At 74.8% G+C, this 55032-nt stretch carries 57 protein-coding genes (2 of these 57 running past the window's edge); 32 read left to right on the top strand and 25 right to left on the bottom strand.

The genetic code is table 11. The features are described from left to right. Window positions 1-190: the 3' portion of a heavy-metal-associated domain-containing protein gene (locus ABTY61_RS16105; protein WP_350505603.1), read on the top strand. Its footprint begins 26 nt before the window's first position; only the last 190 of its 216 coding nucleotides appear in the window; its start codon lies off the left edge, out of view; the stop codon is at window positions 188-190. A 70-nt stretch (window positions 191-260) separates the two neighbouring features. Here the strand turns inward: ABTY61_RS16105 and ABTY61_RS16100 are convergent, their stop codons facing one another. After that, entirely contained in the window at window positions 261-815 is a 555-nt protein-coding gene (locus ABTY61_RS16100) for a DinB family protein (RefSeq protein ID WP_350505602.1), read from the bottom strand. Window positions 816-924: 109 nt separating this feature from the next. Here ABTY61_RS16100 and ABTY61_RS16095 point away from each other — a divergent pair, with 109 nt between their 5' ends. Both ABTY61_RS16095 and ABTY61_RS16090 read left to right on the top strand, forming a co-directional pair. Beyond that, a complete protein-coding gene (locus ABTY61_RS16095) occupies window positions 925-1926 on the top strand; it encodes a helix-turn-helix transcriptional regulator (RefSeq protein WP_350505601.1) in 1002 nt (333 codons plus the stop codon). A gap of 467 nt (window positions 1927-2393) precedes the next feature. Next, window positions 2394-3434 carry a hypothetical protein gene (locus ABTY61_RS16090; protein WP_350505600.1) on the top strand — a complete coding sequence of 347 codons (1041 nt, stop codon included), beginning with the start codon at window positions 2394-2396 and terminating at the stop codon, window positions 3432-3434. Between the two features lie 24 nt (window positions 3435-3458). Here the strand turns inward: ABTY61_RS16090 and ABTY61_RS16085 are convergent, their stop codons facing one another. Further along, a complete protein-coding gene (locus tag ABTY61_RS16085) occupies window positions 3459-3611 on the bottom strand; it encodes a hypothetical protein (protein WP_350505599.1) in 153 nt (50 codons plus the stop codon). Here ABTY61_RS16085 and ABTY61_RS16080 point away from each other — a divergent pair. From ABTY61_RS16080 to ABTY61_RS16070, 3 genes are all read left to right on the top strand, one after another. After that, a complete protein-coding gene (locus ABTY61_RS16080) occupies window positions 3589-3993 on the top strand; it encodes an enoyl-CoA hydratase-related protein (protein ID WP_350505598.1) in 405 nt (134 codons plus the stop codon). The two genes, ABTY61_RS16085 and ABTY61_RS16080, sit on opposite strands and share 23 nt — an antisense overlap. A 58-nt stretch (window positions 3994-4051) precedes the next feature. After that, window positions 4052-4822, top strand: coding sequence for a GNAT family N-acetyltransferase (locus ABTY61_RS16075; protein WP_350505597.1), 771 nt, complete (start codon window positions 4052-4054; stop codon window positions 4820-4822). Window positions 4823-4923: 101 nt separating this feature from the next. Further along, window positions 4924-5319: a hypothetical protein gene (locus ABTY61_RS16070; protein ID WP_350505596.1), complete on the top strand. Its 396-nt coding sequence runs from the start codon at window positions 4924-4926 to the stop codon at window positions 5317-5319. On the opposite strand, the gene ABTY61_RS16065 is transcribed toward ABTY61_RS16070, so the two are convergent. Then, a complete protein-coding gene (locus tag ABTY61_RS16065) occupies window positions 5288-6220 on the bottom strand; it encodes a LysR family transcriptional regulator (RefSeq protein ID WP_350505595.1) in 933 nt (310 codons plus the stop codon). The two genes, ABTY61_RS16070 and ABTY61_RS16065, sit on opposite strands and share 32 nt — an antisense overlap. 289 nt (window positions 6221-6509) lie before the next feature. On the opposite strand from ABTY61_RS16065, the gene ABTY61_RS16060 reads away from it, so the two are divergent. Both ABTY61_RS16060 and ABTY61_RS16055 read left to right on the top strand, forming a co-directional pair. Beyond that, window positions 6510-7040, top strand: coding sequence for an SRPBCC family protein (locus ABTY61_RS16060; RefSeq protein WP_350505594.1), 531 nt, complete (start codon window positions 6510-6512; stop codon window positions 7038-7040). Further along, window positions 7021-7794 (top strand): maleylpyruvate isomerase family mycothiol-dependent enzyme, encoded by a 774-nt coding sequence (locus ABTY61_RS16055; protein WP_350505593.1) that lies wholly within the window; start codon window positions 7021-7023, stop codon window positions 7792-7794. Before ABTY61_RS16060 ends, ABTY61_RS16055 begins: the two co-directional genes overlap by 20 nt. Before the next feature lie 139 nt (window positions 7795-7933). On the opposite strand, the gene ABTY61_RS16050 is transcribed toward ABTY61_RS16055, so the two are convergent. After that, entirely contained in the window at window positions 7934-8575 is a 642-nt protein-coding gene (locus ABTY61_RS16050; protein ID WP_350505592.1) for a TetR/AcrR family transcriptional regulator, read from the bottom strand. A 122-nt stretch (window positions 8576-8697) separates the two neighbouring features. Between ABTY61_RS16050 and ABTY61_RS16045 the strand changes: the two genes are divergently transcribed. Beyond that, window positions 8698-9735 (top strand): medium chain dehydrogenase/reductase family protein, encoded by a 1038-nt coding sequence (locus ABTY61_RS16045; RefSeq protein ID WP_350505591.1) that lies wholly within the window; start codon window positions 8698-8700, stop codon window positions 9733-9735. Window positions 9736-10103: 368 nt separating this feature from the next. Here the strand turns inward: ABTY61_RS16045 and ABTY61_RS16040 are convergent, their stop codons facing one another. After that, on the bottom strand, window positions 10104-10601 hold the full coding sequence (locus tag ABTY61_RS16040) for a hypothetical protein (protein ID WP_350505590.1): 498 nt from the start codon (window positions 10599-10601) through the stop codon (window positions 10104-10106). Window positions 10602-10719: 118 nt separating this feature from the next. After that, window positions 10720-11202 (bottom strand): MarR family winged helix-turn-helix transcriptional regulator, encoded by a 483-nt coding sequence (locus tag ABTY61_RS16035; RefSeq protein WP_350505589.1) that lies wholly within the window; start codon window positions 11200-11202, stop codon window positions 10720-10722. Between the two features lie 42 nt (window positions 11203-11244). On the opposite strand from ABTY61_RS16035, the gene ABTY61_RS16030 reads away from it, so the two are divergent. Further along, entirely contained in the window at window positions 11245-12255 is a 1011-nt protein-coding gene (locus ABTY61_RS16030; protein WP_350505588.1) for an alpha/beta hydrolase, read from the top strand. A 17-nt stretch (window positions 12256-12272) separates the two neighbouring features. On the opposite strand, the gene ABTY61_RS16025 is transcribed toward ABTY61_RS16030, so the two are convergent. Then, window positions 12273-13481: an MFS transporter gene (locus ABTY61_RS16025; RefSeq protein WP_350505587.1), complete on the bottom strand. Its 1209-nt coding sequence runs from the start codon at window positions 13479-13481 to the stop codon at window positions 12273-12275. A gap of 236 nt (window positions 13482-13717) precedes the next feature. Here ABTY61_RS16025 and ABTY61_RS16020 point away from each other — a divergent pair, with 236 nt between their 5' ends. Further along, window positions 13718-14524 (top strand): hypothetical protein, encoded by an 807-nt coding sequence (locus tag ABTY61_RS16020; protein ID WP_350505586.1) that lies wholly within the window; start codon window positions 13718-13720, stop codon window positions 14522-14524. Between the two features lie 33 nt (window positions 14525-14557). On the opposite strand, the gene ABTY61_RS16015 is transcribed toward ABTY61_RS16020, so the two are convergent. The 3 genes from ABTY61_RS16015 to ABTY61_RS16005 all read right to left on the bottom strand — a co-directional run bounded on the left by ABTY61_RS16015 (window position 14558) and on the right by ABTY61_RS16005 (window position 17402). Continuing rightward, a complete protein-coding gene (locus ABTY61_RS16015) occupies window positions 14558-15193 on the bottom strand; it encodes a hypothetical protein (protein ID WP_350505585.1) in 636 nt (211 codons plus the stop codon). A gap of 134 nt (window positions 15194-15327) precedes the next feature. After that, window positions 15328-15879 (bottom strand): DUF4328 domain-containing protein, encoded by a 552-nt coding sequence (locus ABTY61_RS16010; RefSeq protein WP_350505584.1) that lies wholly within the window; start codon window positions 15877-15879, stop codon window positions 15328-15330. Window positions 15880-16013: 134 nt separating this feature from the next. After that, a complete protein-coding gene (locus ABTY61_RS16005) occupies window positions 16014-17402 on the bottom strand; it encodes an erythromycin esterase family protein (RefSeq protein WP_350505583.1) in 1389 nt (462 codons plus the stop codon). 488 nt (window positions 17403-17890) lie between these two features. Here ABTY61_RS16005 and ABTY61_RS16000 point away from each other — a divergent pair, with 488 nt between their 5' ends. Then, on the top strand, window positions 17891-18568 hold the full coding sequence (locus tag ABTY61_RS16000; RefSeq protein ID WP_350505582.1) for a DUF6461 domain-containing protein: 678 nt from the start codon (window positions 17891-17893) through the stop codon (window positions 18566-18568). Between the two features lie 289 nt (window positions 18569-18857). On the opposite strand, the gene ABTY61_RS15995 is transcribed toward ABTY61_RS16000, so the two are convergent. Continuing rightward, window positions 18858-19457 carry an HAAS signaling domain-containing protein gene (locus ABTY61_RS15995; RefSeq protein ID WP_350505581.1) on the bottom strand — a complete coding sequence of 200 codons (600 nt, stop codon included), beginning with the start codon at window positions 19455-19457 and terminating at the stop codon, window positions 18858-18860. Continuing rightward, entirely contained in the window at window positions 19454-19840 is a 387-nt protein-coding gene (locus ABTY61_RS15990) for a PadR family transcriptional regulator (RefSeq protein WP_350505580.1), read from the bottom strand. Before ABTY61_RS15990 ends, ABTY61_RS15995 begins: the two co-directional genes overlap by 4 nt. An 87-nt stretch (window positions 19841-19927) precedes the next feature. Between ABTY61_RS15990 and ABTY61_RS15985 the strand changes: the two genes are divergently transcribed. The 6 genes from ABTY61_RS15985 (at window position 19928) to ABTY61_RS15960 (ending at window position 27004) form a co-directional block, all read left to right on the top strand. Next, on the top strand, window positions 19928-20107 hold the full coding sequence (locus ABTY61_RS15985) for a hypothetical protein (protein WP_350505579.1): 180 nt from the start codon (window positions 19928-19930) through the stop codon (window positions 20105-20107). 244 nt (window positions 20108-20351) lie between these two features. Further along, window positions 20352-21923, top strand: coding sequence for an alpha/beta hydrolase (locus ABTY61_RS15980; RefSeq protein WP_350505578.1), 1572 nt, complete (start codon window positions 20352-20354; stop codon window positions 21921-21923). Between the two features lie 123 nt (window positions 21924-22046). After that, window positions 22047-22697, top strand: coding sequence for a mycothiol-dependent nitroreductase Rv2466c family protein (locus ABTY61_RS15975; protein ID WP_350505577.1), 651 nt, complete (start codon window positions 22047-22049; stop codon window positions 22695-22697). Window positions 22698-23147: 450 nt separating this feature from the next. Next, window positions 23148-25139 carry an ATP-dependent zinc metalloprotease FtsH gene (gene ftsH / locus ABTY61_RS15970; protein ID WP_350505576.1) on the top strand — a complete coding sequence of 664 codons (1992 nt, stop codon included), beginning with the start codon at window positions 23148-23150 and terminating at the stop codon, window positions 25137-25139. A gap of 93 nt (window positions 25140-25232) precedes the next feature. Then, window positions 25233-26072 carry an NAD(+) synthase gene (gene nadE, locus ABTY61_RS15965; RefSeq protein WP_350505575.1) on the top strand — a complete coding sequence of 280 codons (840 nt, stop codon included), beginning with the start codon at window positions 25233-25235 and terminating at the stop codon, window positions 26070-26072. After that, on the top strand, window positions 26069-27004 hold the full coding sequence (locus ABTY61_RS15960) for an ADP-ribosylglycohydrolase family protein (RefSeq protein ID WP_350505574.1): 936 nt from the start codon (window positions 26069-26071) through the stop codon (window positions 27002-27004). The genes nadE and ABTY61_RS15960 overlap by 4 nt, the downstream gene beginning before the upstream one ends. A 3-nt stretch (window positions 27005-27007) precedes the next feature. On the opposite strand, the gene ABTY61_RS15955 is transcribed toward ABTY61_RS15960, so the two are convergent. Then, a complete protein-coding gene (locus ABTY61_RS15955) occupies window positions 27008-27355 on the bottom strand; it encodes a hypothetical protein (RefSeq protein ID WP_350505573.1) in 348 nt (115 codons plus the stop codon). A gap of 92 nt (window positions 27356-27447) precedes the next feature. Here ABTY61_RS15955 and ABTY61_RS15950 point away from each other — a divergent pair, with 92 nt between their 5' ends. After that, entirely contained in the window at window positions 27448-27915 is a 468-nt protein-coding gene (locus ABTY61_RS15950) for an SAM-dependent methyltransferase (protein WP_350505699.1), read from the top strand. A gap of 4 nt (window positions 27916-27919) precedes the next feature. After that, a complete protein-coding gene (locus tag ABTY61_RS15945) occupies window positions 27920-28111 on the top strand; it encodes a hypothetical protein (protein WP_350505572.1) in 192 nt (63 codons plus the stop codon). 60 nt (window positions 28112-28171) lie between these two features. Here the strand turns inward: ABTY61_RS15945 and ABTY61_RS15940 are convergent, their stop codons facing one another. Beyond that, window positions 28172-29692 carry a serine/threonine-protein kinase gene (locus ABTY61_RS15940; protein WP_350505571.1) on the bottom strand — a complete coding sequence of 507 codons (1521 nt, stop codon included), beginning with the start codon at window positions 29690-29692 and terminating at the stop codon, window positions 28172-28174. A 158-nt stretch (window positions 29693-29850) separates the two neighbouring features. Between ABTY61_RS15940 and ABTY61_RS15935 the strand changes: the two genes are divergently transcribed. Continuing rightward, window positions 29851-31236, top strand: coding sequence for a glycosyltransferase (locus ABTY61_RS15935; RefSeq protein ID WP_350505570.1), 1386 nt, complete (start codon window positions 29851-29853; stop codon window positions 31234-31236). A gap of 27 nt (window positions 31237-31263) precedes the next feature. Here the strand turns inward: ABTY61_RS15935 and ABTY61_RS15930 are convergent, their stop codons facing one another. The 3 genes from ABTY61_RS15930 to ABTY61_RS15920 form a co-directional block, all read right to left on the bottom strand. Beyond that, a complete protein-coding gene (locus ABTY61_RS15930; RefSeq protein ID WP_350505569.1) occupies window positions 31264-32034 on the bottom strand; it encodes a hypothetical protein in 771 nt (256 codons plus the stop codon). 229 nt (window positions 32035-32263) lie between these two features. Next, window positions 32264-33970, bottom strand: coding sequence for a DUF885 domain-containing protein (locus tag ABTY61_RS15925; protein WP_350505568.1), 1707 nt, complete (start codon window positions 33968-33970; stop codon window positions 32264-32266). 318 nt (window positions 33971-34288) lie between these two features. Then, entirely contained in the window at window positions 34289-34708 is a 420-nt protein-coding gene (locus ABTY61_RS15920) for a DUF5997 family protein (RefSeq protein WP_350505567.1), read from the bottom strand. Between the two features lie 57 nt (window positions 34709-34765). On the opposite strand from ABTY61_RS15920, the gene ABTY61_RS15915 reads away from it, so the two are divergent. Then, window positions 34766-35563, top strand: a complete 798-nt coding sequence (locus ABTY61_RS15915) for a LysR family substrate-binding domain-containing protein (protein WP_502895326.1) — start codon at window positions 34766-34768, stop codon at window positions 35561-35563. Window positions 35564-35636: 73 nt separating this feature from the next. Beyond that, window positions 35637-36218 carry a DUF421 domain-containing protein gene (locus ABTY61_RS15910; RefSeq protein ID WP_350505566.1) on the top strand — a complete coding sequence of 194 codons (582 nt, stop codon included), beginning with the start codon at window positions 35637-35639 and terminating at the stop codon, window positions 36216-36218. Window positions 36219-36242: 24 nt separating this feature from the next. Here ABTY61_RS15910 and ABTY61_RS15905 read toward each other — a convergent pair whose 3' ends face one another. Together ABTY61_RS15905 and ABTY61_RS15900 are read right to left on the bottom strand one after the other, a co-directional pair. Further along, complete coding sequence (locus ABTY61_RS15905; RefSeq protein ID WP_350505565.1) at window positions 36243-36962, bottom strand: rhomboid-like protein; 720 nt, start codon at window positions 36960-36962, stop codon at window positions 36243-36245. Between the two features lie 104 nt (window positions 36963-37066). Then, window positions 37067-38416 carry a cytochrome P450 gene (locus ABTY61_RS15900; RefSeq protein ID WP_350505564.1) on the bottom strand — a complete coding sequence of 450 codons (1350 nt, stop codon included), beginning with the start codon at window positions 38414-38416 and terminating at the stop codon, window positions 37067-37069. A 263-nt stretch (window positions 38417-38679) separates the two neighbouring features. Here ABTY61_RS15900 and ABTY61_RS15895 point away from each other — a divergent pair, with 263 nt between their 5' ends. Then, window positions 38680-40083: an amidase gene (locus ABTY61_RS15895; RefSeq protein ID WP_350505563.1), complete on the top strand. Its 1404-nt coding sequence runs from the start codon at window positions 38680-38682 to the stop codon at window positions 40081-40083. Window positions 40084-40098: 15 nt separating this feature from the next. Here the strand turns inward: ABTY61_RS15895 and ABTY61_RS15890 are convergent, their stop codons facing one another. Further along, window positions 40099-42060, bottom strand: a complete 1962-nt coding sequence (locus ABTY61_RS15890; protein ID WP_350505562.1) for an FUSC family protein — start codon at window positions 42058-42060, stop codon at window positions 40099-40101. 445 nt (window positions 42061-42505) lie between these two features. Between ABTY61_RS15890 and ABTY61_RS15885 the strand changes: the two genes are divergently transcribed. The 5 genes from ABTY61_RS15885 to ABTY61_RS15865 all read left to right on the top strand — a co-directional run bounded on the left by ABTY61_RS15885 (window position 42506) and on the right by ABTY61_RS15865 (window position 48114). Beyond that, window positions 42506-43597, top strand: coding sequence for a phytanoyl-CoA dioxygenase family protein (locus ABTY61_RS15885; RefSeq protein WP_350505561.1), 1092 nt, complete (start codon window positions 42506-42508; stop codon window positions 43595-43597). Continuing rightward, complete coding sequence (locus ABTY61_RS15880) at window positions 43579-44946, top strand: DUF6271 family protein (protein WP_350505560.1); 1368 nt, start codon at window positions 43579-43581, stop codon at window positions 44944-44946. Before ABTY61_RS15885 ends, ABTY61_RS15880 begins: the two co-directional genes overlap by 19 nt. A 179-nt stretch (window positions 44947-45125) precedes the next feature. Beyond that, entirely contained in the window at window positions 45126-46343 is a 1218-nt protein-coding gene (locus ABTY61_RS15875; protein WP_350505697.1) for a type III PLP-dependent enzyme, read from the top strand. Next, on the top strand, window positions 46340-46900 hold the full coding sequence (locus ABTY61_RS15870) for a GNAT family N-acetyltransferase (protein WP_350505559.1): 561 nt from the start codon (window positions 46340-46342) through the stop codon (window positions 46898-46900). The genes ABTY61_RS15875 and ABTY61_RS15870 overlap by 4 nt, the downstream gene beginning before the upstream one ends. Beyond that, window positions 46900-48114 carry an MFS transporter gene (locus ABTY61_RS15865; protein ID WP_350505558.1) on the top strand — a complete coding sequence of 405 codons (1215 nt, stop codon included), beginning with the start codon at window positions 46900-46902 and terminating at the stop codon, window positions 48112-48114. The genes ABTY61_RS15870 and ABTY61_RS15865 overlap by 1 nt, the downstream gene beginning before the upstream one ends. Before the next feature lie 7 nt (window positions 48115-48121). Here ABTY61_RS15865 and ABTY61_RS15860 read toward each other — a convergent pair whose 3' ends face one another. The 5 genes from ABTY61_RS15860 to ABTY61_RS15840 all read right to left on the bottom strand — a co-directional run bounded on the left by ABTY61_RS15860 (window position 48122) and on the right by ABTY61_RS15840 (window position 51497). Continuing rightward, window positions 48122-48514, bottom strand: a complete 393-nt coding sequence (locus tag ABTY61_RS15860) for a MerR family transcriptional regulator (RefSeq protein WP_350505557.1) — start codon at window positions 48512-48514, stop codon at window positions 48122-48124. A gap of 15 nt (window positions 48515-48529) precedes the next feature. Next, window positions 48530-49546 (bottom strand): MDR family NADP-dependent oxidoreductase, encoded by a 1017-nt coding sequence (locus ABTY61_RS15855; protein ID WP_350505556.1) that lies wholly within the window; start codon window positions 49544-49546, stop codon window positions 48530-48532. 180 nt (window positions 49547-49726) lie between these two features. Then, complete coding sequence (locus ABTY61_RS15850; RefSeq protein ID WP_350505555.1) at window positions 49727-50437, bottom strand: DedA family protein; 711 nt, start codon at window positions 50435-50437, stop codon at window positions 49727-49729. A gap of 59 nt (window positions 50438-50496) precedes the next feature. Continuing rightward, window positions 50497-50691, bottom strand: coding sequence for a DUF1918 domain-containing protein (locus ABTY61_RS15845; RefSeq protein ID WP_350505554.1), 195 nt, complete (start codon window positions 50689-50691; stop codon window positions 50497-50499). A gap of 134 nt (window positions 50692-50825) precedes the next feature. Next, window positions 50826-51497 (bottom strand): TetR/AcrR family transcriptional regulator, encoded by a 672-nt coding sequence (locus tag ABTY61_RS15840; protein WP_350505553.1) that lies wholly within the window; start codon window positions 51495-51497, stop codon window positions 50826-50828. A gap of 463 nt (window positions 51498-51960) precedes the next feature. Between ABTY61_RS15840 and ABTY61_RS15835 the strand changes: the two genes are divergently transcribed. The 3 genes in view from ABTY61_RS15835 to ABTY61_RS15825 are tightly spaced (at most 20 nt apart) and all read left to right on the top strand, a layout consistent with a single transcriptional unit that may run on beyond the window. After that, entirely contained in the window at window positions 51961-52758 is a 798-nt protein-coding gene (locus ABTY61_RS15835; RefSeq protein WP_350505552.1) for a phytanoyl-CoA dioxygenase family protein, read from the top strand. 20 nt (window positions 52759-52778) lie between these two features. Further along, window positions 52779-53378, top strand: a complete 600-nt coding sequence (locus ABTY61_RS15830; protein WP_350505551.1) for a DUF6309 family protein — start codon at window positions 52779-52781, stop codon at window positions 53376-53378. Next, window positions 53375-55032, top strand: partial view of an SDR family oxidoreductase gene (locus ABTY61_RS15825; protein WP_350505550.1) — the 5' portion only. The gene runs 2527 nt beyond the window's last position; the window shows 1658 of its 4185 coding nt (coding positions 1-1658); it begins with the start codon at window positions 53375-53377; its stop codon lies beyond the right edge, outside the window. The genes ABTY61_RS15830 and ABTY61_RS15825 overlap by 4 nt, the downstream gene beginning before the upstream one ends.

Below are 55032 nucleotides of genomic sequence, written 5' to 3'. Positions count from 1 at the left end.
CGACGGCATGAGCTGCGGCCACTGCGAGAGGACCGTCAGCGCCGGGCTCGCCGCCATCCCCGGGGTCACCGAGGTCGTCGCGGACGCGCCGAGCGGCCGGGTCACCGTGGCCTCCGCCCAGCCGCTGGAGACCGCGGCGGTCCGCAGCGCGGTGGACGGGGCCGGCTTCACCCTCGTCGGCGAGGTCTGACGCGGCCGGTCCCGCTCGCCCCGGACGCGCCGGGGGTCCGCCGCCCGGCGCGGCAGACCCCCCGCCCGGCTCAGCCCATGCTCTTCGCGCCGTCCAGGGACTCGCGGATGATGTCGGCGTGGCCCGCGTGCTGGGCCGTCTCGGCGAGGATGTGCAGCAGGACCCGGCGGGCCGACCACTCGGCGCCCGCCTCGAACCAGGGCGCCCGCGGCAGCGGCTGGGTCGCGTCCAGGTCCGGCAGGGCGGCCACCAACTCGCCGGTGCGACGGGCCACCTCGGCGTACTCGGCGAGGACCCCGGCCAGCGTCTCGCCGGGCAGCATCCGGAACTCGTCGGCGCGGCGGGCGAAGTCGGCCTCGGTCATGGCCGCGAAGTCGGGCATCGCGGACGGGCCCTGCACGATGAAGTTCGTCCAGCTGCGTTCGCCCGAGGTCATGTGCTTGATCAGGCCGCCCAGGCACAGCTCGCTCGCACAGGTCCGCAGGCCGGCCTGCTCGTCGGTGAGGTCGCGGGTGGTGAAGCGCAGGAAGTGCCGCTGCTTCTCCAGCGCGACCAGGAGGTCGGCGCGCTCGCCCGTGACGGGGGTGGTGGCGGCGGGGGTGGTGGTGTTCGTGTTCGTGGTCATGGTGCTGGCCTTCCGTTCGGTCCTGCTCGGTTCCTGCTCCCTCGGACAAGGACAACGCTAACGACCATTGCGGTCACTTCCTGTCCTGAATTCCGGACAGAATCGGGACATGGCGAACACCAGCACCCGGACCCTGCGACTGCTCTCCCTGCTCCAGACCCACCGCTACTGGCCCGGCGAGGAACTCGCCGACCGGCTCGACGTCTCCGTCCGCACCCTGCGCCGCGACATCGACCGGCTGCGCGAACTCGGCTACCCGGTCGAAGCCCAGCGCGGCGTCGACGGCGGCTACCAGCTGGCCGCCGGCGCGGCCCTGCCACCGCTCGTCATCGACGACGAGGAGGCGGTCGCCCTCGCGGTCGGACTGCAGGCGGCCGCCGAGAGCCCGGTCGAGGGCGTCGCCGAGGCGTCGGTACGGGTCCTGGCCAAGGTGGTGCAGGTGATGCCCGCCCGGCTGCGCCGCCGGGTCGAGGCACTGCGCGCCGTGACCGTCCCCGTCGACTGGGGCGCCTCCGCCGGTTCCGGCGTCGACCCCGACGTCCTCACCGCCGTCGCCCTCGCCTGCCGCGACGCCGAACGGCTGCACTTCTCGTACACCGCCGCCTCCGCGCAGCGCACTGAACGGCACGTCGAGCCGCACCGGCTGGTCTGCCTCGACCGGCGCTGGTACCTCGTCGCCTACGACCTCGACCGCGGCGACTGGCGTACCTTCCGCCTGGACCGCCTCACCGCCGCCCGGGCCACCGGCGCCCGCTTCGCCCCGCGCCCCCTCCCGGCCGCCGACGCCGCCGAGTTCGTCCGCGCGGGCCTCAGCGGCATGCCCCGGCCGAACCGGGTCGAGGCCCTGGTCGAGGCCCCCGCCGACCGGGTCCGCGCCCGCATCGGCCGCTGGGGCGATGTCGAACCCGTCGACGCCGCCCGCTGCCGACTGCGGATGACCGCCGACTCCCTGGACTGGCCCGCGATGGCTCTGGGCTCCCTGGGCGCCGAGTTCCGGGTCGTCCACCCGCCCGAACTGCGGGACCTGGTCGCCGAGTGGTCCGCCCGCTTCGCGCGGGCAGCGGGGGCGGCGGGACCAGCGGGGGCGGAGCGGGCGGAGCGGGTGGAGTAGGAAGTCGGGCGGGTCGACTTCCGGTGTGGGGCGGGAAGTGCCGAAGTGGGCACAGCCGGTGAGAGCATGTGAGCCGGTACATCGTCCGCCACGATTCGGTGCCGACCCTGCCGCCGGCTCGACCGGCCCCGGGCGGTCGGGCGCGTCAGGGGCAGGATCGGTGCGGCGGGCCTGCTGAGCGAATGGAACGGTGACCGGCACGTCGCTGTCGAGCTTCCGCCGGGCGCGGATGCCTCCCGGCTGATCGAGCTCATGGGGGTGGGGCGGTCGAAGGGCGGGCGTTCCGGGAGTGGGGTGATGCCATGCCGTTCTCGGCCGGGGGTCGGAACGGGCGGGCTTCGTAGGGGCGTTACGAGGAAGGACGAGGGGCGGGGGCGGTTGTGGCACGCGTCAGGGTGTGGCGGATCAAGAGGCTGTTCCGGGAGGCGGACCGCAGGTTCCTGAGGGCGGACCTGAGGCTGAAGGGAGTGCACCAACTCCTCGCCCTGCCGGAGCGGCGTCGGGCTCGGCGGCTGCCGCTCGCACGTGAGCAGTGGCTGCGTGCGGTGGAGGAGTGTTCGGACCTGGCGCTGACGGCGCTCGCCGACGCGGTGGTGAACGGACTGGACCTGGCGGGCGGCGAGTTCGTCGACGAGGCGCTTGCCCGGTGGATCCGTTCCGGTCGATCGGTCCGCTTGGAGCGGGACACCTACGACCGGTTGCAGGAGTCCCTGGCCACGACCGGCCGGTCCCTGACCGAGCGGCTGACCGATCTGTACCGGAGGGAACCGCACCTCCGGGAGCACCGCAATGCCCCGCGGGTGCGCAACATGCTGATGGAGTACCAGCCGGAGCACCCGCCGATCGAGCTGCTGATGGCGGTGGGCCCGCTGCGCTCCGAGGCGGACTGGTGGTGCGATCTCGGGTACCAGGCCATCGAGGACGGGGACCTGGAGCTGGCCGACCGGCACTTCGCCCAGGCCAATGAGCTCGGCTGCCCGTACGTGCGGGAGCGGGTGGTGTACCTCGCCCTGCTCCGGGTGGCGCAGGGCGGTGACCGGGTGCAGGTGCGCGACGCCCTCATGCAGGCCCGCGAGCTGCATCCCGCCCTGGACCACGAGCAGTTGTTCTACCTGCACTGCCGGACCGTCCTCGCCGGTCTGGAGCCGGATGTCGGGGCACTCATGAGGCTGCGGATCGGCCGGCCGGACCTGCGCCAGCTGTGGCTGGCACAGCACTTCCTCCGGATCGGGATGCCCGTCCGAGCCCGTGCCAGTCTGCGGTCGTGCGTGCGGAAGACCACGAAGCAGGGCAGGGGCGTGTACTGGAGGCTGGCCTACACGCGCGACGACGATCCCGAGCCCTCCGATGTCCTCGCCATGGCCAAGGCCCAGCTCGCTCGGCTGGACGGGCGTGAGCCCGCGGATCCGGCCTCCGGGCAGGGGAGCACGGAACCGGACGCGCTCCTGCTGCCTTCGCTGGCCCGGTTCGACCCGGGCTATCTGCACGAGGCGCCGCCGAATCCGTAGCGTCGCCGGGTGTGCCCGCCTGCTTCACGGCGCGATGGACTCGATGGTGGCGCGTGCCCGGCGGAGCACGTCGGCGAGGTCGGGGAGCGGCGGGTCGGCGTGGGCGAGGCGGATGGCGTTGGGGTGGTGGGGGGTGGTGGCGAAGGCGTCGGCGGTGGAGCACGCGAGCTTCGCCAAACCGGAGATCTCGCTCGGCTTCCCGCCGCCCTTCGGCGGTTCGCAGCGGCTGCCGCGCCATGTGGGCCGCAAGCGGGGGCTGGAGATGATCCTGACCGGGGACCCGGTTCCGGCCTCCCGGGCGGTCGAGCTGGGCCTGGTCAACTCGGTCGTCCCGGCGGCCGAACTGCTGCACAAGGCAAGGGATTTGGCGGATCGGATCATCCGGTACGCGCCGACCGCGGTGGCGGCCTGCCTGCGGGCGGTCACCCGGGGGATCAACCTGCCGATCGACGAGGGCCTGGCGGTGGAGGCGGCGGCCTTCGCCGCCACCGTGCCGACGGACGGCGTGCGGGACGGCATCCAGCGCTTCCTCGACCGGTCGGCCGGGCGGGCCCGCTGACCGCCGGACAGGCCTTAATCGCTTGGCGGGCGGCGACGGGCGGGGAGATCATGGCAGGATGTCCGATCTGCTTGAGCGGGTAGCCGCCTTCCATGCCGCCTTCGCCCGTCGCCAGGCGGCCGAGGTCGTCGAACTGCCCGAGTTCCCCGGGGTCTTCGCCGTACGGAACCCGGATTTCGTGCTCTCCCACGAGCACAACCAGCTGATCGTCACCGGGCCGGGCACCGACCCGGCGGCCCTGCCCGGGCTGGCGGCGCGCTGGCTCGGGCAGCGCCGGCAGTACGCGATCAGCGTGCTGGACGAGGCGTGGGGCGAGCGGGCCGCCCCGGTGCTCGCCGGGGCCGGGTACGAGCGGAGCGCCGTGGTGGTCATGGCCCGGGACACGGCGGGCTGCGCGCTGCCCGAACCGGCGGCCCTCCCCTCGGAGTTCGCCGAGCTGCGGGAGGCCGTGCTGCGGCACCAGGCGGAGTGGTTCGAGGACGAGGAACTGCGCCGTCAGCTCACCGACCGCCGGCCGGCCCGGCTTCGCGGCGCCGAACGGGTGCACTTCCTGGCCGCCCGGACGGCGGACGGCGAGATCGCCGGCTGCGTCGACCTCTACCTCGAACCGGCCGCCGGACTGGCCCAGTTGGAGGACCTGGTCACCGCGGTCCCGCACCGCGGGGCCGGCCACGGTGACACCCTGCTCGCCAGCGGCCTGGCCCTGGCGGCGGCCGCCGGGATCCCCCGGTTGTTCCTGCTCGCGGAGGCGGAGGGCCGGCCGCGCGAGTGGTACGCGCGCCGGGGCTTCGTCGAGATCGGCCGCAGCCTGTCCTTCCAGACGCACTGACGGTCCGGAGGTGCTGGCGGTCCGGAGGTGCTGGCGGTCCGGAGGTACTGACGGTCCGGACGGACGTGATGGTGCGGGTGCGGGTGCGCCAGGATGGGGGCATGAACGCGGAACGGGCCCTGCCCGGTGAACTGATGGCCGTCGACACCCCGGAGCTGCTGCGACTGGAGGAGCGCGCCGCCGACCTCCGCCTCTCCCAGCGGCTGGACCAGGCGTGGCTGAGGGTGCACGCGGCGCCGGACGGACGGCACTACCTGCGGGCGGTGCTCTGGCACGGACTGTCCCACCGTCCGGAACTGCCGGCCCAGTTGCGCTGCGAGCTGGTGCTGGAAGTCCGGACCGGCGAGCAGGTGCTGGGCTTGCTGGACGTCCTGCCCGAGGACTTCGAGCGGCTGTCGGCGGTGACGTCCCGCGACGAGGGCCTGCCGGTCGCCCGTCTGCTGGGCGGCGGTGGGCTCCGCCCGGTCAGGGAGTACGAGGAGGGGCTCCAGGGCTGATCGGCGGTGCCGCCGCCCGCCCGCAGTGGGCCGCGACGGTGTCCGCGAAGGCACGGGCGAGCGGGCCCAGGGTGTCCCACTCGCGGGCGGCCCAGCCGACGGTGAGGCCGGGCAGGTCGGGCAGCGGGACGAGTCGCAGCCCGGGGTGGCCGGGGCCCTGCCACTCGGGGAGCGCGGGGACGACGGCGTGGCCGAGGCCGAGTTCGGCCAGCAGGATCGCGGTGTCCCAGTCCGTGACGCTGGTGTCGAAGACCGGTCGGATTCCCGACTTGCCGAGCCAGTCGTCGAGTTGGGAGCGGGAGACCGAGTTCTGCGGCAGCCCGATGAGCCGGGCGTCCTGGAGGTCGACGGGTTCGATCCGCGCCCGGTCGGCGAGCGGGTCACCGGCCGCCACGGCGAGGACCCACGGCAGGTCGGCGACGGGTCGCTGCTCGATCCCGCGGACCGGGGTGCCGAGGGTGATCCAGGCCAGGTCGACCTGGCCTGCGGTGAGCGCCTCCAGGCAGTTGCGGCTGGAGACCCCGGTCTGGAACTCCAGACTGACCTGCGGGAACCGCTCGCGGAAGTCCACCACGGCGGCGGACATGAAGTGCCGGATGCTGGTGGCGCCGGTGGTGATCCGGACCGACCCGCCCTCGCCGCGGGCGAGCTCGGCGATGGTCCGCAGCGCGTGGTCGATGCCGCCGAGGCCGTTGGCCACGGCGGTCTGCAGGTGGCGTCCGGCCTGGGTGGGCACCACGCCGCGCGGGTGCCGCTCGATCAGGGTGAGGCCCAGCTCGCGCTCCAGCCGCTTCACGTGCTGGCTGACGGCGGACTGGCTGCACACCAGGTCGCGGGCGACGGCGCTGAGCGAGCCGGCCCGGCAGACGGCGGCGAAGACGCGGAGGTCGTCGAGGGTCACGAGCGCCCAGGGTACTGCCGGATCCGGGATGGTACGAGAAGGGGCCGGACCCAAGCCCGAGCTTGGGGGTTTCCCAGGAAATCGGTGGATTGACTTGGAAGTTCGACAGGATCGATCATCGGTGGCAGGGCCCGCACGAGGGCGGCAACCCGCCCGCTGCCTTCGCGGCGCTCCGGACGCGTAGAGGCGGGGGCGGGGCGGGTGTCGACCCGTACCGGCGCGTGCCCGAACTCGTGCGTGCTTCAGGCAGTGGAGTGCAGTGGAGTGCAGTGGAGTGGGGGGAGACGGAATGCGGTACGCCGATGGTCCCGGCGCGGAGTGCGAGGTGTTCGTCCGGGCGGGGGTGGAACGGGTCTGGGCGCTGGTGACCGACATCGCCGTGCCCGCCGGGCACAGCCCGGAGCTCCAGCGGACCGCCTGGCTGGACGGCGCGGACGGCCCCGCGCCGGGCGCCCGCTTCGAGGGGTACAACCGCCGGGCTGGCATGCCCGACTGGCGGACGGTCTCCGAGGTGGTGGAACTGGCCGAGCACCGCGCCTTCGCCTGGGCCGTCATGGACGCGGACGGCCGCTACGGCGCGCCGGTGGCGGAGCCGGCCGGCGCGCTGGCCCGGTGGCGGTTCGACGTCGCCCCCGCGGAGGGCGGCACCCGGGTGCGTCACTCGGTGGTGCTCGGCCCGGGCAGCAGCGGTGTCACCCGGGCCATCGACGCCCGGCCCGAGGCCGAGGAGAAGATCGTCGACTATCGGCTCGGGGAGCTGCGGACCGGCATGACGGCGACCTTGGAGGGCATCAAGTCGCTTGCCGAAGATCGAAGGTGACGAGTCGGAGGCCAACCTGCCGCCGGACTTCGACGAGCTGTTCGCGGCGGTCCGGGCCTCGGCGGCAGGCCTGTGCGCGGAGCTGGAGCCGCTGACCGACCGGCAGGCCCGCGAGCCCTCCCGGCTCCCCGGCTGGAGCCGGGGCCATGTGCTCACCCACCTCGCCCGCAGCGCCGACGCGTACCGCTGGATGCTCGCCCTGGCCGGTACCGGCACCACGCCCGGGCCGCGGGCCGACGCCGCCACGCTGGACCGGCAGCTGCGCGAGGGCGCGCGGCGCGGCGCGGCGGCGCTGGTCGCGGACCTGCGGGACAGCCTGGACGGGCTGCTGCGGGACGCGGCGCAGCTGCCCGCCGAGCGCCGGGGCGTCCTCGTCCCGGCGCTGGCGGGCTGGCGGCACCCGGCCTGGTACCTGCTGTGGCGGGCCTGGCGGGAGCTGGAGGTGCACGGGGTCGACCTCGGCCACGGCCGCACACCGGCCGACTGGCCGGAGGGGTTCGTCCGCCGGGCCCTGGCCGAGACGGCCGCGACGCTGGCCGCGCGGGCGGTTCCGCTCGCCCGGATCGAGGCCGAGGACCTCGGCCGGGGCTGGGCGATCGGCGGAACGGGCCCGGTGGTCGGCGGCCCCGGGCACGCGCTGCTCGGCTGGCTCGCCGGGCGCGGCCCGGTGGCCGGACTGCGGGTGGCGGGCCCGCTGCCGGTGCCGTCGGCGTTGCCGAGCTGGCCGTTGCCGCCGGTGCCCGGCTGGGAGTGAGGTCGGCTGGGCGTGTGGGCGTGCGTGCGGCTGGGCGTGCGGGCGGCTCGGGGGCGGCCGTGCGCTCCTCCGCCGGTCGCCGGCGCGGGGGCCGTCGGGGTCGGGGGTTGGGCCATCCCTGGGCCCGACGATGGTCCCGTTATTCGGGCTTGAGGTGCGCCAGCGTGACGATGAGCCGCTCGGCGATGCCGTCGGGCCACGGGAAGGCCACCGTCGACGCCCGCTGGTGGGCCAGCCCGTGCAGGCCCAGCCAGAGGGCGACGGTGTCGGTGTGCGGGTCGGTGCTGGTGGAGGCGCCCGCGGCGACGCATGCGTCCAGGGCCTCGGTGAGCAGCTGGAGCGCGGCCTGGCCGATGGTGAGCATGTCGTCCGCCGTCACGCTGCTGTCCTGGAGTGCGGGCATCCAGACGCCGCCGAACATGGTGCGGTAGCGCTCGGGGTGCTCCCGGGAGTACTCCAGGTAGGCGTGGCAGACGGCGAGCAGCCGCTGTCGGGGGTCGTCGCCCGCCGTGTCCAGGGCGGCCCGCAGCCGCGCCGTCAGTTCGTCGAAGGCCTGTTGCACCACGGCCAGCATGATGGCCGGCTGGTCGGGGAAGTGGCGGTAGATCGAGGGGGCGGCGATCCCGACCTTGCGGGCGACGGACCGCAGGGTGACGGCGGTCTCGGTGCCGGTCTCCTCGAGCAGTTCGACCGCGGCGGCCAGGATGTCGTCGCGCAGGCGGGCGCCTTCCCCGCGGCGGTTGCGGGGGCGGGCGGGTGGTGCGCTCGGTTCGTTTCCCATGGTGTGAGCTTACAGGTGAGAACTTACGGGAGCCAGCTCTTGCACGCCGTGAGCTTACGTGTGTAACTTTACGGCTGTAGCCACTACTGGAGCCACTACCGCCGAACCGAACGGAGCACGCCATGAACGACACCGTCGCCACCCACGCCACCGAGGTCGTCCTGCCGGGCGAGGTCGAGCCGAGCGGCCTGCGACTGCGCACCCGCGACCTCCCGCCGCCCACCGCCGGCCAGGTCCTGCTGCGGATGGACGCCACCGGCGTCTCCTTCGCCGAGCAGCAGATGCGCCGCGGCAAGTACTACGACCAGCCGCCCTTCCCCTTCGTGCCCGGCTACGACGTGGTCGGCACGGTGGTCGCGACCGGCCCCGGCGTCGATCCCGCGATGGTCGGACGCCGGGTCGCCGCCGTCACCAAGACCGGCGCCTGGGCCAGCCACCTGCTGCTCGACGCCGCCGACGCCGTCCCCGTGCCGGACGGGGTGGCGGCCGTCGACGCGGAGACCCTGGTGGTCAACGGCGTGACGGCCTGGCAGATGCTGCACCGGACCGCGAAAGTGGCCCGGGGCGCCACGATCGTCGTGCTCGGCGCCAACGGCGGCGTCGGCTCGACCCTGGTCCAATTGGCCCGGCACGCCGGGATCACGGTGATCGGCACGGCCTCCGCACGGCACCACGACACCGTCCGCGCCCTGGGCGCGACCCCGGTCGACTACCGCGACCCCGACCTGTACCGGCGGATCCGCGCACTCGCCCCGGACGGCGTCGACGCGGTGTTCGACCACGTCGGCGGCGCCGGACTGGAGGAGTCCTGGCGGCTGCTGCGCCGCGGCGGGGTCCTGGTGTCCTACGGCACCGCCGCCACCAAGGACGAGACCGGCAACTCGCAGCTCCCGGTGCTGAAGCTGTTCGCCCGGCTGGCGCTGTGGAACCACCTGCCCAACGGCCGGTCCGCGCACTTCTACAACTTCTGGGCGGGCCGGCGCCGTCCGGAGGCCTTCCGGGCCCGCCTGCGGGAGGACCTCACCCAGGTGCTGGCCCTGCTGGCCGACGGCGCCCTCACCGCCCAGGTCGCCGCGGAGTTCCCGCTCGACGAGGCCGCGGCCGCGCTCGCCCTGGCCGAGTCGCGCACCGTCGCGGGCAAGGTCGTCATCGTCCGGTAGGCCCTGTCCAGCCGGGCCGGGCTGGACCGACCGACTCCCCAACCTCCTTCTCCCGCAGCGGAATCGGAGCTCTGCCCATGGCCGACACGGTGACGTCGCGGACCGCGGGCCGAGGTCGGTGGTGGTGGGCCCGGTGGGCCCGGTGGGGCCCGATGGCCGTGTCGGTGGTCGGTGTCGCCGCAGTCTTCGTGCCGCCGTACCTCATCGGCTCCTCGTTCGTGCCCATCGACCGGAGCGTCGTCGGCTACTACGCGAGCCTGGTCGCCCACGCGGGGCCGGCCGCACTGACGCTGGTCCTCGGACCGCTGCAGTTCGTGCCGCGGCTGCGGACCCGATACCCCCGTCCTGGCCCCGTCGGCGCGGCGGGTTCAGACGGCGCCGGAGGTGTCGGAGGTGTCGGAGGAGGCCGGTTCGGAGGAGGCCGGTTCGGAAGGGGCCGGTTCGGAGGAGGCCGCCGCGATGCGGGCCTCGATCTCCGCCAGGATCGGCCGGTAGGCCTCCTCGTAGCTGCGCATCCGGGTCAGGCACGCGTCGAACAGCCGCCGGGAGCGGGCCTTGCGGTGGGGCATCAGGCCGTAGCGGCGAAGGCGCACCGAGCGCATGTCGACCATGAAGCCGGACCGGCAGCGCACTCCGTGGGCGTGGCGCACGGTCTCCTCCGCCTCCCGCAGCAGGCTCAGGTAGGCGTCGTGGCCGGCCTTCCAGCGGGCGGCCTCCTCCGGGGTGCCGGGCACCTCGAGGCCGCGCGCCACCGGGCCGACGACGTCGTAGAGGGTGAACGCCAGCCCCTCGGGCGCCTGGGCCCAGGACATCACGCGCCACGGCCACGGGATCAAGGTGTAGGTGCGCTGCTGTATGCGGATCACGCGGTTCCCCCCGGTGTCGGTGTGTCTCGGGCCGGCGTCCGGTGCCCGGTGCTCCGGGGCCCGGCGCCAGCGTAGGGGATGCCGTCGGGGCGGGGGGCGGAGTCGGCACGGGTGCCGGTCAGCCGGTGGGGGTGCCGACCTGGTCGCGTTCGAGGGTGGAGCGCAGGGTGGCCAGGGCTCGGGCGGTCGAGGACAGCGCGGGGGCGTCGAGGGGGCCCGCGAGCAGTTCGGTCAGGCCCTCGGTGAAGGTCTGCTCGGCTTCCTGGACGAGCCGGGTGCCCTCGTCGGTCAGGACCAGGAGGGAGGAGCGGCGGTCCGCGGGGTTCGGCCGGCGGGCGGCCCACCCCTGCTTCTCCAGGCGGTCGACGCCCTTGCTGGTCGCCCCGACGCCGATCGCGAACTCGGCGGCGAGGTCGGCCACCCGGCACCCGGGGTGGCGGTGCAGGTAGCCGAGGAACTCGTACTGCGAGGTGACGATCCCGTGCCGCTCGCGGAGCCGGTCGTTCAGGGCGTTGTACAGGCGCGTCTCGCACCGGACCAGGTCGGCGAAGAATCCGGCGAGGTCGGTTGCGGCGTGATCGTCGTCCAAAGTATCTTCCATGGCATATAGTGTACGGGAAGCTACATGGCAGGGAGTGTACCCATGAGCAGGGAACAGCTCAGCAGGATCGACGCGATGCTGCGGCAGCCGGCGCCGACCGGGCCGGCCGAGCCCCGATCGGTCGAGGAGATCCGGGCCGGTTTCCGGGAGTTGATGGCCGGGATGATCGTGCCCCGCGACGCCATCCGCACCGCGTCGACGACCCTCGGCGACCGGCCCGCCCTGCGGGTCGACCCGAAGGACGGCGGTGCGGCGGCCGACCACGACGGGCCGGGGGCGGGGATGGGGCCGGGGTCCGGGGCGGGGACGATCCTGTACTTCCACGGCGGCGGCTGGGTCTTCGGATCGCCCGAGACCGCCCTCTCGCTGACCGGGAACCTCGTGGCCAGGACCGGCCTCGGGGCGTACTCGCTGGACTACCGGCTCGCCCCCGAACACCCCTTCCCGGCCGCGATCGAGGACTGCCTGAGCGCCTACCGCGACCTCCTCGACCGCGGCGAGGACCCCTCGGCCATCGCCTTCGCGGGCGACTCCGCCGGCGGCGGACTCGCCGTCACCACCTGCCTCGCCGCCCGGGACGCGGGCCTCCCGCAGCCCGCCGCCCTGCTGGCCCTCTCCCCGGGCCTGGACGCCACCCGCAGCGGCGCGAGCATGCGGACCAAGGAGGGCATCGACCCGATCTTCACCGGCGCCGCCCTCGACCGCACCGGAGCCATGTACCTCGGCGGAGCCGACCCCCGGCAGCCGCTGCTCAGCCCGGCCGTCCTCGCCGACCTGACCGGCCTGCCCCCGATGCTGATCCAGGTCGGCGCCAACGAACTGCTGCTGGACGACTCCACCCGGCTGGCGGCGCGGGCGAGCGAGGCGGGCGTGGACGTCATCCTGGACATCACCGCCGACGCGCCGCACGTGTTCCAGGCCTTCGCGGGCGTCCTCGACGAGGCGGACGAGGCGCTCGACCGCGCCGCCCTCTTCCTGCGCCAGCGGCTCCGGGCCGGGCGGGCCGCAGGCACCGGGCGCACCGCGAGTCCCGTGCGGACGGCGGCCGGGTAGCCGCCGCCGGGGCGGGGTCAGGCCCCGGCGCCGGATCTCGCCAGGTGCAGCAGATAGGCGCCGGAGGCGGCGGCCAGCAGGCCCATGCAGGCGGCGAACACCAGGCCCGCGTGGGCCAGGCCGAGCGGCTCGGCGAGCAGGCCGACACCGATCACCGGGACCGAGATGCCGAAGTAACCGACCACGAAGAGGGCCGAGAGCACCCCGCCCCGGTGCTCCGCCGGGCTCGCGGCGGCGACCTCGCCGACCGCGCCGCGCAGCCCCATGCCCTGGCCGGCGCCGCCCACCAGCGCGGCCGACACCAGCAGCGCCAGGACGGTGAGGGCCAGCGAGCCCGCCAGCAGCGCCAGTCCGGCGATCAGCACCAGGCAGCCCAGTGGGACGGCCCGCGCGGTGCCCAGCCGGGGCACGAGCAACTGGCCCAGCGTCGAGGCCAGGAAGGCCGACGAGACCACCACGCCCACGGCCGCGCGGTTGTGGACGCCCAGCCCCTCGGCGAGGAAGGCCGGGGCGACCGAGGTGAACAGCCCCAGGAGGGAGAACCCGGCGAAGGCCGCGATCCCGGCCGGCACGAACACCTGCCGCACCTCCGGCGGCAGACTCGGCCGGACCGGCCGGGCGGTGCGCAGCGGGCGGGCGCCCGGCACCGTCTCCGGCAGCCGCAGCAGTACCCCGCAGGCCAGGGCGAGCAGTATCAGGTGCGCCACGAACGGCAGCACCAGGGGGCGCGGCGCGTACTGGGAGAGCACCCCGGACAGCAGCGGCCCGCAGCCGAGGCCGCCCATGTTGGCGGCCGTCGCGACGAAGCCCGCGCGCCCCCGGCGGCCGGGCGGCGCGAGCTCCAGCACATACGCGGTGGCGGTGCCGGTGAACGCCCCCGCCGACAGCCCCGACAGCAGCCGGCCCACGCACAGCAGCAGCACGCTGTCCGCCGCCAGGAACACGATGGCGCTGCACGCCGCGCTGACCAGCCCGCACAGCAGCACGGGTCGGCGCCCGACCGCGTCGGACACGTTCCCGACCAGCAGCAGCACCCCGATCACGCCGAAGGCGTACACGGCGAACACCACCGTCACGGCCAGCTCGGAGAAGCCGATCCGCTCCTGGTACAGCCCGTACAGCGGGGTGGGCAAGGTGGTCCCGGTCATGCAGACCGCGAAGGTGAAGGCGGCGAGGAGATAGCCCGACCGGGCGACGGCTGGTCCGACCGTCCGATGATCAGTCACCGACCCACGATAGGCGCGCGCCCCGGGCGGGCCCAGGGTGCGCGGGCGCCCGCTGGGCCGACCGGCGGTACGGCCCTGACCGGCGGTACGGTTCCGGCCGGCAGTACGGCTCCGGCCCGCGGTACGGCTCCAAGGGGCACGGCTCCGACCGGCGGCACGGCTCCGACCAGGGCGGGCCCGGCTACCTCGGTACGGGCTCTTGAAGGGGTTCGGCCGACGCTGCTTGACTGGTGGGCGTGGCCGACACCGCAGCCTTACCCGACCCGCTCGGAGACCTGGTCAGCCGTCACCGGGTCGACAACCGCGCCCGCTTGGTCAACGCCGCCTGGGCCCTGTCGATCGGCGTGCTCACCGGCTGGCTGGGGGTGTGGTCCCTGCTCCTGGACGGCGGCGCCTCCGGTGGCCGCAAGGCGGTCGGCAGCGCCCTCGGCTTCGGCCTGTGCGGACTGGCGATCGGACTCACCCAGGCGCTGCGCGCTCTGCGCGGTGGATCGGGGGAGTATTTCGAGGTGCGCGGCAACGGTCTGGTCCACGGCAACGCCGCAGGCCGGCGGGTGAGTTGGACCTGGGAGCGGATCACCGCCATCACCGTCCCGCGTCGCCGCGGCTCGGTCGGCGCCCTGGCCCGGCGGCTGGGCGGCGACTACCGCTGCGTGCTGGGCCTGGCCGACGGCGGGCGGCTGCGGATCGACGGGCTGGCCGCCGCCGCCCCCGCCCTGGGCGCCGCGATCACCGACCGCTGCCCGGACGCCCGTCGGCGCGAGGGCGACGAGTGGACCCGCCGGGCCGGGGGCCTGCTGCTCACGGGGGCGGCGGGCTGCGTCGCAGCCGTCCTCCTCATGGTCCGCTACATCTCGGACCACCCGGGCGGCGACCGGGTCACCGTCGACGCCGCCGGCCACACCTCGTACGAGTACGTCCCGGGCGCCGACGGGACCACCGTGACCCTGCTCGCCATCGCACTGGCGCTCTGCGGACTGGGTGCCGTCGTCCTCTCCGGCCTCTTCGTCCACGGCCGCCTGCGCCACCGGCTCCGCCGCTGAGCCCCTGTGAGTCGGGTCAGCCCGCGGGCCGGCTCAGGGCGTCGTGGCCCAGCCGACGACTCCGACCAGCAGGCAGGCGCCCGCGGCCACCAAGCAGCCGATGCCGGTCCACAGGAGGCAGCGCACCGCCTTGTTGTTCGCCGGCATCAGCCCCGCCCGGAGCCGGCCGCCGGCCGGTGTGGTGCCGACGGCCAGGCAGAGCAGCCACAGGCCGAGCACGCCGACCGGAATCACGGCGAACAGTCCGGCCAGGTCGCCGACGGCATAGGTGAGGCCGGTGCTGTGGAAGCCTCCGCCGCCGTAATCGACGGGCAGGACGGCGCCGATGTGGTGGGCGCCGCTGATCGGCGAGTCCGCGGTCACCGTCCGGCCGTCGTCGGAGTGGAAGGAGCCGGCGCAGGAGGTGATCAGGCCCGGTTTGGAAGGGTTGTCGCCCCAGCAGCGTTCCACGGTCAGCTCGCCCGGCTGACCGCTCATCCCGGCCGCGTAGGAGAAGCCGGAGGCGGCCGCCCGGCCGCCCAGGAGGCCGAGCGCGACGGTCGCCGTGCCGAGTACGAGCAGGGCCAGGAAGGCCGTGCCCCAGTCCTGCGGCTGCCGCCGCGCGGCCGCGGCCGTTCGTGCCCGGGCCTGCTGCCCGGAGGCCCGGGTCGACGTGTTCTTCCCGCTCATGACCGGTTCCGCTGTTCCTTGCCGTCGTGCTGCCCCGGCCGGACGGTGCCGCCGGGGGCGATGGGGGACGATCATGTCAGACCGTCCGCGCAGCCTTCGCCGGGGTGCCCGTCCGGCCCGGGCGGCGCTACGGGTCAGCCCACCGGCACCGTGGTGGCGGGTGCCGGGGCCGGGGCCTGGGCCTGGTGGGCGGTGATGCGGCGGACGACCGCGGCGAACAGGACCGGGTGCACCGCGCCGAGGGCGGCGGCCGCGAGCACGGCGGGAGTGTGCAGGGCCTGGACGCGGGCCAGGAGGACGGCACCCGTGGCGGCGAGCGAGGCGGCGCACCAGAGGTGGACGAGGGTCGGGGCGCTGCGTATCCCGGTGGCCCGCCAGAGCCCGAGGGTGATCGGCCAGCGCAGGACCAGGCTCAGCCCGGGGAGCAGCCAGCCCGCAGCGGCGACGCCGGGGCCGAAGGGCTGGACGCCGGGGGTGAGCAGGTCGCCGTTCGCCCTGGCGTGACGGAACCAGCGCAGACCGATGGCGAAGCTCGCGAGGGTGAACAGGACGAAGAACACGGCCATGAGCCCCACCACGGCCTTGCCGCCGGGGGCGAGGCCGAGCGCCTCGCCCGGGGCGAAGCAGAGGCCGGACAGGACCGCGGTCCACTGGAGTCCGAGGGCCGGCTTGCGGAGGTCGTTCACGAGTCCGTTTCCTGTGGGCGGGCGCTGTTCGACGGCGGGTCGGCGGCTTTCGGGGAGGGCCCGGCGGAGGAGCTGGTCCGGGGCCGAGACGCTGACGGGGAGGCAGGCTACCAGCGGGGGCGGACGGTCGGCGCTCAGAGCTTGTCGGCCGCGTGGACCCGGTGGAGGTGGATCAGCACGTCGTAGCTGCCGCCGAGGGCGAGGGTGGGCAGCGGGGTACTGCTGAACGTCGTACCGGCGGTGTAGGTCGGGCGGACCGTGTCCAGCCAGGTGCAGGCTGCGGGCGGGGCCTGGCGCAGGTCGAGGTAGTAGTCGCGGGGACGGACCCGGTCGAGGAGGTACTCGTTCATGCCGGGCGTGGCCGGCGGCACGGTGGTGCTCCGCCAGTCGTCGGCGAACGGGTTGGCCTCGGTGAGGAAGGAGCCGCTGCCGAAGGTGAAGCCGATGCTGACGTAGTCGGCGCCGAGTGCCCCGCGCAGGTTGGTGCCCTGCGTCGTGGGGTAGAGGGCCGGGTCGCTCGCCCGGTAGCCGACGTGGGTGTTGTGCGCCGAGAGCAGCACCTTGCCGCCGTGGCGGCGCTGCCACCACAGGGTGTTGTCGGCCATGGCCCGGTCACGGAGCGCCTGGGCGGCGGTGACGGAGGCGCCGTCGTCGATCCGCATGGTGCAGAAGGCGAAGGTCCGGGCGATGTTGCGGGCGTGCTGGACGGCCCACTCGTATTCGCCGTCGCCGTCCTTCCCGGCGGCGGTGACCAGCTCCAGCGCCTGCTGCGCCAGGTCCGCGTTGCGTTGCCGCTCGGGCAGCGGGGTGCGGGTCAGGTAGCCGATGGCGTCGGCGAACGGGCGTAGGCCGGCGTACGACTGCTCGACGCTCGACAGCGAGGCGGGGGCGGCCTTCCGCAGGTAGGCGGTGACCTCGGAGAAGGGTTGCTCGCCGATCGCGGGGAAGCCGCAGTCGGTGCCCACGAAGTGGACCGGGTGCTGCGGGCCGCTGCGATTGTAGGCGCGCATCCATTCGATCAGGTCGGCGAACTCCCGTCGCTGCCAGGGCGATCCGGCCATCACCCGGCGGACGAGCCGGCGGGCGTCGCCGTCGCCCCTGCCCTGCACGAACGCGTCGATCAGCAGACCCCCCGACCAACTGGCCTCCAGGGCGAAGGTGGTGAAGCCCTTCTCCTCGACCAGGTAGCGGAACACCCGGTGCTTCATGGTGAAGAACTCGTGCGAGCCGTGGGTGGCCTCGCCGAGACCGACCACCCGGGCGTCGCCGATCATCGCGCCCAGGGCCCGCAGGCCGGCGGCCGGGGCATCGGGCTCGGTGGAGCGCAAGGAGTGGGCGATCCGGTCCAGTTCGGCGGAGACGTCCGAGGGCTGCGGGACCGCGCCCGCCGTGGCCGCGGCCTCGGCCGTCCCCGGGATGAGCAGGGCGGCGGTGGCGGCGACCGCGGTGCCCGTGGTGGCGGTCAGCAGGGTCCGCCGGTTGATCGGGTTCCGGTGGTTGATCGGGCTCCGCGTCACGGTCATGATGGCTGCTCCTCGGCTCTTCGCTTCTCTGCTTCAACTCATCCGGCTGTCCGGGCCGGTGAGAAGATCCTCCGCTGTGGAGGGGACGGGCGCGCTGGGGAGGGCCGCCGGGTTTCCCGGGGGACAACCCCACCCGCCCCGGGCCCCTGGGGGCACCGGGGCGGTTCCCCTGGGGCCACCTGGACGGCGCTGACCGACGAGTCGCCCGGCAGCCCGTTCTGGTGCCGCGCCGACCTTCCCGGCTGAGCGTGCGGGCCCTTTCGGCGGCCGGGGGTGAGCGGTTCTCCGCTACCTCTGCGGTCCGGTCCTCCCTGGCCCGGGCAGGACGCGGCCGTCAGGTCGGGGGGCAGAGACGGGACGCCCGGGGTGAGTTCCTCGTCGTGGCCGCCCACCGTCCGGCCGTTCACCGTTGTATGTCGGCGATCTCCGTTAGGGTGCGGACCGGCTGCGCCTGGCCATCGCAGGCCCGGCGCGAGGGGAGGGGCGTCATGATCGACGTCATCGGCGAGGGTCCGCGCGGGGCTGAGGAACGGGGCGGTGACGGCATCCAGTGGCTGGCGGACACCGATGGCGAAGTGGCGGGAGTGGTGTTCGCCCGCGGGATCCCGCCCGAGGAACTCGTCCGTCGGATGGGGGCCGACCCGGCTGCCGCCGCCGGGCCGATCAGCGGGCTGGAGATCTGGGACCTGGACATCGAGACATACCGACCCGGTGACGACGGCGACGGCGTGATCCGGGTCGGCGAGGCGGACGGCTGGTCCTTCGCGATCGAGTACGGGGACTCCACCGGCGGCGAACTGCTCACCGAGATAGCGCGCGAGGGCGCGGAGGTGGTGCACTTCCGGCCGATGCCGGAGCAGCCGCCCGCCCTGCTCGACTACGCCCGGGACGGCGCCGTGCTGTGCGGCTTCGGCCTGGGGCAGGAGCGGTGGCGGTGGGGCCAGGAACCCGACCTGCTGGTGCCGGAGTTGATCGCCGCGAACGTCCTGGAGGCCGACGGCGTCACCCCCTGCACCCCCGGGCGCGGGCCCGCCACCGGAGTCCGGCGGCGGACCCTCGGCGCGGTCGGGCGGCACTTCGGGCTGCGGCTGCCCCGGGGCGTCCTGGGCGAGCTGCGGCTGCCGACGTACGTGGTGCGCGGCAGGCCGGGGCTGGAACCGCGCTGAGCCCGGCAGAGGCGGGGACGGCGGCGCGGACGACGGCGCGATGGTGACGACGGGCGTGGCGGTCGTGACGGTCATGGCGATCGTGACGGTCATGGCGGAACTCCTCCCCGGGGCCCACGTGCGGGGCCCCGACGACCGTCATCCTCGTCCGCCGTCCGCCGGCCGCACATGTGCCGATCGGGAGGTTCCAGCGAGCGGAACTCCCCGCCAGGGGTGCCGATCGGCCCAGGCGCCAACCCGCCCGCCGGGGGAGGAGGTTCCGCTGCCGCGCGGTGACGTACCCCGGGACTCAGGCGGGGAGGCTCGCCGTGCGCACCCGGGCGGCGGCGCGGGACAGCCGGAGCGCGGCGATCGGGCTCGGGCAGAAGCCCAGGGCGCAGGCGGCGAGCAGGGCGCCGGCGGTCAGGCCGGCGGAGAGGAGCGAGGCCGCCACCGCGATCGCGGGGGTGAGCAGCAGCGGGGAGACCAGGAGCAGGGTGGCCTGCCGCTTCTCCCGCCGCGTCCACTGGCGGGACCTGGTCACCCGGACGGCGGCGACGACGGCCGCGACGAACCCGAGCACGGGCCCGGCGACCGGGACCAGGGAGACCGGCAGGGCCAGTACGGCGAGGGCCAGGGTGAGGTTCGTCCAGCCGGCCGTTTCGGGGGCGGGCGGCGTCTGCCCCTCCTCGGCGAGGGCGGCGTCGGCGATCTGCCGGGGGGTGCCGAGCTGCGCCAGCACGGCGCGGACGGCGTCCTCGCCGAGCGGGGCGTCGGTGAGCGAGACCTCGATGTGTTCGCGCAGGTCGGCCAGCAGCTCGCGGCGGCGCTCGGGCGGGAGCATGGCGGTGCCGCGGGCGACCGCGTCGAGGTGGGCGCGGACCAGGGGGTGTTCGAGGGGGCTGTTCACAGGGGCTCTCCCGGGGTGAGGACGTGGTCGACGGTGGCGCGGAAGGCGGGCCAGAGCGCGGTGAACTCCTCGAGCGCGGCCCGCCCCGCTTCGGTGAGGGTGTAGTAGCGGCGGGACGGGCCGCTGGCCGAGTCGCGCAGGAAGGTGTCGGCGAGCCCGGCGCGGCGCAGCCGGGACAGCAGCGGGTAGATGGTGCCCTGGCTGGTTGCCAGCATCGGGTACCGGCCGAGCTCCTGGAGCAGTTCGACCCCGTAGCGCGGTCCGTCGCGCAGCAGCGCGAGGACGCAGTACTCCAGGACGCCCTTGCGCAGCTGGGTCGCGACCGGGCCGTCGGGTGTGCCGGGCTCGTCGTCGCCGTCCGGGCTTGTGATGCCAGGTACCATGCAATGCAAGATAGCAGGCGAAGCAAGGTAGTGGCGAGGACGGCGCCCGGGTCCGCCGTGGTGTCGCGCAGCTCGACCATCGCGGCCGTGATCACGTCGCGCAGCCCGCCCCGCAACTCGGCCACGGTGTGGCTGACGCCCTTGCGCGGGTTGGCGCCGAGCACGCCGAGCAGGGCCTCGGTCACCGCCTACCGCCCGCCGCCCGCCCGCGATCCGTCCACGACCGACCCCGGCCGGGCCGTGCGGCGCGCCGACGGCCGGCGGTGAGGCGGCCACGCCGTGGGCCGGTTGAACCCTTACCCGGTCGGCGGGTGGCAGTCCGTCCGGCGCACGCCCCCCGTCCGGGGACTCCGGCAGGCGTGGCCGGGCCCCGGCCCCTAGGGTCTGTGGTGCGCCGACGGTGCCGAGCGCCGGGGCGTACGCCTCCCCGACGCACCAGGCGTACGCCGTCCTGCCACGCGCCGGTGCACTCGGCACCACCGCCCGGCCGACCCGAGAGGTGGACCGCCCCATGCCATCCGTCGTCCGCGGCGCCGGAGCGCTCGGCCTGGCCGCGCTGCTGCTCGCTCCCGCCTCCGGTTGCCAGGGCGGCAGCCCGTCCGCGGCCGAACCCGCGCCCACCTCCCCGGTCACCGGCGCGAGCGCCACCGGCCTGGCCGCCCAGCAACTGGACTGGCGGGCCTGCCCGGCCCCGAGCACCGCGCAGGGCGGCGGCACCGCGCCCGCGGGCGACTGGCAGTGCGCCACCCTCAAGGCCCCGCTGGACCATGCCAAGCCGGACGGGGGGACCATCGGCCTCGCGCTCATCCGCACCAAGGCCAAGGACGAACAGCACCGGATCGGCTCGCTGTTGTTCAACTTCGGCGGCCCAGGGGCCTCCGGTGTGGCCACCCTGCCCGCCCTGGCGTCCGCCTACGCCTCCCTCAACACCCGCTACGACCTGGTGAGTTTCGACCCGCGCGGGGTCGGCGACAGCGCCGGGGTGAAGTGTTTGGACGACCGGGCGGCGGACGCCAACGCCGCCGTCGACAGCACCCCGGACACCCCCGCCGAGGTCAAGGCGCTGGACGACAGCAACGCGCAGTTCGCTGCCGCCTGCGAGCACAACTCCGGCCCACTGCTGCCGTACGTGGACACCGAGAGCGCGGCCCGGGACCTCGACCTGATGCGGCAGGTGCTCGGCGACCAGAAGCTCTCCTACTTCGGCATCAGCTACGGCACCCAGCTCGGCGGCGTCTACGCGCACCTGTTCCCGAAGGAGGTCGGCCGGGTCGTCCTGGACTCGGTCGTCGACCCGACGAAGGACCCGGAGCAGAGCGCGCTCGGTCAGGCCCAGGGCTTCCAGCTCGCCCTCGACGACTTCATGAAGGCCTGCGCCACCCAGGAGGCGGCCGCCTGCCCGACCGGCAACGGCGGCGCCGAGGGCACCGCGCGGATCACCGACCTGCTGCAGCAGCTCGCACAGGCTCCGCTGCCCACCAGCAGCGGACGGAAGCTGACCGAGAGCCTGGCCGTCACCGGGATCGCCGGGGCCCTGTACAGCCAGCAGACCTGGCCCGCGCTGGCCTCCGGGCTCACCGAGGCGATGCAGGCGGGCACCGGCGACACCCTCCTCCAACTCGCCGACTCGCTGCTCGGCCGCGACCCGCAGGGCCACTACAACAACCTCAACGCGGCCAACCGGGCGATCAGTTGCGTGGACGCGCGGCAGCGCTACTCCGACCAGGACGTGGAACAGCAGCTCCCGCAGTTCCGCACCGCCTCCCCGGTCTTCGGCGCCTTCACCGCCTGGGGCCTCACCGGCTGCACCGGCTGGCCCGTCCCGGGCAAGGCCGACCACCCGGAGGTCGCCGCCCCCGGCGCCGCCCCGATCCTGGTGGTGGGTACCACCGGAGACCCGGCCACCCCGGTCGAGGGCGCCCGTGCGATGGCGCAGCAGCTGGGCGCGGGGGTCGGCATCACCGTCACCCTCAACGGCGAGGGGCACGGCGGGTACAACACCGGCAACCCGTGCCTGATGAAGACCGTGGACGCCTACCTGCTGGACGGTACGGTGCCGGCGGACGGGACCACGTGCAGCTGAGGGCCGGCCCGGGGCGGAGGACCGGCCCGGGGCGGAGGAGCCGCCGGGACGGACAAGTGGCCCATTGCGGAAGTATTCGATTGGCCCTGCGCAATGGTCCAATCGACCCCTAAGATCATCCGTGTGAACAAGCACGCGAACGCGAACGCGAACGAGAACCAGAACGAGCACACCCCCAAGGTCGACTTCTACTTCGACCCCGTCTGCCCCTTCGCCTGGATCACCTCCCGGTGGATCCTGGAGGTCGCCCGCCAGCGCGAACTCGACCTCACCTTCCGGGTGATGAGCCTGTCCGTCCTCAATGAGGGCCGCACCGACCTGCCGGAGCGCTACCAGCGCCTGATGACCACTGGCTGGGGCCCCGTCCGGGTCTGCATCGCCGCCGCCGAACAGCACGGCGAGCACGTGCTGCGCGACCTGTACACCGAGCTCGGCACCCGGTTCCACGACCAGGACCGGGAAGCCGACGACACCGTCATCCGCGAGGCCCTGGTAGCCGCCGGGCTGCCCGAGGAGCTCGCCGAGGCGGCCAACAGCACCGCGTACGACATCGCGCTGCGCAAGAGCCACCACGAGGGCATGGACCCGGTCGGCGAGGAGGTCGGCACGCCGACCATCCACGTGGACGGCACGGCCTTCTTCGGCCCGGTGCTGAGCGCCATCCCGCGCGGCGAGGACGCGCTGCGGGTCTTCGAGGGCGTCCGGCTGCTGGCCGGCTACCCCAAGTTCTTCGAGCTCAAGCGGACCCGGACGGGGTCGCTCGACTTCTCCTGACCCGCCAGCCGTTCCACCGGCGCTGCTCGTTCCTGATCCGCCCCGCCCGGGGGCGGCCGACCACGGCCGCTCGGGGCGGGGCGGTCGGCTTTCCGGCCCCTGGGCCCTGCTCCCCGTCCTGCCCGGGCCCGCCCGCTACGCCGGGCCCGCCCCGCCCCGGCCCGTCCCGGCCCGCCCGCCGGGCTGCCGGGCCGGGTGGACAGGCCGGTCCGGCTGCTGGCGCCGATGGCGACGTGTGCACTGCTCGCGAGCCCGGTGACGCCGGGCGTCGTACGGGCGCGGCGGGCCCGGTGAGCGAGCCGGCCCGAGCGGGGTGGCGAGCGGGGCCGGGTGCTCTCGGGCTCCCGTCCCGGGCCGCCGGGGTCGACCATGGAGGGGTGGGCCCCGAGCAGGGTTCCGGGTGAGGCCCCGGCGGCGCCCGAGAGGCGGTGAGCGCGGATGATCGTCCGAATGCGGCTGCGTGCCGCCCGCCACCCCGCGGCCCCGCCCGGTGGGGGCAAGGGCCCGGGCCCCGGCGGGTGGGGCGGTCCCGGCCCCGGCCGCGGACCGGGCCAGGGCCCCGGCGGCACCCCGCCCAAGCCGCCACCGCCGGCGCTGCGCCGCTGGCTGCTGCCCGTCGCCGTGCTGGCGACCCTGCTGCTCCTGGTCCTGCTCGCCAAGCCCAACCCGACCGGCACCCGCTACGGCTACAGCGACCTGCTCACCCGGGTGGGCGCCGGCCAGGTGCAGACCGTGGACGTCAGCGACACCGGCGGCGTGTCCGGCACCCTCAAGGACGGCACCCACTTCACCAGCCAGATCCCCACCGCCCTGGACACCTCCCAGCTCAGCAAGGCGCTCTCGGACCAGCACGTGAGCATCACCGGCAGCCGCGCCGGCGGGGGCAGCTCGATCTGGTCGACCCTGCTGCTGTTCCTGCCGCTGTTGATCTTCGGCGGGCTGTTCCTCTGGTCCGGCCGGCTGGCCGCGCGCTCGCTCGGCGGCGGGCTGAGCGCCATCGGCCGCTCCCGGGCGAAGATCATCGAGGCCGAGCGGCCCGACACCGGCTTCGCCGACGTCGCCGGGTACGAGGGGGTGAAGCAGGAGGTCAGCGAGGTGGTCGACTTCCTGCGCAGTCCGGAACGCTACGCCGCCGCGGGTGCCAAGGGGCCGCGAGGGGTGATCATGGTCGGCCCGCCGGGCACCGGCAAGACGCTGCTCGCCCGGGCGGTCGCCGGCGAGGCCTCGGTGCCCTTCCTGTCCGTCACCGGCTCCGGCTTCGTCGAGATGTTCGTCGGCGTCGGTGCCTCCCGGGTCCGCGACCTCTTCGAGGAGGCCCGCAAACGGGCGCCGTCCATCATCTTCATCGACGAGATCGACGCCGTCGGAGGCCGCCGCGCGGGCGGCACCCGGATCGGCGGCAACGACGAGCGCGAGCAGACCCTCAACCAGCTGCTCGCCGAGATGGACGGCTTCGACACCAGCACCGGCATCGTCGTCATCGCCGCCACCAACCGGCCGGACGCGCTCGACCCGGCCCTGCTGCGCCCCGGCCGCTTCGACCGGCAGGTCGTCGTGCCGCTGCCCAACCAGGCCGAGCGGGCCGCCATCCTCGCCGTGCACACCCGCGGCAAGACCCTCGCCCCGGACGCCGACCTGGACCGGATCGCCCGCGGCACCCCCGGCTTCTCCGGCGCCGACCTCGCCAACCTGGTCAACGAGGCCGCCATCAACGCCGTGCGCGCCGACCGGGCCACCCTCACCGCCGCCGACCTCGACGACGCCCGCGACCGGGTGCTGCTCGGCCGCCGGGAGTCCTCCAACGCGCTGCTGCCCGAGGAACGGCACTCCGTCGCCGTGCACGAGTCCGGGCACGCGCTGATGGCCGCGCTGTGCGAGCACGCCGACCCGGTCGCCAAGGTGACCATCCTCCCGGCCGGGGTCGCCCTCGGTGCCACCGAGCAACTCCCCGAGGCGGAACGGCACCTGTACAGCGAGAGCTACCTGCTCGACCTGCTCACCGTGCAGCTCGGCGGGCGCGCCGCCGAACTGGTGGTCTTCGGCGAGGGCTCGACCGGCGCCGCCAACGACCTCGCCAACGCCACCTCGGTGGCCACCCGGATGGTCCGCGAGTTCGGCCTCTCCCCGGACCTCGGCCCGGTCGGCTACTCCAGCGGCTCCCCGCAGTACCTCGGCGACCACCCCGACGACCTGCTGCGCCGCCCGTACTCCGAGCAGACCCAGCGCGCGGTGGACGAGGCGGTGGCCGCGCTGCTGCGCGGCGCCGAGCGCCGGGCCGTCGGGCTGCTGCGCGAACACCGGCACCACCTGGACGAGTTGGCGACGCTGCTGGTCGCCCGGGAGACGGTGGACGGCGGCGTGGTGCTCGACATCCTGGGGCACCCCGCGCCGGAGGGCGACCGGCCACCGGGCCCGGCGGAGCCGCCGGCTTCGACGTCCTGAAGGGCGGACTGTGACCGGACGCCCGGGGCCGCCGCAGGCCCGGCCGCGGCCCGGGTGGATGATGTCGTGGTACCGACCCGAAGGAGCCCGACCATGACCGAACCCCTGCCCGCGGACGTCCAGCGCGAGATCGCCCTGGCCCTCGGGGTGCTGCCCGTCACCGACCCCGCGAAGGAGGCCGAGCGCCGGATTGCCTTCCTCGCCGACCAGCTGCGGGCCTCGGGCGCGCGCAGCCTGGTGCTGGGCATCAGCGGCGGCGTGGACTCCACCACCACTGGGCGGCTCTGCCAGCTCGCCGTCGAGCGGCTGCGTGCCGAGGGCCGCCAGGTGTCCTTCACGGCGATGCGGCTGCCCTACGGCGTCCAGGCCGACGAGGCGGACGCCCAGCGCGCCCTCGACTTCATCCGGGCCGACGAGGTGCTGACCGTCGACGTCAAGCCCGCCACCGACGCCGCCTTCGACGCCCTGCTGACGGCCGGGCTCACCTTCCGCGACCACGCCCACGAGGACTTCGTGCGCGGCAACGTCAAGGCCCGCCAGCGGATGGTCGTCCAGTACGCGGCCGCGGGTGCCGCCGGCGGCCTGGTGGTCGGCACCGACCACGCGGCCGAGGCGGCCGTCGGCTTCTTCACCAAGTTCGGCGACGGCGCGGCCGACGTGATGCCGCTCTCCGGCCTGACGAAGCGCCAGGTCCGTTCGGTGGCTGCCCACCTGGGGGCACCGGAGGAGCTGGTCGGCAAGGTCCCCACCGCGGACCTGGAGAACCTCGCCCCCGGCAAGCCCGACGAGGACGCCCTCGGTGTCGAGTACGACGCCCTGGACGACTTCCTGGAGGGCCGCCCGGTCAGCGAGCAGGTCTTCGACACCGTCCTCGGCCACTACCGCCGCACCGAGCACAAGCGCGCCCTGCCGCTCACCCCGGGCCAGGCGTGACCGAGCCGGACACCCGGTCAGGGCGCGCGGCCGGGGCCGTCCTCGGGTCGGCCGTGGGCGACGCCCTCGGAGCTCCGTACGAGTTCGGCCCGGCCGGCGCCCTGACCGCCCGCTTCCCCGCCGGCGGCGCGGAGCTCGTGGCGGGCGGGGGCTGGGAACGCGGCGAGGCCACCGACGACACCCAGATGGCCGTCCTGGTCGCCGAATCCCTCATCGAACAGGGCGGGTTGGACCTCCCGGACATCTTCGACCGGTTCCGCCGCTGGGCCGCCGCCGAGCCCAAGGACATCGGCATCCAGACCGAGTGGGTCCTCACCAGCGGCGACCCCTGGGACCTCGCCGCGGCCGTCCACTTCAACACCACCCTGCGGGCCGCCGGCAACGGCTCGCTGATGCGCGCCGCCACCTCCGCCGTCGCCTTCGCGCGGGCCGGACGCGAGGGCACCATGGCCGCCGCCCGCCGGATCGCCGCGCTCACCCACGGCGACCGGGCCGCCTGGGAGGGGACGGCGATCTTCCATGAGCTGGTCCGCCTCGCTCTCGACGGCCACGACCCGCTCGCCGAACTCCCGGCTGTGCTGGCCGCCGTCGACCCCGACCACCGGGAGCGCTACGCGACCGTCCTCGCGCCGGACTGGCACCCTGGCCTGGCCACCGAGCCCAACGGCGCCGTCTGGCCCTGCCTTGGCTCGGCGGTCTGGGCCCTGCGCACCACCGACGGCTTCGAGGCCGCTGTGCACGCCGCCGTCGACCTCGGCGGTGACACCGACACCGTCGCCGCCGTCACCGGCGGCCTGGCCGGGGCCCGCTACGGGCTGGCGGCCGTCCCCTCCCGTTGGACCGGGCCGCTGCACGTGCCCTTGCCGGGCTCCGGCGGCCGGGTGCTGCGGGCGGCCGAACTGCTGGCCATGGCGGCGGAGTTGGCGGCCTGAGGATCAGAAGGTCGGGCGGGCCGGGTGGGCGGCCAGCGCGGCGAGCAGGGCCAGCGGGATCAGGACGTGCGAGGCCAGTGCGGTGAGCAGCGCGTAGCGCCAGCGTCGGTGCGGGGTGGAGTCCCGGCCCGCGATCGCGGCGCCGAGCAGCGCCGCGAAGAGCACGGCCCCGGCCAGGGCGGCGGTCTGCAGCACCGCCGCCCGGTGTTCCGCCGCCGTCTGCTCGCCGGCCCAGCGCCAGATCCGGCTCACCAGGACGGCGTCCAGCCCGGCCGTGAGGACGCCGAACACCGCCGCGCCGACCGCGTCGCCGCTCTCCCGGCCCACACCCTTGATCCCCGTATGCGTCATGGTGCCCAGCCCCCCTTGATCGTTCCCGTGTACGGCTCGCTACCGTACCGACTGAACGGTTCGATGCTGAAGGGGGAGACGGCATGGCTGACATGACGGTGCGTCCGGTGGCCCACGTGGTCGGTGGACGGGAGGACGTGCGGGACGACGGGTGGGGGAGCGTCGAGGCGGTGATCCGGCTGGACGCAGGGCAGTTCGGCGAGGAGGCGCTGTACGGACTGGCGGACTTCTCGCACCTGGAGGTGGTCTACCACTTCGACCGGGTCCCCGAGGCGAAGGTCGAGACCGGCGCACGGCACCCGCGCGGCAACACCGACTGGCCGCTGGTGGGCATCTTCGCCCAGCGCGGCAAGAACCGGCCCAACCGGATCGGGGTCTCGCGCTGCGAGCTGCTCCGGGTGGACGGCCTGGACCTGCACGTCACCGGCCTGGACGCGGTGGCCGGCACGCCGGTGCTCGACATCAAGCCGTACCTGGCCGAGTTCGGCCCGCGCGGTGAGGTCCGGCAGCCCGCGTGGTCGACCGAGCTGATGCGCGCCTACTACGATGCGGAGGCCTGAGCGGGTGAACAACGCGGGCGCCATCATCACCCCGCCCGAGGGTGAGGGCCTGGCCGCGCCGGCCGCGTCCTGGCGGCGCGACCTGGACGCCGACCTGCTGACCGCCGCGCTCCAGGGGGCGCTGCGCCCCCCGGCGGCCGGCTGCCTCACCGGGCAGGTGATCGGGCTGAACGGCGGTGCGGTGCCGGGGCGTTGAGCCGATCCGGCGTCGGGCCCCGGCGAGGGTCCAGGAGACAGGTCCTGGGGTTCCGGCCGGCTACTTCTTCGGCCGGAAAACGACGCGCAGCTCGGCCTTGACGGTGCCGCCGTGCTGGTCGTCCCAGCTCATGGACACCGAGCCGTCGTCCGCGAGACTCAGCACCACCGTGGAGCGGCCCAGGAGGTTGGCGCACCAGTCGCCGTCGCCGCCACCGCCGGGCGGGATGTCCCGGACGAGGGTCACCTTGCGGTCCGTGACCTGCTGCTGCTTGTAGACGGTCTCGCAGAGCCCGGACTGCCCGGTGGAACCCTCGGTCAGGTTGTCATGGCCGGAGATGTCGTGGGAGTTCCCGCCGGTGCCGTCCTTGGCGCCGAAGATGTCCAGGGTGATCTGATCGCTGACGGCCGAACCGGGGGAGGTCTCTCCCCGCCAGTGCCCGAGGAAGGCGGCGGGTATCCCGTCGGGCTTCGAGGGCGGGAGGAGGGCGACGACCGCGGCCGCCGCACCGGCCAGGGCGAGGACGCCCGCGATGGCGATGACGGCCCGGCGCCGCCTGCGGGGCGACGGGCTCGGCGCTGCTCCCTCGGGCGTGCCGGCCGTGCCGAGCGTGCCGGGTACGGCGGGGGGCATGGCAGGCACGGTCGGCGTCGGCGGGACGGGTTCCGGCGGGACGGGCGCCGCGTCCAGGTTCAGCAGTTCGACACTGCGCCGACCGATCTGCTCGATCACCGGCGGGGACAACCAGCCCGCGCCGACCAGCGTGGCGGTCCCCTGCGGCGCGAGCAGTGCGACGATCTGTTGCGGGGCGGGCCGGTCGGCCGGGTCCTTGGCCAGGCAGCTTTCGGCGAGCGTGCGCAAATCGCCCCGCAGCGCGCCGAGTTCCGGCTCGCCGTGGGCCACCTTGTAGAGCAGCGCGGCGTCACTGTCTGCCTGGAACGGCCCCTGCCCGGTGGCCGCGAAGGCCAGTACGGTGCCCAGCTGGAACACGTCGGAGGCGGCGCCCAGCGGCTGGCCCAGGACCTGTTCGGGCGACATGTAGCCCGGCGAGCCGACCACGACCCCGCTGGCGGTGAGCGAGCTCGTGGCCGCGCTGTCCAGGGCGCGCGCGATCCCGAAGTCGATCAGCACCGGCCCGTCCAGCGTCAGCAGCACGTTGGACGGCTTGATGTCACGGTGGATCAGCTCGAGCCCGTGCACGGCGACCAGGGCCTCGGCGAGTCCGGCGACCAGTGCCCGCAGCCCGTGTTCGGGCATCGCGCCGAAGCGCGCCACCGTTTCCGACAGCGCGGGCCCCGCGACGTACCCGCTGGCGACCCACGGCTCGGGCGACTCCGTGTCGGCGTCGAGCACCGGTGCGGTCCACCGGCCGCCGACCCGTCGGGCCAAGGCCACCTCGCGCCGGAACCGCGCCCGGAACTCCGCGTCCGCCACCAGCTCCGGCCGGACCACCTTCAGTGCCACGGTCCGTCCGCCGGCGGTGCGCCCCAGGTAGACGCAGCCCATCCCGCCCTCGCCGAGTCGACCGAGCACCCGGTACGACCCGACGACCGACGGATCTCCCGATTCAAGCGGCTTCACGGTCGCCACCCACCTTTCCCCCGAAACGCCGAGCAGACTCTAGCGCCCCTGCGGCCCGTCTCGTCCGTCAGGGCCCGGTGGGGCCCGGAGGGGTACGGAGCGGGTGCCGTCAGGTCACGAAGGGCGCGGGGCGTGCACCGACGGTCCGTCATCGCACCGTGCCGCCGACTCGTTCATCGGTCGTCTACCGCCCTTTCCTAGGGTGGGCCGGGAGAACGAACCGGGCCCGACCACAGGAGCTTCCGCTGTCCAGGATCATCACCACCGCCCTGCCCGCGCACGGGCACGTCAGCCCACTGCTGGCCATCTCCGCCGACCTCGCCGCGCGCGGCCACGAGGTGGTCTTCCTCGGCGGCTCGCGCTTCGCGGAGGCGGCCGGGCGAGCCGGGGTGCGCTTCGCCGCGCTGCCCGCCGGGGCCGACTGGGACGACCGCGACCTCGACGCGTCCTTCCCCGGCCGGGCGGAGCTGCCGCCCGGTCCGGAGCGGATCGCCTTCGACGTGAAGCACGTCTTCCTCGACCCGGTGCCGCACCAGTACCGGGCGCTGCTCGGGCTGCTGGCCGAGTTCCCGGCCGACGCGGTGGTCGCCGACGCCTTCGTCCAGGGCGCCCTGCCGCTGGCGCTCGCCCGCCCGCGGGCGGAGCGCCCGGCGCTGCTCGGGGTCGGCATCACCCCGGCGATGCTGCCGAGCGCGGACACCGCGCCGTTCGGGCTGGCGCTGCCGCCGCTGCCGGGGGAGGAGGGCCGGATCCGCAACCGCTCGCTGCAGGAGGAGATGGACCGGCGCGGCGAGCCGCTGCAGCGCTACGCGGAGAAGGCGTTCGCGGAGGCGGGCGTCCGGCTGCCGCAGGGCCCGCGCGGACTGGCCCAGGTGACGGTGCCGGACGTGTACCTGCAGCTGACCGTGCCGGGCTTCGAGTACCCGCGCTCCGACGCGCCCGCCTCCTACCGGCTGATCGGCGCGCTGCCGGGGAACGTCGGCGAGGAGCAGCCGTTGCCCGAGTGGTGGGCGGAGGTGTCCGGTGAGCGGCCGGTCGTGGTGGTGACCCAGGGGACGCTGGCCAACGACGACCTGGGCGAGCTGGTCGCGCCGACGGTCCGCGCGCTGGCGGAGCGGGACGTGCTGGTGGTGGCCGCGACCGCCCGCCCGGACGGGCCGCAGGTGCTGGCCGAACTGCTGGGCGGCCGGCTGCCGGGCAACGTCCGGGCCGCCGGGTACGTGCCGTTCGACCGGCTGCTGCCGCACACCGACGTCCTGGTGAGCAACGGCGGTTACGGCGGGGTGCAGACGGCGCTGCGGTACGGGGTGCCGCTGGTGGTGGCCGGGGCGAGCGAGGACAAGCCGGAGGTCGCGGCCCGGGTGCAGTGGGCGGGCGTGGGGCTGGACCTGCGCACCGGCCGCCCGGCGCCGGAGGCGGTCGGCCGGGCGGTGGAGCAGGTGCTTGCCGAGGGCCGGTTCCGGGAGCGGGCCCGCGCGCTGGGCGCGGAGTTCGCGGAGTACCGGCCGTTCGACACCATCGCCGAGCTGGTCGGATCGCTCTGAAGCCGCCGGGGCGGCCGAAACGATCCGTCAGCTGCCGTCCCCGTCGGCGTCCGCCGCCTCCGCGGTGGGCGCGGCGGCGGCGCCCTTGCTGATGCCGAGCTTGGCCTCGGCCGTCGTCCAGTCGGTGGCGATCGCCTGCTGGGCGGCGGTCAGGGTGACCTGGCCCTTGCAGATCGCGGTGTGCAGGTGGGTCTCCACCGAGTCCTTGGGGTTGTTCGGGCCCTTGCCGGGGACGTGGCCGGGGGAGGGCGGCTGGACCCACAGGTTGCGCGGGTCGTTGGGGTCGCCGCCGAGCTGGAGGCTGATCAGGTGGTCGTACTCGGCGTCGCCCATCGGGCCGGAGTAGCCGTAGGACTTGGCGTTGTCGGTCTTCTCCTTGCCGGTGATGTTCACCGGCGGGCGGATGGTCGAGGTGTAGCCGCCCGGCTTGCAGATGGTGTCGTTGATGTTGCCCTGGTTGACCGCCGGGCTGATCGCGCCGGGGGTGCAGTTCGGGTCGGGGAGCGGCTGCTTGTCCGCGGTGTAGCGGTAGTGGCAGCTGCCCGCCGCGGGCTGCGGCTGGGCGTCGTAGGAGCTCTTCGGGCCGGCGCCGGTGACGATCGCGGCCGGGGCGGGCTGGGCGGCGTCACCGGCGGCCGCCGGGGCGGAGCCGTGGGCACCGGAGTTGCCGTGGGAGGCCTCCTTGCCCTGGGAACTGTCCTTGGCGGTGTGGCCGCTGCCGGACGAGCAGCCTGCGGCGGCGGCGGCGAACAGGACGGCCGCGGCTATGGCGAGGGCGCCTCGGGCGGGTGCCGGCACGGAATTCCTCCAGGTCGTTGCGGTAGCACGGGCGGCCGGCCGGCGAAGGTGCCGGAGGCCGCGCCAGCGGACACTACCGTGTCGAGGGGGCCGAAGGGGTGACGCCACGTCCGGCGCGGGAGGACGGTGGCGGGCGCGCGGAATCGTTTTCGCACGCGTGCCGTGCTCATGACGTGCCCCGGGTGCCGCTCCCGCCGGCGGGAGCGGCACCCGGGAACCGGCCGGACCGTCAGACCGCGCGCAGCGCCGCGATCCAGTCGCTGATCAGGTCCTCCAGCACGCCCAGCGGCAGGCTGCCGTGCCCGATCACCTCGTGGTGGAACTCCCGCACGTCGAAGAGCCCGCCGAGCGCGGCCTGCGCCCGCTCGCGGTGCCGGACGATCTCCCGACGCCCGATCAGGTAGGCGGTGGCCTGGCCCGGCCAGGCGATGTAGCGGTCGATCTCGTTGCGGACGTTGGCCTCCGGCGTGGCCGTGTTGTCCCGCAGGTAGGCCATCGCCCGCTCCCGGGGCCAGCCGTAGTGGTGCAGGCCGGTGTCCACCACCAGGCGCACCGCGCGCAGCGCGTCCAGCGACAGCATGCCGAAGCGGGACAGCTCCGAGCTGTACAGGCCCATCTCGTCGGCCAGCCGCTCGGTGTACAGGCCCCAGCCCTCGACGTGCGCGGTCAGCTGGCCGCTCGGCCGCTGCCGGAACTCCGGCAGGTGGTGCAGGGTGCGGGCGAGCGCGAGCTGCAGGTGGTGGCCGGGCACGCTCTCGTGGAAGGCGATCGCCTCGTACTCGTAGCTGAACCGGTTCTCCGGGTTCAGCGTGTTGATCCAGTGGGTGCCGGGCAGTCCGCCCGGGCCCGGCGGCTGGTAGTAGGCCAGCGGCGCCGTCTCCGCCTCCAGCGGGTCGATCTCCCGGGTCACGCAGTCGGCTATCGGGTACGGGCGGAACCAGTCGGCCGAGGCGCGCCGGGCGCGGTCCAGGGCGCCGTCCACCAGGGCGACGATCTCGGCCGCGCTGCCGAAGCGCAGCGAGCGGTCCTCGCGCAGCGCGGTCAGCACGGCGTCGGTGCCGTGGACGCCGAGCACCTTGGCGCCCAGCTCGGCGAACTCCTCGCGCAGCGCCGCGACCGTCTCCAGGCCGATCCGGTGCACCTCCTCCGGGTCCAGCCCCGGCCGGGTGTAGCGGCCGACGGCGTCGGCGTAGCCCTCGGCGCCGCCCGGCACATGGCAGACCCCGGCCTCGGAGTCCGGGCGGGCGGCCGGTGCCAGCCGCTGGGCCAGCCCGGCCCGGTAGCGGGCCACGGCCGGGCGCACGCCCTCGCGCACGATCGCCCGGGCCCGTTCGAACTCCGGGCGGCCCTGGAGCGGGCGCAGCAGCTGGTCGGCGGTCGGGTCCGCGGCCAGGTAGCCGTCCAGCTGGGTGATCGCGGCGTCCACGCCGCTGCGCAGCGGCCGGCGGCCCTCGGCGGCGGCGTCCAGGGTGCGCTGCAGGACGGCGTCGAAGTAGCCGGGCAGGCCGGCCAGCCGCTCCAGGTAGGCGTCGGCGCCCTCCTGGTCGACGGCGGTCATGGCGAGCGAGCCGAAGACCGTGTTGTGCGGGGCGACGATGGTCGCGGAGACGCTGAAATCGGCCAGCCCGTGGGCGATCAGGCCGCAGTTGTTGTCGATCAGCCGGGCCAGCACCCGGTGGGTGGTGCGGTCCTCGCCGGTCAGTCCGTCCAGCGGGATCGCCGCCAGCCGCGCGCCGATCCCCTGGAGCGCTTCGCGGTGGCGCAGCGCGGCCTCGCGGGACGGGTCGGGCACCTCGTGGGCGTGGCCCGCGGTGCCGGAGAGGGTGGCCTCGAAGGGGTCGTGCTCGTTCTCGGCGGCGAAGAACTCGTCGGCGAGGGCGGCCAGTTCGGTTCGCGGAGAGGGGTCGGCTCGATGGGCGGTGGGCTGCTCGGTCATGGGTCTTCCCGGGTCCGGTGGGTCAGGGCGACACGGGTTCCCTGGGGTGGCCCGATCGGGCCGATTATTCGGAGTCGGCGACGGCACGGTCAATACGCGGCGGCGGGAATGGAGTTCCGTCCGCTCGTGATGAACGCGCCGTCGCCCGAGCGGATTTCAGCGGCCCGCCGACGCCTGTGGGCCGGCGGTCGGGGCGGCGCCCGGACGTCCGCGCCGGGGCCGCGGCCCGCCGCCGCTCATGACGGTGCCGGCGCCCGTCCTCCCTGGACGAACGCCGGCACCGTTCCAGCGCGGGGGCCGTCGACCGGCCCCGGGGGCTCAGCGGCCCCGGTTCTCCTTGGCGGCCTTCTCGGCGGCCTCCTTCTCGTGCTTCGCCTTGATCCGGGCGGTCTCCTTGCGGACGTCCACCTGGTTGGCGCGCTCGTGCTGGAGCCACAGCGGGTTCTCGGCCTTGAGAGCGTCGACCTCGTCGGTGGTGAGCGCCTCGGTCACGCCGCCGCGGGCCAGGCCCGCGATGGAGATGCCGAGCTTGGCGGCGATCACCGGGCGCGGGTGCGGGCCGTTCTTGCGCAGGTCCTGGAGCCACTGCGGCGGCTCGGCCTGCAGCGCGTTGAGCTCCTCGCGGGAGACCACGCCCTCCTGGAAGTCGGTCGGCGTCGCGGCGAGGTAGATCCCCAGCTTCTTGGCCGCCGTGGCCGGCTTCATGGTCTGGCTGGTCTTCTGCTTGAGCGATGTCATGGAACAAGGGTAAGGGAGTGCGCGAGCGCTTCCGGTCACGGTCGGTAGCCTTGCCCTGTGACAGACATGCAGGTGAACCCGCCCTTCCGGCTCGCGTACGTCCCGGGCGTGACCCCCGGCAAATGGGCCCGGGTGTGGATCGAACGGCTCCCGGACGTCCGGCTCGACCTGGTCCCGGTGCCCTCCACCGACGGCGAGCGGACCCTGCGCGAGGGCGCGGTGGACGCCGGACTGGTCCGGCTGCCGGTCGACAAGGACGTGCTGAGCGCGATCCCGCTCTACACCGAGACCACCGTGGTGGTGATCCCCAAGGACCACTGGCTCGCCGCTGCCGAGGAGGTCAGCCTGGAGGAGCTGGCCGAGGAGGTGGTCTTCCACCCGCTGGACGACACCCTCGGCTTCACCGCCGACACCCTGCCCGGCCGCCCGGCGATCGCCCGCCCGGACACCACCGCCGACGCGGTGGAGCTGGTGGCGGCCAACGTCGGCGTGCTGCTGGTGCCCCAGTCGCTGGCCCGGCTGCACCACCGGCGGGACCTCACCTACCGCACGGTGCCGGAGGCGCCGCAGTCCCAGGTCGCGCTGTCCTGGCCGCAGGAGCGGACCACGGACCTGGTGGAGGAGTTCATCGGGATCGTCCGGGGGCGCACCGTCAACAGCTCGCGCGGCCGCGGAGCCGGACAGCCGGCCGAGGCCCAGCCGAAGAAGGCCGCGGCGCCGCGCAAGCCCCAGCAGCAGAAGCCCGGTGGCCAGAAGGCGGGCGGGCAGAAGACGGGTGCCCAGAAGTCCGCCGCCCAGAAGGGGCGGGGCGGGGCGGCCGCGGCCCGACGGGGCAAGCCGAAGCGGCGCTCCTGACGGCACCCGGGGAGTAGCGTCGGCCCCGTTCCGGACGGCCGTTCCGGACCGTCGTAGTGGGAGGAGCGGGGCCGTGTGGCATGACCTGGTGGTCGTCCAGATTCCGATCGTGGAGAAGGTCCTCCGCACGATCGCCGTCTACGTGCTGATCCTGGTGCTGTTCCGGCTCTCCGGGAAGCGCGGACTGGCGGGGCTGAACACCTTCGACATGGTGGTCGTGTTCCTGCTCTCCAACGTGGTGCAGAACGCGATCATCGGCAACGACAACAGCCTGCTGGGCGGCGCGATCGGCGCCGTCACGCTGATCGCGGTGAACTCCGGGGTCACCCGCTGGCTGGCCCGCGACCCGCGGGCCGCGCGCCTTCTGGAGGGCACGCCCACCACCGTGGTCCGGGACGGCAGGCTGGTGCCCGGCGCGCTGCGCGAGCTGGCGCTGCGCCCGTCCGAGCTGGAGCACGCGATCCGGGTGCAGAACGGCGACAACGTCAGCGGCGTCGCGCGGGCCCGGCTGGAGCCGGACGGGCAGTTGCTGGTCACCCTCCGGGAGGCAGAGCAGAGCGCCACCAAGGGCGACGTCGAGGAGCTGCGGGAGCGGCTGGCGGCGATCGAGCGGCTGCTGACCGGGCTCGCCGCCGACCGCCGCCCCCCGCGCTGACGGCCGGGGGCGGCTCCGCGGCGCTCACCCCCCGGTGCGGGCGGTGGCCAGGGTGGTGCCGCGGCGCCGGCCGCGGGCGGTCGCGGCGGCCAGGGCGAAGCCGAGGGCGGCGGCGAGGAGGTGGCCGACGGTGGTGAACTCGGGGAGCGGCCCGGGCCATTCGTGGTCGCCCGCGAGCGGCCAGGCGAGGACGAAGGCGGCCCAGGGCAGTCGGGCCCAGCGGGGCAGGGCGAGGCTGGCGAAGGCGAGGGCGGCCTGGGCGCCGTAGCTGATGCCGTAGTCGGAGGCGTCGCGGACGCTCTCGGGGTACCAGCCCTGGTGCAGGGCGAGCAGGATCACCAGGGCGGTGATCAGGGTCGCGCCGACGTGTCCGGCGAGGAAGACGGCGGCGGCGCGGGGTGTGCCGAAGCGGCGCTCGGCCCAGGCCAGGCCGACGACGATGCCGAGGCCGAGGGTGATCAGGGTGCCGCCGAAGCCGGTGGAGGCGATGTCGGTGAGCGTGCCGTCGTACACCAGGGCGCTGCCGACCAGGGCGCGGACCGGGTGGTCGTGGAGGTTGTCCAGGTTGGTGCTGATGTAGTTCCGCAGGTCGTCGGCGCGCTCGTCGGTCAGCCCGTACTCGACCCAGGCGTGCCCGAGCAGCAGCAGTCCGACGTAGACGAGCGTCAGCGGCGAGCGCCGCGGGTACGTGCGGACGGCGCGCAGCAGCCCGGTGAGGAGCCCCAACGGGGTTCGAGCGTTCATGTTCTGATGGTGTCCCGGTCGAGCGGCTGGTCCCGGCCGGCCCGGATGCGGTCGGCCACCTCGGGACAGTACCGAACACCGCTGCCCGATGCCCGCCGAGGCCTTCAGCGGATGCGGCGGGCGAGCGTCGCGGTGAAGGGGCGGGGGGAGAGCGAGGCGCTGCGGTGGGGGCGGACGGGCCGCCCGCGGGTGGGGGTGACGGTCCAGCGGGCGGCGATGCCGGCCAGGGCGAGGGCGGCCTCGGTGGTGCCGAAGGCGTCGCCGATGCAGCGGCGGGCGCCGAGGCCGAAGGGGGTGTAGACGCCGGGGGTGGGGCGGGCGGTGGTGAGCCAGCGGTCGGGGTCGAAGCGGTCGGGGCAGGGGAACAGGTCGGCCCGGCGGTGCAGCAGGTAGGGGCTGTAGAGGATGGTGGCGCCGGCCGGCAGGGGGTGACCGCCGAGTTCGGTGTCGGTGGCGGCGGTGCGGCTGAGGATCCAGGCGGGCGGGTAGAGCCGCAGGGTCTCGCTGATGATCCTGGCGGTGAGCGGCAGCGCGGGCAGGTCCTGGTGGCAGGCGGGGCGGCCGTCGAGGACGGTGTCGAGTTCGGTGTGCAGGCGCGCGCGGACGGCGGGGTTGGCGGCGAGCAGGGTCCACGCCCAGGAGAGGGTGGCGGCGGTGGTCTCCATGCCGGCCAGCAGGAAGGTGACCACCTGGTCGTGGATCTCCTCGTCGGACAGGCCGTGCCCGTCCTCGTCGCGGGCGCCGAGCAGGACGGAGAGCAGGTCGTGGTGGTCGGTGCCGGCGGCGCGGTAGTCGGCGGTCAGCCGGCGGGTGATCTCCCGGAGGTCCCGCCGGGCGCGGGCGAAGCGGCGGTTGCCGGGGGTGGGGATCCGGTCGGCGCCGGGCAGCGGCAGCATCATCCGCCGGGCGACGCCGTGGGCGACCTCGTCCATGGCGGCGTGGACGGGCAGCGAGCCGGCCCGTTCGTGCGCGGCGAACAGGCAGCGGGCGGTGACGGCGGTGGAGAGCCGGTACATCGCGGCGGGCACGTCGACCACGTCGCCGTCGCGCCAGCGGGCGGTGGTGCCGGCGATCTCCTCGGCCATCATGGCGGCGTAGCCGGGCAGCCGGTCGCGGTGGAACGCGGGCTGGATCATCCGGCGCTGGCGCCGGTGGGCGGCGGCGGGACAGGTGGCGAGGCCGTTCCCGAAGGCCTCGCGGGCCTTCTCGACGATGACGCCGCCCTTGTCGAAGGTGCGGTCCTCGGTGAGCAGCCGGCGCACCAGGTCGGGGTGGCAGGCGACGTACGCGTCGAGCGGGCCGAGCCGCAGCCGGACGAGGTCGCCGTGGGCGGCCAGGCCGGCCACGAAGTCGGGCGGGTTGCGCAGGAGGGCGGGGGCGTGGCCGAGCAGGGGGAGCGCGCCGGGGGCGGTGACCGAGGTGTAGTGGGCGGTGGGGCGGTACTGGGTGGGCACGGGCGTCACCTCTGGGTGGGTGGGTGGGTGGGTTGGTCGGGCGACGGTGATCTTTCCCGGCGACCGCCGGTGAAACGGTCCGGGACCGGCGGGTGGGGTGAACGCGGGGGCGCAGGCCGAACGCCCGTGCGCCGGGCCGGGCTTGACGGGTCGCCCGGGCTTTCCGGCGGCGGTGGCATGTGCATAGACTGCGGGCTCCGCACCATTACTGACCGGTACTACCGGTCAGTACAGCCAATGGGTACGACCGATGGGGAGTTGGGATGGCCGACGAGCGGGCCCACGCGTTCACCGACGACGCCCTCGGCGCGCACGACGCGGTGGCACTGGCCGCCCTGGTCAAGTCCGGCCAGGTCGGCCCCCGGGAGCTGGTCGCCGCCGCCGTCGCCCGCGCCGGGCGGATCGACGCCGCCCTGCTGCCCGTCGCCCACCCCGGCCACGACCGGCCCCGGATCAGCCGCGCGGGCATCGGCGGCCCCCTGTGGGGTGTGCCGACCTACCTCAAGGACAACGTCGACCTGCGCGGCCTGCCGACCGGCATGGGCAGCGAGGCCTACCGCGCCCGCCCGGCCCGCCGCAACGCGCCCTTCGTCGACCAACTGCTCTCCACCGGCCTGGCCGTGCTCGGCAAGACCCGGCTGCCCGAGTTCGGGCTGAACGCCTCCACCGAGTTCGCCACCGCCCAGCCGGTGCGCAACCCCTGGAAGACCTCCCACTCGCCCGGTGCCTCCTCCGGCGGCGCGGCCGCCCTGGTCGCCGCCGGGGTGGTGCCGATCGCCCACGCCAACGACGGCGGCGGCTCGATCCGCATCCCGGCGGCCTGCTGCGGCCTGGTCGGCCTCAAGCCCACCCGGGGCCGGCTGGTCACCAACGCCCAGGGCGGCAAACTGCCGATCGACCTGGTCACCGACGGGGTGGTGACCCGTACGGTGCGCGACACCGCGGCCTTCTTCGCCGCCGCCGAACGCCACCACCGCAACCCGGGCCTGCCTCCGCTCGGCCTGGTCGAGGGCCCCGGCGGGCGCCGGCTGCGGATCGGGCTGGTGGTCGACTCGCCCACCGCCAAGACCGACGAGGCGACCCGCCGGGTGGTCGAGGAGACCGCCGCCCGGCTGGAGGCGATGGGCCACCGGGTGGTGCCCACCACCCTGCCCTTCGGCGAGGAGTTCTCCCGCGACTTCCTCTCGTACTGGGGCTACATCGCCTGGGTGATCGCGCTCACCGGCCGGGTGCTGCTCGACCCGGGCTTCCGGGCCGGGAAGCTCGACGGCCTGACCACCGGGCTGCGGCGGCGCTTCCAGGCGGAGTTCCCGCGCACCCCGGGCGTGCTGCGCCGGCTGCGCCGGGCCGAGGCGGTGTACGCGGGGATCTTCCGCGAGCACGACGCGATCCTCTCCCCGGTGCTCGCCCACACCGCCCCGCCGATCGGGCACCTCAGCCCCAACGTGGCCTTCGACGAGCTGATCGAGCGGCTGCTGCGCTACGTCGCCTTCACCCCGGTCAACAACGTGACCGGCGGCCCGGGCATCGCGCTGCCCACCGGGGCGGCGCCGGGCGGCCTGCCGATCGGGGTGCACCTGTCGGCCGCGCACGGGCAGGAGCGGCTGCTGCTGGAGCTGGCCTACGAGCTGGAGGCGGACCGGCCCTGGCGGCGGATCCAGGACTGACCGGCCCGTCGGCCCTCACGGGCAGGCCACCGACCGGGCCGCGTGCACCTCGTGGTGCAGCCGGGCCAGCGCGCAGTCCGGCGCCGGCGCGTCCGGGGCGCCCGGGGGCAGCGGCGCGCCGCTGCGCAGCGCCTGCGCCAGGTCGGTCAGCTCCCGGGCGACGGCGCCCACCTCGGCCGGGGTCGGCACCGGCGCGCCGTGCTCGACCCGCACCCGGGTCGCGGTGGTGGTGTCCACGATCCGCTCCACCGCGATCACCAGCGGCCACCAGGCCTCCGCCCGGGCGCCGACCGGCGGCGGCTCGGTGAGCGCCCGCTGGAACTCGCTGCGCACCGCGGAGAGGTCCCGGTAGAGCCGGCGCCGGTAGCGGGCTCGGGCCGGCTCGTCCCGGCCCGGCGCGGTGGTGAAGGCCAGTGACACGTACGAGGCGGTGTCCTGGACGGCGTCCGCCAGCCGGTCGCCGATCCGGGTGTGCCACGACTCCGGCCACAGCAGGTAGCCGGCCAGCAGCGCGATGCCACAGCCGATCAGCGAGTCGTAGAGCCGGGGCAGCACCAGGTGGAAGCCCTGGTGGTTGAGCAGGTCGGAGAGCAGCAGGATGACCGGGGTGATCGCGGCGGTCTGGAACGCGTACCCCTTCGCGGACAGCACCGGGATGAGCGTGGCGAGCACCGCCATCACCGGCACGTCCCACCAGCCGTGCGGCACCTCGGCCAGTACCGGGACGGCGACCAGCAGCCCGGCGGCCGTGCCGAGCGCGCGCAGCACGGCGCGGGAGAACACCGAGCCGAAGTCCGGCTTCAGCACGAAGGTCACCGTCAGGGAGACCCAGTACGAGCGCGGCACGGCGATCACCGACACCAGCACCTGGGCCAGCCCGATGCACAGCGCCAGCCGCAGCCCGTACCGCCACGACGCGCCGGACAGCAGCAGCGCGCGGGCTCCCCGGCGGGCCCGCACCCGCAGGCCGGCGGGTCGGCCGAGCCGGTCGTCGGCGGCGTACGGGTCCGGCTCGGCCTCGTGCACCACGGTGGCGGCGTGCCCGATGGCCTGGGCCAGCGCGCGGGTGGACGGGCCGCGCGGCTCGGGCAGTTCCGGCGGCCCGGGCGGCGGGGACGGGCCGCCGGGGCCCCGCTCGACGGCGGCGGCCAGCTCGCGCACCGCCGCCGGGTAGGCGGGCGGCAGCGGACCGTACCCGGGCGGGCGCAGCTGGGCCGCGAACGCCCCCTCGACCACCGGGATCAGCGCGTTGAGCTGGGCGAGCAGGCGCACCAGGGTGGCCGAGCGGCCGTGCCGGCGGGCGCGGCGGGCCAGCAGCAGGTCGTAGGACTGGTTGAGCGACTGGGTGAGCTCCCGGCGCCGGTCCTCGTAGCCGGGCGGGCCGGTGGCCTCCAGCAGGGCGGCGACCGCCCGGTAGCTGTCGGCCACCGTCGCGCGCTCGGGAGTGCCGCCGCGCAGCGGCCAGGCGAGCAGGGACAGCGCGAGCACCAGCAGGCCGCCGAGCAGCAGCAGGCCGGGCGGCAGCCACCACGGGGAGGGCATCGGCAGGCCGGCCCCGACCACCGCGTTCAGCAGCAGGAGAAGGCCGGAGACGGAGGCCACCGCGCCGACCGAGGAGATCATCCCGGACACCAGGGCGACCACCGTCAGCACCACCACGGCCGTCCAGCCGGAGCCGAACACCTGGGTGCCGAGCAGTACCCCGAGGGCGCCGAACAGCTGCGGCACGGCGATGTTGAACACCCGCATCCGGTAGGCGTCGGCGGTGTCCCCGATCACCCCGGACAGCGCGCCCATCGACACCAGCGCGCCGTAGCCGGTCCGGCCGGTCGCGGTGCCGACGGCCAGCGGGGCGGCGAGCGCCACCGAGGCGCGGGCCGCCGCGGCCCAGGGGATCGGCGCGTCCCGGGGCCGCAGGCCCTCGGTCAGCCAGCCGGGCGGCGCCAGGCGGGTGCGGGCCGGGCGGGTGCGTGCCACAGACCCAACGTACGTGCGCAACGGCTGTGGGGCGCGTGGGGTTCACTTCCTCGCGATTATGTCAATTCTCGAAACATACCCGGCCTTATGTCAGTCTCCGAAACATAAAGCCGACCCGCAGAGGCGCCGTGAGCTGCGCCGATTTCCCAATCGGTTACCTGTGGGAAAGGGTTGACACCATTAGTTGGTCTAGTCCAACGTATGGGGAAGCGCGGTCCGGCGCAGGGTGATGCGGAGTGAGTGTCCTTGCCGGGCTGGTGAGTTGGCCCCCTGACGTGGCGTCGTCCGCCGCTCGGGGGCCGAGGCGAGAAGGAGCGCATGCGGACGGGAATCCGGTCCGCGCACCGAATTCCCCTTCCGGCCGACGGTCGGCCATCGGCTCGCCGTGCCCGCACGGGCGCCCGAGGAAGCGCTGCATCGACCACGAACCACGGAGTGACCGCCCATGCCGAGTCCTGACGAACACCCCGAGGAATACCTGTACCGGGCCGCCTCCGCGCGCCCCTACTTCAGCGCCGACACCGAGAGCTACCTCGCCGGCACCGCCCTGCGCGAACTGCGCAAGAGGCACCCGCTGCGGGTGCTCTCCGAGGCGGACTTCGCGCACTGGCAGACCTACGGCTACGTCGTGGTCCCGGAGGCGATCCCGGCCGCGGCCGCGCGCCGACTGCTCGACTTCGCCTGGGAGTTCCAGGGCCTGTCGCCCGACCGCCCCGAGGACTGGTACCGCGAGCGCGACTACCGCGACGAGCTCGACCGGCACCTGCACATCTACGGCTTCGTCGAGGCCTACCACCACCAACTCATCTGGGACAGCCGCCAGTCGCAGCGCGTCTACGACGCCTTCGTGGACGTCTGGGACTGCGAGGAGCTCTGGGTCACCCTCGACCGGCTCAACCTCAACCCGCCGAACGTGCGCAACCGCGACCGGGCCCTCATCGAACCCACCGACCAGGGCTTCGACATCGAACTGCACTGGGACGTCGACACCACCCGCGCCATGCTGCCGCAGCGCGTCCAGGGCATCATCGCGCTCAACGACACCGCCCCCGACCACGGCGGCTTCCAGTGCGACCCGGAGCTGTTCCGCCGCCACAACGAGTGGCAGGCCGCCCAGCCGGCCGACCGGGACCCGATCCGCCCGGACATCGACCGCGCCGAGTTCCCGGTCGTCCGACCCGAGTTGAAGGCCGGTGACCTGCTGATCTGGAACGGCCTGCTGGCCCACGGCGTCGCCCCCAACACCTCCGCGGACGGCGTGCGCTCGGTCCAGTACCTGTCCATGATGCCCGCCCTCGAGGAGGCCGAGCCGCTGCGCCGCTCCCGGGTCGAGTCCTGGCGCACCCTCGCCACCCCGGACTGGAACCGCACCCTGGTCGGCGACGCCGAGCGGCCCGAGGCGCTGCGCTACGGACCGGCCGAACTCACCGAACTGGGCGAGAAGCTGCTCGGTTCGCGGTCCTGGACGGGCCGGGACTTCGAGCCGTCCGGTGCCCAGCAGCCCACGGGGGAGCGGGAATGCGCGCCGTCTGCCTGACCCTGCCCACCAACCGCGAGTGCGCGGACACCATCACCGCCGTCGGCGCCGAAGCCGCCCACGCCGCCCGGGCGTTCGGAGCCCGGGTGCACCTCCTGGTGCTCGACTCCGCCGTCCCGGCGGCCCGCGCGCGGCACGCCGCCGCCGTCGCCGCCCTGCCGCCCACCCGAGGCGTGACCGCCCACCACCTCGACGAGGACGCCCAACGCGCCTTCCTGCGCCGGGTGATCGAGCGCGCCGACCTCCCCGGGCCGGACCGGCTGCTCGAACTGATGCTGCCCGACGCCGTCTCCTACGGAGCCTGCACCAACCGGGCCTTCCTGCTGGCCGCCGCACTCGGCTGCACCTCCGTGCACCGCCGCGACTCCGACAGCCGCTACCAGTGGCACGACGGCGCACCCGTCTTCCCGATCGACCACGAACTCGCCACCATCGGCCTCAAGGCCGCCGACGCGGCCGCCGCCGTCACCGAGAACACCCTCGACCCGGCGCACGCCGGCAAGCCCGTCGCCCTGGTCGGCGCCTCCTTCATCGGCGAACTCTCCGTCGACCTCGGCGAGATCCGCGCCCTCGACCCGGACGTCTACCACGACCTGGTCGCGCTCTGGGCGCCCACCGGGGCCACCGAGGAGGAGCGGCGGGAACTCGTCGCCGAATCCTTCACCGGCGGCGGCGCCGAGCCCTTCAGTGCCGACCGCGCCGTGCTCGACCGGCCCGACATCTGGCGGATCGACATGTGCAACATCGCCCTCGACCACGAGGTCTACGAACGCGTCCCGCTGCCGCCCGCCACCGACACCATCGGCAGCGACTACTTCCTGCACCACCTGGTGCACGACGCCACCCTGCCCGGGGTGACCCACAACCGGCACATCGTCAACTACTACACCCCGGAACGACGCACCGGCGCCGGCTTCACCGCCTACCAGGAGCGCTACGCCAAGTTCCTGCTCTCCATGCTCTACCTCCACCCCGTCTACTCCGAGATGGAGCGGGCCGGCGACACCCTGCTGGACGAGCACCACCACGTCCGCCCCGGGGCGATCGCCGACTTCGCCCGCCGCAGCGCCGCGACGGACCGCGCCGAGAACCACCGGCGGCTCGCCGAGCTGGACCGCTGCCATCGGCGACTCGGCGGCAAGTACGCCGAGTTCGCCGACCACCTGGCGCCCCGACGGGCGCGTCTGCTCGACGAGGCGCAGGCGGACATCGAGGACTTCGCCCTGCTGATCGACGCGTGGGGCCCGCTGGTGCGGGCGAGCAAGGCCACCCCCGCCGACCGGCCGCAGGGGGAGGGCCGGTCCGGCGGATCCCGCCGGGCCCCAGCCGCACCAGGAGTTCACACGTGATACCCCAGACCACCGAACCGCGCTGCCCCGCCGGCCAGCGTCACTCCGCAGAACAGCGCCACTCCGCCGAGCCGCGCCACTCCGCCGAGCCGCGCCGGGTCGGCGAGCAGCGCCACGAACCGCGCGAGCGGGCCGACCAGGGGAGGGCCGGCCACCGCGCCCCGACCGCGTCCGCCGCCGTGCACGCCGACCGCGCGCCCCGCCCCGACCAGCACGACCACACCGCCCTGCGCGCTGCGCTCGCCGCCGCCACCGAGGACACCGTCGTCTACGACCTCGACGGCATCGGCCGCCAGTACGCCGCCCTGTGCGCCGAACTGCCCGGCGTCGCCGTCCGGTTCGCCATGAAGGCCTGCCCGGTCGACGAGGTGCTCGGCCACCTGGCCCGGCTCGGGTCCGGCTTCGACGCCGCCAGCCCGCAGGAGATCGCCCAGGCGCTGCGCACCGGGGTGGCCCCCGGGCTGGTCCATTACGGCAACACCATCAAGTCCGATCGCAACATCGCCGAGGCCTACCGGCTGGGCGTGCGCGAATTCGCCACCGACAGCCTGGAGGACGTCGCCGCGATCGCCGAACACGCGCCCGGCTCACGGGTGTTCTGCCGGATCGCGACCACCGGCGAGGGCGCCCTGTGGGGCCTCAGCCACAAGTTCGGCTGCTCGCCCGAGGACGCCCTGCGGGTGCTCGGCGCCGCCCGCACCGCCGGGCTGGTGCCCTCCGGCCTGTCCGTGCACGTCGGCTCCCAGCAGATGACCGCCGAGGCCTGGGCCGCGGCGGTCGAATCGCTGGCCGCCGTGCTGGAGGCGCTCAACTGGCGCGGCATCACCCCGGACCGGATCAACCTCGGCGGCGGACTGCCCGCCCTCGGCGTCCTCGACCGGCGCGGGCGGCCGCTGGAACCGCCGCTGGACAAGATGTTCACGGTCCTGCGCGAAGGCATGGAACGGCTGCGCGCCGTCAACGCCGCCCCGCTCGACTTCGTGCTGGAACCCGGCCGCCACCTGGTCGCCGACCACGGCGCGATCCGCGCCCACGTCGCCCGGCTCTCCTCCCGCCACCGGCTCGACGGCACCCGCGCGGACTGGCTCTACCTGAGCTGCGGAAAGTTCAACGGCCTCTACGAGATGGACCAGTTGCAGTACCGCCTGGAGTTCCCCACCCACCCCGGCGGGCAGTTCGTCAACGCCGTGGTGGCCGGCCCCACCTGCGACAGCGACGACGCGTACGCCCAGGAGGACGGCGCGGTCCGCGTCCCGCACACGCTCGCCTCCGGCGACCCGGTCTGGATCCACTCCTGCGGCGCCTACGCCACCGCCTACGCCACCCGCGGCTTCAACGGCTTCGCCCCGCTGCCGTACACCTGCGTCGGCGGCGGCTCCGAGGAGGGCCGGGCATGACCGACACCCGGATCCGGCTGCTCCGCGAGGAGGACTGGCCGGACGTGATCGCCGCCGAGGAACGCGCCTACGCCGCCAGCGGCCTCTCCGAGGGCGGCGAGGCGCTGCGCTCCCGGCACCGCGCCTCGCCGTCCACCTGCTTCGTGCTGGAGGACGCCGACGGCTTCGCCGGCTACCTGCTCGCCCTGCCGTACCCGCTGTTCCGCTGCCCGGACCTCAGCCTGGCCTCCGGCGGCGCCGTGGTGCGGCCCACGGAGGGCAACCTGCACGCCCACGACCTGGTGATCGCCGAGCGGGCGCGCGGCCGGGGTCTGGCCCCCCGGCTGCTGCGGCACCTGGAGGGGACCGGCCGGGCGGCCGGCCACCGCACCCTCTCGCTGGTCGCCGTACGCGGCTCCGAGGTGCTGTGGACCCCGCTGGGCTACCGGGCCCGGCCCGAGATCGGGCTGCCCGCGAGCTACGGCGCCGCGGCCGTCTACATGGCGAAGCCGCTGGACCGCGCCCCGAACCCCGCGGACTCGACCCCCGGATCCGCGCCCAGAGCCGAAGTGGGCTGATGCACATGACCTCCCCCGCACGCGACGAGTTCCGCCGTTCCCAACTGGCCATCGGCGCACTGTTCTTCGCCCTCGGATTCCAGTACGCGACCTGGGTCTCCCGGGTGCCCGCGCTCAAGGCCCGGCTCGACCTGGGCGAGGCCCAGATCGGCCTGCTGCTGATGACCTGCGGGATCGGCGCGGCGGTGTCCTTCCCGCTGGTCGCGGTGCTGATGCGGCGGTTCGGCTCCCGGCTGCTCTCGATGCTGTCGGCGCTCGCCCTGGGGGTGGTCCTGCTCGCCCTGTCGGTGGTGCCGAACTATCCCGTCACCCTGCTGGTGCTGTTCTGCGACGGCGTCGCCGTCGGCTGCCTGAACGTCGCGATGAACGCCCAGGGCGCTGCCCTGGAGGCCCGCTTCGAGCGCACCACGATGTCCAGGCTGCACGCCACCTTCAGCGCCGGCTCGCTGCTGGCCGCCCTGCTGGCCTCCGGCGTCAACGCCTTCACCGGCTCCCTCGCCGTCCACTTCGGGCTGGCCGCCGGACTGCTGGCGGTCCTGGTGTCGGCCGCCCGGCCCGGGCTGCTGGCCGAGGGGCCGGCCGAAGCCGCCGAACCGGTGGAGCAGGCCGGGAAGAAGGCGCGCCGCTTCGCCCTGCCCGCCGCGGCCACCCTTTGGATGGGCCTCGCGATGGTCTTCGGCACCGTCACCGAGGGCGCGATGAACGACTGGTCGGCGCTCTACCTCAAGGACGTGGTGGACGCGGGCGCCGGACTCGCCCCCCTGGGCATCGCCGTCGTCTCGGTGATGATGGTCTGCGCCCGGATCTTCGCCGACGGCTGGCGCACCCGCTTCGGCGACGGCCGGATCGTCCGCACCGGCAGCCTGCTGGCCGGCCTCGGCCTCGCCCTCGCGCTGCTGACCGGCGGCGTCGTGCCCACCCTGCTCGGCTTCGCCTGCGTGGGCCTCGGCGTCGCCGCCGTCACCCCGTGCGTCTACGTCGCCGCCGCCCGCCAGGGCTCCGACGCGCTCTCCCTGGTCGCCGCGATGGGCACCACCGGCCTGCTGGCCGGCCCCGCCGTGATCGGCTTCATCGCCGGCGGCACCAGCCTGGTCTGGGGAATGGCCGCCGTGGCCGCCTCAGCCGCGGTCGTCTCCCTCTGCGCCACCCGGATCACCTGGCCGCAGCCCGCCACGCCCGCGCTGGAACCCCGGCTCACCGCCGAGACCGGCTGAGCACCCCTCAACCCTCGCCCGGCACGTCGGCGCTCCCCGTCGCGGCGAGCCGGGCGAGCTTGTCGCGCAGGTCGGAGAGCCGGGCGATCTCGGCGTCCAGGGCGGCGAGGCGGGCGGAGACCACGGGGGCGAAGGCCTCGTGGCCGGGATCCGCGGAGCAGCGCACCGGCGGGTCCTCGTCGAGCAGGTCGAACCGGTGCGCCCGGCTGACCAGGTCGTCCACCGTCAGCCCCACGGAGAGCAGTTGGCGGATCGCCCGGACCCGGGCGACCTCCCCCGGGCCGTACTCGCGCTGCCCGGAGGGGGTGCGGGACGGCGGGCGCAGCAGGCCGCGTTCCTCGTAGAACCGCAGGGCCCTGGGGGTGGTGCCCGCCGCGGCCGCCGCGTCGCCGATCCGCATCCCGCCTCCTCGGTGTCAGAGTTCGACGACGGTCGCTCCGAAGGTGTCGCCGGTGAACAACCTGACCAACGCATGCGGGGCCTGATCGATGCCCGTGACCGACGTCAGGGGGAAGGTGATCTCCCCGGCGCGCAGCCAGCCGGCGAGGTGCTCCTGCCATTCGGCGTTCAGCTCGGGGTGGTCGACGCCGGTGAAGCCGCGCAGGGTGAGGCCGAGGGTGCAGACCCGGAAGGCGTCGATCACCACGGGGGCGTCGCCGCCGGGTGTCGTCGGGTCGAGCTGGCCGGCCAGGGCCCCGACCACGGCGATCCGGGCGCCGCGCCGGGCCGCGTTCACGGCGGCGGTGAGCTGGTCGCCGCCGACCAGGTCGAGGACGACGTCGACACCGTCCGGTGCGGCTTCGGCGAGCTGCTCGGCGAGCGGGCGTTCGCCGGGCACCAGGGCGGCGTCGTAGCCGAGTTCGGCGGTGAGCCGCTTCGCCTTGGCGGGCGAGCGGGTGGTGCCGATCACCCGGCCGGCGCCGAGCAGTCGGGCGATCTGCCCGGCCAGGCTGCCGACGCCGCCCGCCGCGCCGGTCACCAGCACCACGTCGCCGGGGCGGAGTCCGGCGGTGCGGGTGAGCCCGCCGTAGCCGGCCGGGCTGGAGAGCAGGGCGAGCGGGTCCGGGAAGTCCGCCGGGACGGGGCTGAAGTGGGCGGCGTCGGCGACCAGTCGGTCCCGCCAGCCGGACAGGTGGGTGACCAGGTCGCCCGGGCGCAGCGGCCCGTCCGCCGGGGCGGCCAGCACCTCGCCGAGGGCCGGGCCGAACAGGGCGTCGCCGGGGGCGATGTGGGGGACCGGCAGGCCGGTGCCGCCGCCGCCGATCAGGGTGCGCAGGCCGGGGAAGACCAGGAAGGCCTTGTTGCGGACCAGCACCTCGCCGGGTCCGGGCGCCGGCAGCGGCTCCTCGGCGAGGGCGAAGTGCTCGGGGGCGGGCAGGCCGTCGGGCCGGGTGGCCAGTCGGACGACGCGGGCGGTGGTGGGCAGGGGCATGGCGGAGCTCCTCGCGCGGGAAGGCGGGAAGGCGGGAAAGGGGGAGTTCCCGCGGCGGTGGGACCGCCGCGGGAACACCCGGACGCTAACCCTTGACGCATGCGTCAAGGGCAAGCCCTGCCGTGCGGAAGGTGTCTGACGCGGCGTGGGAGCGGTGCCGTTCGAGGTGGTCCCGCCGTGTCAGCCGTCCGCGGAACCGTCCTCGGGATGGTCCGCGGAACCGGCGTCGGGATGGTCCGCGGAACCGGCGTCGGCGCCCTCCCGGGTGCGGCGCCGGTAGCGCAGCACCTGCCGCACCAGGAACGCCGCGGCCAGCAGGCCGAGCCCGATGGCGAACCACAGCTGGTAGCGGATCGCCGTCCGGTACACCGACCCGATGTTGGCGCCGGCGACGTATCCGAAGGTGCCCCAGACGGCCGTCCACAGCACGGCGCCGAGCAGGTTGAAGACCGCGAAGCGGCGCCAGGGCATCTCGGTCGTCCCGGCGATGATGCCGTTGTACTGGCGCAGCCCGTCCACGAAGCGGGCGACCGTGACGACCTTGCCGCCCTGCCGGGCGAAGAAGCCGTCGGCGCGTTCCATCCGGGCCGGGGTGAGCAGCACGTAGCGGCCCCAGCGGTGGACGAAGGCGCGCCCGCCGGTGTGGCCGATCAGGTAGCCCAGCATGTTGCCGAGGGTGGCGGCGGTGCCCGCGATCAGCAGGACGGCGGCGAAGTCCAGGTGTCCGGTGCCCGCGTAGACCGAGGCGAGCACCAGGACGGTCTGCCCGGGCACCGGGACGCCGCAGTTGTCGAGCAGCACGAGCAGCGCCACCGCGAGGTACCCGTAGTGGTCCAGCAGTGGCGCGAGCCCGGCGAGCGCCCCGGGCAGCGGGGTCGTGGGTGCGGGCACCGCTCGTCACCACCTCGCCCCGGGCAGCGCCCGAGGGCACGGGGTGGCGGCGGAGTCGGTCAGCGGTCCGCCTTGCGGGATTCGATGTTGCAGTCGGGGCCGGGGTAGACCAGGCCTTCGTGGCCGTCCTCGAAGCGGACCCGGTAGGGCGGCTCCCCGTTGGTACCGCGTACCTCGACGATCTCGCCCTTCTGGTCCACCATGCCCACCGACCTGCTGTGGATGTGGAGCTGGTCACCTACCGCTGCGTGCATGGTCGTGCTCCTCGGGTCGGGGCGGCCGCCCCGCCTCCGCGGTCGATCCGCCGTTCCGCTTCCACTGTGCTTCGGGCGCGGCGAGCGCGCAACGCCTCGGGCGGACGGGCCGCGCGGCACCGGTGGGGCGGCGGTCAGCGGGCGGGCAGCTGTTGCGCGAGGTAACCGCGCACCAGCCGCTTGCATTCGGCGATCAGCGCCGGATCGCCCTGCGGGTCCCCCCGGAAGGCCAGCTTCAGCACCGCGTCGGCCGCCTCCAGGGCGACCCGCAGGGCGAGCGTGGTGGCCGCCGGGTCGCCCGCCTCGAACAGGTCGCCGCCGAGGGCCTGCAGCCGCAGGGCGACGGCGGTGTTGTTGTCCACGCCGGAGTCCAGCAGGTGCTTCTCGTCGCGCACCCCGGAGGGGACCGCCGTGCCGGCGAGCCCGAAGTCCACCTGACCGAACCCGGGCACCGCGCGCTTCATCGCGACGAACTCCTCCACCGCGAGGTCGGTGAACCCGGCCGGGCCGACCGGGGCGGAGCCGGCCAGCCGGTCGTCCAGGCGCTGGAGGTAGTGGTCGAGGTTGCGGGTGGCGAGGGCGGCCAGCAGGTCCTCCTTGCCGGCGAAGAACTGGTACAGCGTGCCGATCGGCACCTGGGCGCGCTGGGCGACCTCCTTGGTGGTGAGGGCGGTCGCGCCCACCTCGTCCAGCAGTCCGGCGCAGGCGTCCAGGATGCGGCCGTACCGCTCCTGGCTGCGCTGCTGGACCGGCCGCCGCCTGGCCGGACCGGGGCTGTGCTGGAGACTCCGGGCGTCAACGCTCATGCGGCAACTCTGCCGCATCCGCTGTTCCGACGGCGAATCATCGGGGCGGGGGAGCGCCGGTGTTTCCGTCGGGACGGGAATCGACTGGTGGCCGGAGCTGAACGGCACGGTGGCGGGAAGGTGTCCACGGGTTGGCTTTGCTCTTGTCGTGGACGCGATGGCCGGTTCATACTCCTGGGGCGGATCACCTTGCGTGACCGGCACCTGGCTCTTCGTGGCGATCACGGGTCCGGTCGTGGATCGGGTCGTGGGTCCGGTCCTGGACCCGATCGCGGTTCCGAACGCCGTTCCGCGCGCGCATCCAGCTGTCTGTGGCGACGACGGGCGACACCGCCGCCACCCGAAGTCAGGACGGACCCGTGTGCCTCCACCATCTCCATCCGTACCGCGTCCCGTTGTACGCCGCCCTGCTGTCCCCCGTCCCGCTGTGCGTCCCGTCGAACGGAAGGAGGGGGTCGACACGGTGACCCTGTTCTCCACCGGGTGTGAAGCCCTCGATGCCGAGCACCGCCGTCAGTTCCTGGAGTCCGGGTACCTGGTCCTGCCCGGACTCCTCCCGGAAGCCCTGCGCGAACGCCTCGCCGCCGAGGTGGACCGATGGGTGGACGAGGGCCTGCGGGCCCGGTCGATCGCCGCCTGCACCGACCCCGAGCGGCACGGGCCGCCCCCGCTGCTGGAACTGGAGCTTCCCGCCCACGGCGAGCTGCTCACCCACCCGCCGCTGCTGCGGGCACTGACCGGGCTGATCGGCCGGTCCTTCGTCTTCCATCACCTGCACAGCGACCGCCAGGCCCCCGACATCCCCGGCAAGCCCTGGCACCACGACCGCGAGCCCAACGACGGCTCCGACCCGTCGCTGCTGATGGTCCACGCGCTGCACTACCTCAGCGGTCTGGACGAGACGGTCGGCAGCCTGGCCGTGCTGCCCGGCTCGCACCGGGACGCCGCCGACAAGGGCGCCCACGCCCACCACGGCACCGGTGAACTGCCCGGCGAGGTGGTCCTCGACCGGCTGGCGCCCGGCACCACCGTGCTGCTCGACTCGGCCCTGTTCCACACCCGCAGACCGGCGCCCGACGGGCCCGGCCGGCCCCGCTACTTCATCGACGCCTCCTACTGCCAGGTCGGAGCGCGCTGGCGCCCGGTGAAGCCCCATTGGCGGCAGATGCTCGCCCGGGCCCGGGAGCTGGACCTGGCCGACGGCCAGTGGCCCGACCTGTTCGCGGAGCACCACTTCACCGAGTACACCGGAACCGTCTGACCCGCCTGAGGAGCACTGCCGTGGAGATCGTCAGCGCCGTCGCCTACTCCGAGGTCCACCGGGCCTACCTGCGGGACCACCCGGTGGAGCGGACCCACAAGGCCAACACCAACCTGTACGGCGAGGAGAACCTCGAACGCGCCGACCGAGGGATCCCCGGCGGCTGGTGGCGGATCCGGCTCACCCGGGCCGACGTCCTCGGCGTCGTCCTGCCCTGGCACATCAGCGAGGGCGGCGAGCGCGAACTCGTCCCGCGCACCGGGCTGACCGTCGCCCGGGCGGCCGAACGCGTCCGCTCCGGCGGCGCCGGCTGGACGGCTGCCAACCCGGTCTGCGCGGCGAAGCTGCGGCTGCTCCGCGGGGCGCCGTTCACCGCGCTCTACCTGGCCACGGCGCCGGTCGACCACCCCGACTACGCGGGCCTGGTGGTCCGCCGCGGGCTGATCCACGTCGACGGCCTGCACCGCATGCTGGCCTGGGAACTGGCCGGACGGCTGCATGAACTCACCTCGCTGGAAGGGTACTTGGCGGGCGACCCGGCGGTCCTCGGCGCCCCGGCCGAGCCGGTGCGGCGGGGCCGGACGGCCCGGACGGCCCGGACGGGGGACGAATCGGCGTGACCTCCGCGACGCAGCACGTCCGGTCCACCCCGCCCGCCACCGGCTCGCTCAGTGCCCTCCTCGCCGGCCTCGCCCGCAACCACCCCGACCGGCCCGCCGTCGGCGACGGCGTCCGCACCTTCGACCACCGCGCGCTGGACGCCGCCGCCGGGCGGATCGCCGCCCGCCTGGCTGCCGACGGCACCGGCCGGGGCGACCGGGTCGCCCTGCTCGGCCCCCGGGACGCCCGGATGCTGGTCCTGCTGCACGGGGTGCTGCGCTCCGGCGCGGTCGCCGTGCTGACCGACCCCGAGTGGTCGGCTGCGGACCTGGCCCGGCGGCTGGCCGCTGTCGGCGTGCGGCGGGTGCTCGCCACCGAGAGCGGGCTCGGCGCCGGCCCCGCTCTCGGCGGGGCGGCCGCCGAGGTGGTCGACGTCCTGGCGGACGGGCCCGCCTGGCAGGGCGGCGGGCCCACCGGGGAGGACCTCGCGTACCTGTCCTTCACCTCCGGATCCGGCGGCGAACCCAAGGCCGTGGCCGTCACCCACGCCAACGCCGTCCACTACGCGCACGCCCTGGCCGCCCGGCTCGGGCTCACCGAGGCCGACGCCCCCCGGCTCGCCCACGTCACCACCCTCGCCGCCGACCTCGGGCACACCGCCTGGCTGCTGGCCCTCGCCACCGGCGGCTCCGTGCACGTGGTGCCCGACCGGGAGACGCGCGACCCCGGTGCCTTCTGGGCCGTCCTGCGCCGCGCCGGGACCGACACCCTGAAGACCACCCCCTCGCACCTGACCGCCCTGCTGGAGGGCCGCCCGGCCGACACCCCGCCGCTGCGCACCCTGCTGCTCGGCGGCGAGGCCCTGCCGCGCCGGCTCGCCGCCGCCCTGCTCGACGACGGCGTCACCGAGTGCCTGGTCAACCATTACGGACCGACCGAGACCACGGTCGGCGCGACCTGCTTCCTGGCCACTGCCGCGCGTCAACTGCCCCCCGGGGAACCGGTCGTGCCGATCGGCAGCGGGATCGGCGAGGTGCTGCTCACCGTGGTGGACGGCGCCGGACGGCCGGTGGCCGACGGCGCGGTGGGGGAACTGCTGATCGGCGGCCGGGGCGTCAGCGCCGGATACTTCGGGCGGCCCGAGGAGACCGCCCGGGGCTTCGTCCGGCGCGACGGCCTGCGGACCTACCGGACCGGTGACCTGTGCCGTCGGCGGGCGGACGGCGACCTGGTCTTCCTCGGCCGGGTGGACCGTCAGGTGAAGGTCCGGGGGTACCGGGTCGACCTCGCCGAGGTCGAGCGGGCCATGGACGGGTACCCCGGCGTCGCCGGCTCCGCGGCGCTGCTGCGGGAGACCGGCCTGGGGAGCCAACTGGTCGGTGCGGTGAGGCTGTCGGACCCTTCTGTCGGCGTCGCCGGGCTGGTCGACCACCTGCGCGACCGGCTGCCGGGCTACTCGGTGCCGCAGCCGGTCCTGGTGCTGCCGGAGTTCCCGGTCGGGCCGAACGGCAAGCTGGACCGGAGCCGGTTGGGGGAGTGGGTGGGCCGGCTGGTCTCCGAGCGGGCCGAGCCGGCCGGGGGCGCCGGGGCCGACGACGGTGGTGCTCTGGCCGAGGAGATCGCCCGGTTCTGGGCCGGGGCGCTCGGCCTGCCGGGCGTCGGGATCCGGGCGGA

The organism is Kitasatospora sp. NPDC096128 (genome assembly GCF_040303105.1).
GTDB lineage: Bacteria > Actinomycetota > Actinomycetes > Streptomycetales > Streptomycetaceae > Kitasatospora.
This window is presented reverse-complemented; position numbering and strand designations above follow the sequence as displayed.

Excerpts from the sequence above, each read along its gene's own strand:
- ABTY61_RS16100 (WP_350505602.1), bottom strand. The coding sequence starts at position 815 with ATGACCACGAACACGAACACCACCACCCCCGCCGCCACCACCCCCGTC.
- ABTY61_RS16095 (WP_350505601.1), top strand. The coding sequence starts at position 925 with ATGGCGAACACCAGCACCCGGACCCTGCGACTGCTCTCCCTGCTCCAG.
- ABTY61_RS16075 (WP_350505597.1), top strand. The coding sequence starts at position 4,052 with ATGTCCGATCTGCTTGAGCGGGTAGCCGCCTTCCATGCCGCCTTCGCC.
- ABTY61_RS16070 (WP_350505596.1), top strand. The coding sequence starts at position 4,924 with ATGAACGCGGAACGGGCCCTGCCCGGTGAACTGATGGCCGTCGACACC.
- ABTY61_RS16060 (WP_350505594.1), top strand. The coding sequence starts at position 6,510 with ATGCGGTACGCCGATGGTCCCGGCGCGGAGTGCGAGGTGTTCGTCCGG.
- ABTY61_RS16050 (WP_350505592.1), bottom strand. The coding sequence starts at position 8,575 with ATGGGAAACGAACCGAGCGCACCACCCGCCCGCCCCCGCAACCGCCGC.
- ABTY61_RS16045 (WP_350505591.1), top strand. The coding sequence starts at position 8,698 with ATGAACGACACCGTCGCCACCCACGCCACCGAGGTCGTCCTGCCGGGC.
- ABTY61_RS16035 (WP_350505589.1), bottom strand. The coding sequence starts at position 11,202 with ATGGAAGATACTTTGGACGACGATCACGCCGCAACCGACCTCGCCGGA.
- ABTY61_RS16030 (WP_350505588.1), top strand. The coding sequence starts at position 11,245 with ATGAGCAGGGAACAGCTCAGCAGGATCGACGCGATGCTGCGGCAGCCG.
- ABTY61_RS16015 (WP_350505585.1), bottom strand. The coding sequence starts at position 15,193 with ATGAGCGGGAAGAACACGTCGACCCGGGCCTCCGGGCAGCAGGCCCGG.
- ABTY61_RS16005 (WP_350505583.1), bottom strand. The coding sequence starts at position 17,402 with ATGACCGTGACGCGGAGCCCGATCAACCACCGGAACCCGATCAACCGG.
- ABTY61_RS16000 (WP_350505582.1), top strand. The coding sequence starts at position 17,891 with ATGATCGACGTCATCGGCGAGGGTCCGCGCGGGGCTGAGGAACGGGGC.
- ABTY61_RS15990 (WP_350505580.1), bottom strand. The coding sequence starts at position 19,840 with ATGGTACCTGGCATCACAAGCCCGGACGGCGACGACGAGCCCGGCACA.
- ABTY61_RS15980 (WP_350505578.1), top strand. The coding sequence starts at position 20,352 with ATGCCATCCGTCGTCCGCGGCGCCGGAGCGCTCGGCCTGGCCGCGCTG.
- ftsH (WP_350505576.1), top strand. The coding sequence starts at position 23,148 with ATGCGGCTGCGTGCCGCCCGCCACCCCGCGGCCCCGCCCGGTGGGGGC.
- nadE (WP_350505575.1), top strand. The coding sequence starts at position 25,233 with ATGACCGAACCCCTGCCCGCGGACGTCCAGCGCGAGATCGCCCTGGCC.
- ABTY61_RS15955 (WP_350505573.1), bottom strand. The coding sequence starts at position 27,355 with ATGACGCATACGGGGATCAAGGGTGTGGGCCGGGAGAGCGGCGACGCG.
- ABTY61_RS15950 (WP_350505699.1), top strand. The coding sequence starts at position 27,448 with ATGACGGTGCGTCCGGTGGCCCACGTGGTCGGTGGACGGGAGGACGTG.
- ABTY61_RS15925 (WP_350505568.1), bottom strand. The coding sequence starts at position 33,970 with ATGACCGAGCAGCCCACCGCCCATCGAGCCGACCCCTCTCCGCGAACC.
- ABTY61_RS15920 (WP_350505567.1), bottom strand. The coding sequence starts at position 34,708 with ATGACATCGCTCAAGCAGAAGACCAGCCAGACCATGAAGCCGGCCACG.
- ABTY61_RS15905 (WP_350505565.1), bottom strand. The coding sequence starts at position 36,962 with ATGAACGCTCGAACCCCGTTGGGGCTCCTCACCGGGCTGCTGCGCGCC.
- ABTY61_RS15895 (WP_350505563.1), top strand. The coding sequence starts at position 38,680 with ATGGCCGACGAGCGGGCCCACGCGTTCACCGACGACGCCCTCGGCGCG.
- ABTY61_RS15885 (WP_350505561.1), top strand. The coding sequence starts at position 42,506 with ATGCCGAGTCCTGACGAACACCCCGAGGAATACCTGTACCGGGCCGCC.
- ABTY61_RS15880 (WP_350505560.1), top strand. The coding sequence starts at position 43,579 with ATGCGCGCCGTCTGCCTGACCCTGCCCACCAACCGCGAGTGCGCGGAC.
- ABTY61_RS15870 (WP_350505559.1), top strand. The coding sequence starts at position 46,340 with ATGACCGACACCCGGATCCGGCTGCTCCGCGAGGAGGACTGGCCGGAC.
- ABTY61_RS15865 (WP_350505558.1), top strand. The coding sequence starts at position 46,900 with ATGCACATGACCTCCCCCGCACGCGACGAGTTCCGCCGTTCCCAACTG.
- ABTY61_RS15860 (WP_350505557.1), bottom strand. The coding sequence starts at position 48,514 with ATGCGGATCGGCGACGCGGCGGCCGCGGCGGGCACCACCCCCAGGGCC.
- ABTY61_RS15855 (WP_350505556.1), bottom strand. The coding sequence starts at position 49,546 with ATGCCCCTGCCCACCACCGCCCGCGTCGTCCGACTGGCCACCCGGCCC.
- ABTY61_RS15845 (WP_350505554.1), bottom strand. The coding sequence starts at position 50,691 with ATGCACGCAGCGGTAGGTGACCAGCTCCACATCCACAGCAGGTCGGTG.
- ABTY61_RS15840 (WP_350505553.1), bottom strand. The coding sequence starts at position 51,497 with ATGAGCGTTGACGCCCGGAGTCTCCAGCACAGCCCCGGTCCGGCCAGG.